The sequence below is a fragment of the Okeania sp. SIO2B3 genome, assembly GCF_010672525.1.
Lineage (GTDB): Bacteria > Cyanobacteriota > Cyanobacteriia > Cyanobacteriales > Microcoleaceae > Okeania.
In genome coordinates this window covers 57,672-115,342 of record NZ_JAAHGH010000003.1, presented here as the reverse complement: position 1 = coordinate 115,342, position 57,671 = coordinate 57,672, and the positions used below count along the sequence as shown (strand labels likewise).

The 57,671-nt window shown below is 36.0% G+C and carries 53 protein-coding genes and 3 pseudogenes (1 of these 56 only partly in view); 35 read left to right on the top strand and 21 right to left on the bottom strand.

What is annotated here, in order from left to right:
- Positions 1-1,053: the 5' portion of an ABC transporter ATP-binding protein gene (locus F6K15_RS04170; RefSeq protein ID WP_293057420.1), read on the bottom strand. It extends 672 nt beyond the left edge of the window; only the first 1,053 of its 1,725 coding nucleotides appear in the window; it begins with the start codon at positions 1,051-1,053; its stop codon lies off the left edge, out of view.
- A gap of 528 nt (positions 1,054-1,581) precedes the next feature.
- On the opposite strand from F6K15_RS04170, the gene F6K15_RS04165 reads away from it, so the two are divergent.
- Positions 1,582-1,992: a hypothetical protein gene (locus F6K15_RS04165; protein ID WP_293057417.1), complete on the top strand. Its 411-nt coding sequence runs from the start codon at positions 1,582-1,584 to the stop codon at positions 1,990-1,992.
- Between the two features lie 279 nt (positions 1,993-2,271).
- A complete protein-coding gene (locus F6K15_RS04160; RefSeq protein WP_293057414.1) occupies positions 2,272-2,760 on the top strand; it encodes a peptidoglycan-binding protein in 489 nt (162 codons plus the stop codon).
- A 437-nt stretch (positions 2,761-3,197) separates the two neighbouring features.
- Here the strand turns inward: F6K15_RS04160 and F6K15_RS04155 are convergent, their stop codons facing one another.
- The 5 genes and pseudogenes from F6K15_RS04155 to F6K15_RS04130 form a co-directional block, all read right to left on the bottom strand.
- Entirely contained in the window at positions 3,198-3,359 is a 162-nt protein-coding gene (locus F6K15_RS04155; protein WP_293057411.1) for a hypothetical protein, read from the bottom strand.
- A gap of 384 nt (positions 3,360-3,743) precedes the next feature.
- Positions 3,744-4,474 (bottom strand): annotated as a pseudogene (locus F6K15_RS39020) (IS5 family transposase).
- 456 nt (positions 4,475-4,930) lie between these two features.
- Positions 4,931-5,359, bottom strand: a complete 429-nt coding sequence (locus tag F6K15_RS04145) for a universal stress protein (protein ID WP_293057405.1) — start codon at positions 5,357-5,359, stop codon at positions 4,931-4,933.
- A 390-nt stretch (positions 5,360-5,749) separates the two neighbouring features.
- The gene (locus F6K15_RS04140; protein ID WP_293057509.1) at positions 5,750-5,884 is read right to left on the bottom strand and encodes a hypothetical protein; all 135 of its coding nucleotides are present in this window, start codon (positions 5,882-5,884) and stop codon (positions 5,750-5,752) included.
- Between the two features lie 131 nt (positions 5,885-6,015).
- Complete coding sequence (locus F6K15_RS04130) at positions 6,016-6,162, bottom strand: hypothetical protein (RefSeq protein WP_293057507.1); 147 nt, start codon at positions 6,160-6,162, stop codon at positions 6,016-6,018.
- Between the two features lie 173 nt (positions 6,163-6,335).
- Here F6K15_RS04130 and F6K15_RS04125 point away from each other — a divergent pair, with 173 nt between their 5' ends.
- The 5 genes from F6K15_RS04125 (at position 6,336) to F6K15_RS39010 (ending at position 10,021) form a co-directional block, all read left to right on the top strand.
- Positions 6,336-6,458, top strand: a complete 123-nt coding sequence (locus tag F6K15_RS04125; RefSeq protein WP_293057399.1) for a hypothetical protein — start codon at positions 6,336-6,338, stop codon at positions 6,456-6,458.
- Positions 6,459-6,960: 502 nt separating this feature from the next.
- Positions 6,961-7,953, top strand: a complete 993-nt coding sequence (locus F6K15_RS04120) for an NAD(P)H-dependent glycerol-3-phosphate dehydrogenase (protein WP_293057396.1) — start codon at positions 6,961-6,963, stop codon at positions 7,951-7,953.
- A 689-nt stretch (positions 7,954-8,642) separates the two neighbouring features.
- Positions 8,643-9,497, top strand: coding sequence for a twin-arginine translocase subunit TatC (gene tatC, locus F6K15_RS04115; RefSeq protein ID WP_293057393.1), 855 nt, complete (start codon positions 8,643-8,645; stop codon positions 9,495-9,497).
- Between the two features lie 84 nt (positions 9,498-9,581).
- Positions 9,582-9,719, top strand: coding sequence for a hypothetical protein (locus F6K15_RS39015; RefSeq protein ID WP_375341045.1), 138 nt, complete (start codon positions 9,582-9,584; stop codon positions 9,717-9,719).
- A 110-nt stretch (positions 9,720-9,829) separates the two neighbouring features.
- Positions 9,830-10,021 (top strand): zinc ribbon domain-containing protein, encoded by a 192-nt coding sequence (locus F6K15_RS39010; RefSeq protein ID WP_375341044.1) that lies wholly within the window; start codon positions 9,830-9,832, stop codon positions 10,019-10,021.
- Between the two features lie 246 nt (positions 10,022-10,267).
- Here the strand turns inward: F6K15_RS39010 and F6K15_RS04105 are convergent, their stop codons facing one another.
- Both F6K15_RS04105 and F6K15_RS04100 read right to left on the bottom strand, forming a co-directional pair.
- The gene (locus F6K15_RS04105) at positions 10,268-10,498 is read right to left on the bottom strand and encodes a hypothetical protein (RefSeq protein ID WP_293057390.1); all 231 of its coding nucleotides are present in this window, start codon (positions 10,496-10,498) and stop codon (positions 10,268-10,270) included.
- A 107-nt stretch (positions 10,499-10,605) separates the two neighbouring features.
- Positions 10,606-12,078 carry a mechanosensitive ion channel domain-containing protein gene (locus tag F6K15_RS04100; RefSeq protein WP_293057387.1) on the bottom strand — a complete coding sequence of 491 codons (1,473 nt, stop codon included), beginning with the start codon at positions 12,076-12,078 and terminating at the stop codon, positions 10,606-10,608.
- Positions 12,079-12,142: 64 nt separating this feature from the next.
- On the opposite strand from F6K15_RS04100, the gene F6K15_RS04095 reads away from it, so the two are divergent.
- The 3 genes from F6K15_RS04095 to F6K15_RS04085 all read left to right on the top strand — a co-directional run bounded on the left by F6K15_RS04095 (position 12,143) and on the right by F6K15_RS04085 (position 13,659).
- Positions 12,143-12,427, top strand: a complete 285-nt coding sequence (locus F6K15_RS04095; RefSeq protein ID WP_293057384.1) for an aldo/keto reductase — start codon at positions 12,143-12,145, stop codon at positions 12,425-12,427.
- Between the two features lie 553 nt (positions 12,428-12,980).
- Complete coding sequence (locus tag F6K15_RS04090) at positions 12,981-13,223, top strand: aldo/keto reductase (protein WP_363267237.1); 243 nt, start codon at positions 12,981-12,983, stop codon at positions 13,221-13,223.
- 280 nt (positions 13,224-13,503) lie between these two features.
- Positions 13,504-13,659 (top strand): hypothetical protein, encoded by a 156-nt coding sequence (locus tag F6K15_RS04085; protein ID WP_293057381.1) that lies wholly within the window; start codon positions 13,504-13,506, stop codon positions 13,657-13,659.
- A gap of 19 nt (positions 13,660-13,678) precedes the next feature.
- On the opposite strand, the gene F6K15_RS04080 is transcribed toward F6K15_RS04085, so the two are convergent.
- Positions 13,679-13,996 carry a DUF3067 family protein gene (locus F6K15_RS04080; protein ID WP_293057501.1) on the bottom strand — a complete coding sequence of 106 codons (318 nt, stop codon included), beginning with the start codon at positions 13,994-13,996 and terminating at the stop codon, positions 13,679-13,681.
- Positions 13,997-14,193: 197 nt separating this feature from the next.
- Between F6K15_RS04080 and F6K15_RS38105 the strand changes: the two genes are divergently transcribed.
- The 9 genes and pseudogenes from F6K15_RS38105 to F6K15_RS04055 all read left to right on the top strand — a co-directional run bounded on the left by F6K15_RS38105 (position 14,194) and on the right by F6K15_RS04055 (position 22,322).
- Positions 14,194-14,382 (top strand): helix-turn-helix domain-containing protein, encoded by a 189-nt coding sequence (locus tag F6K15_RS38105; protein ID WP_363267235.1) that lies wholly within the window; start codon positions 14,194-14,196, stop codon positions 14,380-14,382.
- A gap of 170 nt (positions 14,383-14,552) precedes the next feature.
- Positions 14,553-14,696, top strand: coding sequence for a hypothetical protein (locus F6K15_RS38100; RefSeq protein ID WP_363267233.1), 144 nt, complete (start codon positions 14,553-14,555; stop codon positions 14,694-14,696).
- Between the two features lie 120 nt (positions 14,697-14,816).
- Positions 14,817-15,098 (top strand): transposase, encoded by a 282-nt coding sequence (locus tag F6K15_RS38095; protein ID WP_363267231.1) that lies wholly within the window; start codon positions 14,817-14,819, stop codon positions 15,096-15,098.
- Positions 15,099-15,180: 82 nt separating this feature from the next.
- A complete protein-coding gene (locus F6K15_RS38090) occupies positions 15,181-15,315 on the top strand; it encodes a hypothetical protein (protein WP_363267254.1) in 135 nt (44 codons plus the stop codon).
- Positions 15,257-15,397: a zinc ribbon domain-containing protein gene (locus tag F6K15_RS38085; protein WP_363267229.1), complete on the top strand. Its 141-nt coding sequence runs from the start codon at positions 15,257-15,259 to the stop codon at positions 15,395-15,397. Before F6K15_RS38090 ends, F6K15_RS38085 begins: the two co-directional genes overlap by 59 nt.
- A gap of 1,203 nt (positions 15,398-16,600) precedes the next feature.
- On the top strand, positions 16,601-17,140 hold the full coding sequence (gene petC / locus F6K15_RS04070; protein ID WP_293057378.1) for a cytochrome b6-f complex iron-sulfur subunit: 540 nt from the start codon (positions 16,601-16,603) through the stop codon (positions 17,138-17,140).
- A 379-nt stretch (positions 17,141-17,519) separates the two neighbouring features.
- On the top strand, positions 17,520-18,509 hold the full coding sequence (petA, locus tag F6K15_RS04065) for a cytochrome f (RefSeq protein ID WP_293057375.1): 990 nt from the start codon (positions 17,520-17,522) through the stop codon (positions 18,507-18,509).
- A gap of 220 nt (positions 18,510-18,729) precedes the next feature.
- Positions 18,730-19,882: pseudogene (locus tag F6K15_RS04060) on the top strand (RNA-guided endonuclease InsQ/TnpB family protein).
- Positions 19,883-20,579: 697 nt separating this feature from the next.
- Positions 20,580-22,322, top strand: coding sequence for an iron uptake porin (locus F6K15_RS04055; protein WP_293057373.1), 1,743 nt, complete (start codon positions 20,580-20,582; stop codon positions 22,320-22,322).
- Between the two features lie 433 nt (positions 22,323-22,755).
- Here F6K15_RS04055 and F6K15_RS04050 read toward each other — a convergent pair whose 3' ends face one another.
- The 7 genes and pseudogenes from F6K15_RS04050 to F6K15_RS04010 form a co-directional block, all read right to left on the bottom strand.
- Positions 22,756-24,279: a HEPN domain-containing protein gene (locus F6K15_RS04050; protein ID WP_293057371.1), complete on the bottom strand. Its 1,524-nt coding sequence runs from the start codon at positions 24,277-24,279 to the stop codon at positions 22,756-22,758.
- Positions 24,280-24,763: 484 nt separating this feature from the next.
- Positions 24,764-25,915, bottom strand: a pseudogene (locus F6K15_RS39005) (RNA-guided endonuclease InsQ/TnpB family protein).
- A gap of 103 nt (positions 25,916-26,018) precedes the next feature.
- Positions 26,019-27,362 carry a diguanylate cyclase domain-containing protein gene (locus tag F6K15_RS04030; RefSeq protein WP_293057362.1) on the bottom strand — a complete coding sequence of 448 codons (1,344 nt, stop codon included), beginning with the start codon at positions 27,360-27,362 and terminating at the stop codon, positions 26,019-26,021.
- 96 nt (positions 27,363-27,458) lie between these two features.
- On the bottom strand, positions 27,459-27,851 hold the full coding sequence (locus tag F6K15_RS04025; RefSeq protein WP_293057359.1) for a response regulator: 393 nt from the start codon (positions 27,849-27,851) through the stop codon (positions 27,459-27,461).
- A gap of 29 nt (positions 27,852-27,880) precedes the next feature.
- Positions 27,881-28,150: a sensor histidine kinase gene (locus tag F6K15_RS04020; RefSeq protein WP_293057356.1), complete on the bottom strand. Its 270-nt coding sequence runs from the start codon at positions 28,148-28,150 to the stop codon at positions 27,881-27,883.
- 249 nt (positions 28,151-28,399) lie between these two features.
- Positions 28,400-30,019, bottom strand: coding sequence for a sensor histidine kinase (locus F6K15_RS04015; protein ID WP_293057353.1), 1,620 nt, complete (start codon positions 30,017-30,019; stop codon positions 28,400-28,402).
- Between the two features lie 861 nt (positions 30,020-30,880).
- Positions 30,881-31,015, bottom strand: coding sequence for a hypothetical protein (locus tag F6K15_RS04010; RefSeq protein ID WP_293057350.1), 135 nt, complete (start codon positions 31,013-31,015; stop codon positions 30,881-30,883).
- 883 nt (positions 31,016-31,898) lie between these two features.
- On the opposite strand from F6K15_RS04010, the gene F6K15_RS04005 reads away from it, so the two are divergent.
- Together F6K15_RS04005 and F6K15_RS04000 are read left to right on the top strand one after the other, a co-directional pair.
- Entirely contained in the window at positions 31,899-33,110 is a 1,212-nt protein-coding gene (locus F6K15_RS04005) for a hypothetical protein (RefSeq protein WP_293057347.1), read from the top strand.
- Positions 33,111-34,000: 890 nt separating this feature from the next.
- Positions 34,001-34,774 (top strand): superoxide dismutase, encoded by a 774-nt coding sequence (locus F6K15_RS04000; RefSeq protein ID WP_293057345.1) that lies wholly within the window; start codon positions 34,001-34,003, stop codon positions 34,772-34,774.
- Between the two features lie 206 nt (positions 34,775-34,980).
- Here the strand turns inward: F6K15_RS04000 and F6K15_RS03995 are convergent, their stop codons facing one another.
- Positions 34,981-35,169, bottom strand: a complete 189-nt coding sequence (locus F6K15_RS03995; protein WP_293057342.1) for a hypothetical protein — start codon at positions 35,167-35,169, stop codon at positions 34,981-34,983.
- Between the two features lie 1,064 nt (positions 35,170-36,233).
- Here F6K15_RS03995 and F6K15_RS03990 point away from each other — a divergent pair.
- The 3 genes from F6K15_RS03990 (at position 36,234) to F6K15_RS03980 (ending at position 39,378) form a co-directional block, all read left to right on the top strand.
- On the top strand, positions 36,234-36,608 hold the full coding sequence (locus F6K15_RS03990; RefSeq protein ID WP_293057339.1) for a hypothetical protein: 375 nt from the start codon (positions 36,234-36,236) through the stop codon (positions 36,606-36,608).
- A 205-nt stretch (positions 36,609-36,813) separates the two neighbouring features.
- On the top strand, positions 36,814-38,793 hold the full coding sequence (locus F6K15_RS03985; protein ID WP_293057336.1) for an NACHT domain-containing NTPase: 1,980 nt from the start codon (positions 36,814-36,816) through the stop codon (positions 38,791-38,793).
- Between the two features lie 456 nt (positions 38,794-39,249).
- Complete coding sequence (locus tag F6K15_RS03980) at positions 39,250-39,378, top strand: hypothetical protein (RefSeq protein WP_293057333.1); 129 nt, start codon at positions 39,250-39,252, stop codon at positions 39,376-39,378.
- Positions 39,379-39,651: 273 nt separating this feature from the next.
- Here F6K15_RS03980 and F6K15_RS03975 read toward each other — a convergent pair whose 3' ends face one another.
- Positions 39,652-40,212, bottom strand: a complete 561-nt coding sequence (locus tag F6K15_RS03975) for a Uma2 family endonuclease (protein ID WP_293057331.1) — start codon at positions 40,210-40,212, stop codon at positions 39,652-39,654.
- A 543-nt stretch (positions 40,213-40,755) separates the two neighbouring features.
- Here F6K15_RS03975 and F6K15_RS03970 point away from each other — a divergent pair.
- The 5 genes from F6K15_RS03970 to F6K15_RS03950 all read left to right on the top strand — a co-directional run bounded on the left by F6K15_RS03970 (position 40,756) and on the right by F6K15_RS03950 (position 45,968).
- Positions 40,756-40,965, top strand: coding sequence for a hypothetical protein (locus tag F6K15_RS03970; RefSeq protein WP_293057328.1), 210 nt, complete (start codon positions 40,756-40,758; stop codon positions 40,963-40,965).
- Between the two features lie 72 nt (positions 40,966-41,037).
- Positions 41,038-44,001, top strand: coding sequence for an excinuclease ABC subunit UvrA (gene uvrA, locus F6K15_RS03965; protein ID WP_293057325.1), 2,964 nt, complete (start codon positions 41,038-41,040; stop codon positions 43,999-44,001).
- 2 nt (positions 44,002-44,003) lie between these two features.
- Positions 44,004-44,162, top strand: coding sequence for a hypothetical protein (locus tag F6K15_RS03960; RefSeq protein WP_293057322.1), 159 nt, complete (start codon positions 44,004-44,006; stop codon positions 44,160-44,162).
- Positions 44,163-45,318: 1,156 nt separating this feature from the next.
- Positions 45,319-45,588, top strand: a complete 270-nt coding sequence (locus F6K15_RS03955) for a hypothetical protein (RefSeq protein WP_293057319.1) — start codon at positions 45,319-45,321, stop codon at positions 45,586-45,588.
- Positions 45,589-45,734: 146 nt separating this feature from the next.
- Positions 45,735-45,968 carry a hypothetical protein gene (locus F6K15_RS03950; protein ID WP_293057317.1) on the top strand — a complete coding sequence of 78 codons (234 nt, stop codon included), beginning with the start codon at positions 45,735-45,737 and terminating at the stop codon, positions 45,966-45,968.
- A gap of 581 nt (positions 45,969-46,549) precedes the next feature.
- On the opposite strand, the gene F6K15_RS03945 is transcribed toward F6K15_RS03950, so the two are convergent.
- From F6K15_RS03945 to F6K15_RS03935, 3 genes are all read right to left on the bottom strand, one after another.
- The gene (locus F6K15_RS03945) at positions 46,550-46,735 is read right to left on the bottom strand and encodes a hypothetical protein (protein ID WP_293057314.1); all 186 of its coding nucleotides are present in this window, start codon (positions 46,733-46,735) and stop codon (positions 46,550-46,552) included.
- Between the two features lie 9 nt (positions 46,736-46,744).
- Positions 46,745-47,761 carry a BsuBI/PstI family type II restriction endonuclease gene (locus tag F6K15_RS03940; RefSeq protein ID WP_293057312.1) on the bottom strand — a complete coding sequence of 339 codons (1,017 nt, stop codon included), beginning with the start codon at positions 47,759-47,761 and terminating at the stop codon, positions 46,745-46,747.
- 228 nt (positions 47,762-47,989) lie between these two features.
- Positions 47,990-49,003: a DNA cytosine methyltransferase gene (locus F6K15_RS03935; RefSeq protein WP_293057309.1), complete on the bottom strand. Its 1,014-nt coding sequence runs from the start codon at positions 49,001-49,003 to the stop codon at positions 47,990-47,992.
- Between the two features lie 802 nt (positions 49,004-49,805).
- On the opposite strand from F6K15_RS03935, the gene F6K15_RS03930 reads away from it, so the two are divergent.
- The 6 genes from F6K15_RS03930 (at position 49,806) to F6K15_RS03905 (ending at position 56,664) form a co-directional block, all read left to right on the top strand.
- Positions 49,806-50,018, top strand: a complete 213-nt coding sequence (locus F6K15_RS03930) for a hypothetical protein (protein WP_202219997.1) — start codon at positions 49,806-49,808, stop codon at positions 50,016-50,018.
- A gap of 253 nt (positions 50,019-50,271) precedes the next feature.
- Positions 50,272-51,057, top strand: coding sequence for a hypothetical protein (locus tag F6K15_RS03925; RefSeq protein WP_293057300.1), 786 nt, complete (start codon positions 50,272-50,274; stop codon positions 51,055-51,057).
- A 1,813-nt stretch (positions 51,058-52,870) separates the two neighbouring features.
- Complete coding sequence (locus F6K15_RS03920; protein WP_293057297.1) at positions 52,871-53,041, top strand: hypothetical protein; 171 nt, start codon at positions 52,871-52,873, stop codon at positions 53,039-53,041.
- 159 nt (positions 53,042-53,200) lie between these two features.
- Positions 53,201-53,323 (top strand): hypothetical protein, encoded by a 123-nt coding sequence (locus F6K15_RS03915; protein ID WP_293057294.1) that lies wholly within the window; start codon positions 53,201-53,203, stop codon positions 53,321-53,323.
- A 77-nt stretch (positions 53,324-53,400) separates the two neighbouring features.
- Positions 53,401-54,276, top strand: coding sequence for an alpha/beta fold hydrolase (locus tag F6K15_RS03910; protein ID WP_293057291.1), 876 nt, complete (start codon positions 53,401-53,403; stop codon positions 54,274-54,276).
- A 951-nt stretch (positions 54,277-55,227) separates the two neighbouring features.
- Entirely contained in the window at positions 55,228-56,664 is a 1,437-nt protein-coding gene (locus tag F6K15_RS03905) for a DUF2252 domain-containing protein (RefSeq protein WP_293057288.1), read from the top strand.
- Positions 56,665-57,671 lie beyond the last annotated feature (1,007 nt).

The following is a 57,671-nucleotide window of genomic DNA, read 5'->3' as shown; positions in this document are numbered from 1 at the left end:
CTTTTTTTCTGGCTGATAATCAAAACATACATTTTTATATTCTACCTTTCCCACTACTGGAGGAAGAGCAATAGCATCTGATTTTTCTATAACTTGAGGTTGAATATTTAAAAGTTCAAAAATCCGGTCACAGGATGCTTCTCCTTGTTTAAACTCACTATAATTACTTGTTGTTAAAGAAATCGGATCGATTAACAACGCCACACCTGTTAAATAACTAATAAAACCTTCTCCAGATAAGTTTCCTTCAGATATTTGCCACGCCCCCAAAAAAAACAAAAAAGCTACACTCATTGCCTCTAAAAAACCGACTACTACAAACTGGAGCGCTTTGACTTTTTCTGCCATGTATTTTGCTTGTCGATTTTGTTCAGCTTCCACAGAAAATATAGCAATTTGATATTCCTCAGCAGCAAATGCTTGTACTATTCTAATACCACTAAATACCTCTGTTATTAAAGCTGATAAATTAGAAATTCGATTTTGACTTTGGTGCGAAAAAGAAAGTAATAATTCTCCAAACCAACCTATTAACAATGCCATTAGCGGTGCAACTACCAAAGTCGCAACAGTTAATTGCCAGTTGAGATAAGTCATGTAACCCAGCACAACTACCAACTGTAAAATACAAGGAACAAATTGGTGAAAAAATTTATTGACAACCTCTCCAGTACGGTCAATATCTTCTGTCAATCGATAAGAAAGGTCTCCTGTTTTTGACTTTTCAAAGTAACTAATATTGAGTCTTTGTAAATGAGAATAAACCTCCTTCCGCAAGTCTAGAGCAATAGTAAAAGCAGCTTTTGCCATTAGGGTATCTTGACCATACTGTACAGTTCCTTTGACGAGGAAAATAATAGCTGCAAGACCTGCAAGTTGAGCGATCGCTCCTACATCTCCCCTACCAATATGACCTGCCATTTCACCCAATAGCCATGCTAAAATAGGCCAGAAAATTGTAAAAGCCAACGTACAACCTAATGCTTTGACAATGGTAGGCCAATGGTCATAGATATAGGGTAAGAGCTTCCAATAATTGGATCTAGGTTTCAAGAAATCAAACTTAATATTATGTTTCAAAATATGAGATTTCTATATTAATTATAAAAAAACTTGCTTTTAGTTGTTTAGCCATGATAAAACCATTTTAAGTAGAACATGGTAAATTTTGGGCGCTATGTATCAAATTGTAAATCAACTCAAAAGTTGATATTAATTGCTTTTAGAGGTTTTTTGATTAAAAATGCAACGTCTTTTTTTTTGCCTGCTCTACTATAAGTCAAGTCTTAGGCAAATTTGGTCAAGCAAAAAAGTCCATTTATCTAATCTATTTGACGCAGAGGCCAGGATTTTTTTTTGACAATTTGACTTGAGTAATGTATTTTTTGTGATATTGTAGATATGCCAAATCAAAGCTTATCTCAAAAGTTTTGGCATACTTCGTGCATCTAGCAAACCCCAGAAATAACTTTTACGTCCTACGTATTGCCCAGCTTCAGAGGCCTATCAAAGATGTAACAGTTATGTAGGAAAGTTCCTGTTATGCGGGATTTCATATAATTTAACTAAACAGAGGAATTCATGGAAATATTAGCATTTTCCCATTTAGCTTTCAACGAAGAAGACTCTGCTAACAAAGAGTTTACTGCTTGTGTAGATTTCAAAAAGCTATCCAGTGTTGGAGCAATGGGTTTATTATCCGCTGCTACTTTAGCTGTAGGAATGAACGTAACTGCTGATTCTGCTTCTGCTTACTATGGTGGTAGCAGGTACGGTAGCTATGGTGGCTATGGTGGCTACGGTAGTTCTGGTCGTTATGGTAGCTATGGTCGTAGCTCAGGCCATTATTATAAAAAAGTTGTTAGCCGCTCCTACAGCCGTTCCTATGGTAGCTATGGTGGCTACAGTCGCTATGGTCGTCGTGGTGGTTATGGTCGCTACGGCAGTAGTTACGGTGGTGGCTATGGTGGCTACGGTGGTGACTGCTACTAAATTTTTAATAGTCTAAAAGTCCTCAATTATCTTAAAGTTTTGGACTTTTAAAATTTTTTGAATATTCTGCATAAATAATCCACCTAACATGGTAGCTTAGTAATGCAACTAGGGAAATTATAAGATTTCCTTAGTTGTTAATAGCCTAAATTAAGGTTCTACCAAAATTAAATTTACTTTTTTTGAGTGTCGCACTTCAAACGAAACCCAAAATGCTATAAGGCAAGTGGGTAAGACACTTATAAAAAAAGTTGTAAAACATTACTCATCAGAGGAGTTATGGAAACACTAGCATATTCCCATCTAGCTACCACCGAAGAAAGTTCTATAGTTGAACCTACCTTTAAAGGAGTTAACTGGAAAAAGTTATCTACATTAGGTATGATGGGTCTTCTATCAGCTGCTACTATTCTAGGTGCTATTAGCGCGACCGCTAATTCTGCTGCTGCATGTCACCATAAGAACCCTTGTGGTGGTTATGGTCGCGGTCGCTATTATGGCAAAGGTTATCATCGCCCCAGCTATCGTCATGCTTCCTATAAGGGACATCGCCGTCGTGGATATTATTTGAGCTATGGTAGTCGGGGACATCAAGTATCCAAGTTGCAACACCAACTAGGAATGATGGGCTATTTTCATCATCATCGTGCAACTGGCTATTTTGGGCCTAAGACTAAGCATGCAGTTAAAGCATTCCAACGTGATCATGGCTTAAGGCCAGATGGAATTGTTGGACGTCGCACTAAAGAAGCTTTAGGTTTCTACTAAAAATAAAAGTTAGCTTCATTGCTGATGGGGTTGCTCAAACAACAATAAAGCATTAGAGCTTTTAATCTCAAAGCTTTTCAAGATTAATAGTTGATTTCAGGAGCAATACTCCAAGCAAATTGCTCCTGTTAATCTAAATATAAGTACTGCTAAAATACCAGGGCCTCATTTATTAGAGGTATTTAGTTGTTTTACCGATAAACTGTAAGAGTAACCAAGATAATTTTAGCAGAAAGATTGGAGCTTAATATAAAGCTCTGAAAATAATCAAGGTTATTGATAAGCTGGCTAATTGATAATTTGGATATAAATCTTCCTCCTAAAAGGATGACTTGATGTTTACTCCAAAATAGCCATAAGCGATCAAGGCATTTAACTGTTCTAAAAACCTAGCTGTCTAGCCAATAGACCTACCTTGAAAACTATAGTTAGTTATGTCAATTTATATTAATGGTTTTTTGCCAAGGTGGAGAAGCAGTATATTTACCATAAAATAAACTAAATTTCCAAAAATATTTCAGCCAATATAGAATAGTTTGCTTGAGATTTTGTAATAATGCTTGGTATTGATTGACATGAAATGTAGGAGTTCTTAACATATTTCCTACTCCCCTATTTAATCAGGATAACTCTATATAATTATTGTAATCTCCTGAATAATCATTTAGGTCGATCCTCTTAATTAAAGTTAATAAATAATAAAGTAAAATTCAAATAAACTGGATTTTTATCATTGAAGGTAATATCTGGTTTTTAATATACCGAAAAATTGGACTAAATGTTGGCCTGTCCTTGCGGAACACAAACCAATAATCCTGTAATACCAAGGGTGAAAAAAGAATGCTTAACGTTAGGGCGTGTCATCAATTAAAATTTTGACAAAATTGGTATTGTATGCTGTAGGTCAATGGTGATCGCTATGCTAATAAAATGGCTGAGGCTACCTGTAGGAATTCCTCCGGTGAAAGTTTACTGAACGCTTGTCATATCTTGTAGCGATATAGCTGCCGCACTTGCTCCGCCAACGCTCTATATTGTTTGAGTTTGGCAAAGAAATTTTCTATGAGATGGCGTGCTTTGTACAATATCTCATCGTAGTTGCGGAGTTCACGCGCGGTTTTTTTTCGGGGGAATTACTACTTCTATTCCTCTCTCAGTTAAAGGCGATTAGCACCCGCTCTTGAGCATCATAGGCTTGATCAGCCAAAACTGCTTGTCGCTTCTACCATCGGTAATAAAACATCTGCTCCATCTAAGTCGCATCCTTGGCCTGGGGTTAAAAATGCTAGGGGTGGGATTACCCAGAGCATCTACTACCTCATGTATTTTCGTACTCAATCCCCCAATGCTTAGGCCAATATTTTCCTGTTCTGCACTACTGTCTTTCGCTCCTGCACTACGAGTATGAGCACGAACAGTAGTAGCATCGATCATGGCATATTTGGACTTCTGCATCCTCAGCTAAAGCGTGAAACACTCTTTCTGTTACCCCTGAGCGACTCCAGCGACTAAAACGGGTATGGATAACGCGGAAGTCCCCAAATCTTTCTGGGTTATCTCTGGTTCGGAATTCCGGCTCTATATCTGTATAAAACAGCTTCCACAAAGAGGCGGTTGTCCAATGCTTTCCTTCCTACAGTTCCTTTACACCCTGGTAGTAAATTTGTATGGGCGTTCCCATTGATCCCATACGCAAGGCATAACGTCTAGTCATTTAGAACAGTTCTTAGCATGTTGTTCCTGTAGTTATTCTTCATAAGCATACTATACATTTAATGTCAACCTCTTTAATTGATGACACGCCCTAAGGTTTATTCCCCTGTGATAGTTGTAAATATCCAACCAGAGTAGGCAAGGGGTGTTATATAAAATCCGGTTATACAGTTATCGCACTTTCTACTTCCATGCAATGCAGACATAAAATGCCTACTTATCCCCAGATAATTCCAACTCTCATCCTTTTTTCCTACTGACTCCTGAGTTCTGACTCCTGAGTTCTGACTCCTGAGTCCTCTCATCATACAATAACTAATTATCCGGATACTTATTACCCCTAACAGAAAATCATCTTAGCAATTACCAACGCCTAAGAAAATGTAGCAAACATTTATCGCGCTTGGTATAATCCTGCTTGAAGAATAATTTCCGTATCTGACCGCAGGATAGTATGTCAATTTCGTAGAACTAAAACAGGACAATGAGAATACCTGACAACTCGTTCAGCAACTGATCCTAGTAAAAATCGACCAAGACCACTATGTCCTTGGGAAGGAATGACAATCAAATCTGCTTTTTTTTCCTGAGCATAATCCAAAATTTCTGAGCTAGGATTTCCGATCGCCACACTAAAATTAATACCTTCATATTTAGCACCTTGAATCTGTTCGTGAAACACTTTTTCAATGTGCTGTTTGCGACTCTGGTCATCGACAGTATGCCACCTTACTCCTGGTTCAGTAGGATTGAGATGAGGCAACACATGGAGAATCCATAAATAAGAAGGATCTCGAACAAATTCTAGAGCTACATTGATCGCCTCAACAGATTTATCGGAAAAATCTATGGGCACAAGTACAGAATTTTTGGAAAATATATTCATTATATGGTGTTGCTGAATTAGTGTATGATATTAATCTTAATTACTTAGGAGTCAGGAGTCAGAACTCAGGAGTCAGTAGGGAAGTAAAGAAGAAGAAAGAGGAGTAGAAGGAGAAAGTTTTTTGGTCGTGGAGCGCGGAACGGGGTTCTATCACGTAAGCGGAACAGAGTTCTGTCGCCCTCTGAGTCTGATATTATATCATACCTCAAATCACCAACGCCATTTTTTATTGGTAAAATCTAGAGACTCAATGGCAATAGCACATTCAAAAAATTCTGCTAATTTGACAACTTACAAACAATATTTCTATTGGATGCTTGTCGTTGTCCTGTAGACTGAAATCAACTCAGCATTAAAATCAATACCTATAGATCCCCTGAGTGGTATCTTTTAAAAACCTAGGCGATCGCCAGTCTCTTGAGCATTAGTCGAATAAAACTGGATATTAATCTTGGCGGTAGCATTTTCCAGGGTTCTTTTCCTGCGGAATGCTTCCCTACGGGATGCGGAAGCAAACGCAAACAAAATTTTTAGTCAAGCTTTGACATCTCTCCATCCAAGAGTTGGTTCTTTCGATGACCCACCTGGCTTTGACGGGCACAAACCCTGTTTTTCCTTGCTGTTTTTTCTTCACCTTTGAAGGTTTTGGTGATAGTTTAAACCGAATCTTGGTCATAATTGTTGGATAAATTTTCTTTAACTCCTGTGTTATTTTTTCCTATGGGATATCCATTGTCAAGTAGGATAGTAATTTTAGGGATATTAACAGGTTTGGACTTGAAGTAATCAACGTTATCTGACAATATTTCTTTTAATCCCTGATCATCAGATACATTAGCTTTGCTGCAATAAGTAAAAAAAGCGCACCGCCCGCTCTGAGGTTTCCTCAGAGTAAGGACGGAGCAAGAAGGAAAACCGAGACTATCTACTGCCAGATGTCGCTTAATTCCGTTCGTAGATTTGTAAAAACAAAATCATGATTGACTTGATACTAGCATTACAGGTATTTTTTACTGCCTGTGAATCAATGATGATTAAAGTTGTCCCCGATCGCTTTTTTTTACCTATTGACATACTTGAGAATGCAATACATCTCTAATTTTTTCAATTACCCCTGATGCTCGCCACTGCAAGTAAAGCCAAAATACGGTTGAATAGGGTGGTAAATATGCACTATAAGTAACACCAGTTACAACCATTCTTGAGTTGATACAAGATACCATCTAAAATTTCTCTCTTGCTCCCTGCATGTTGGACAAGTTTTCTTCTTTTTTGGTATGGGATGGTTCAATAAGAACCCATTCTTTGTCTGTCAAACTGCTTGAAGGCTGGCATTTGTCCAACTCTTATTGATGATAATTGGTGATCGCTATTTAACTATATAGCTTTTCCTAAAAAGATACCACTCAGGGGTTCTATAGTTTTTTTTGCGTAAGTCCTAATTATTGGTGGTGGAATTAATAGCGCTATATATATTTTCTCTAGAAGAGTGAGAATATCTGAGAACAAATTAATTATGAGTTAGTGAAAAATCACCATTGACTTATTGTACTGACTTCTCTGAAAATCAATAATTAATTAATAAATCAAATTCATAAATTATGGTAAGTAAAATATCTCAAGCTGATAAAATAAGAAAAATTATTAGAACTTTAGACTCTGCTTATCCAGTATCGAAAAAAAAGGCAACCTTAGCGATTCTAGGTGCAGGTGCATGGGGTTCTTCTTTAGCAAAATTGGCTGGTCATAATCAACATGAAATACATTTATGGTCTCGTAGCTTGAATGTAAGTTTATCAGAAATACTCCAAAATGTTGATATTATAGTTTCGGCAATTTCTATGAAAGGAGTGAATGAAACGGCAGAAAAAATCAAAAAAATTGGATTATCAGAAAAGGTAATTATTGTGACTGCTACAAAAGGATTAGATTCGGCAACAAGGCGGACTCCTTCTCAGATTTGGGAAACAAATTTTCCTAATAATTCAGTCGTAGTTTTATCTGGTCCTAATTTATCAAAAGAAATTAATGATAAATTACCTACTGCAACGGTAGTTGCTAGTAAAAATAAGGCAGCAGCAACAACAGTACAAAATATTTTTGCTTCTGGTTTATTTCGGGTTTATAGTAGTCCCGATCCTATTGGTACGGAGTTAGGTGGAACTTTGAAAAATGTTATTGCTATTGCTGCTGGAGTTTGTGATGGTTTGGAACTTGGTACTAATGCTAAATCAGCTTTGTTAACTCGTGCTTTGACAGAAATTATTCGGGTTGGTAATCATTTAGGCGGACAAACTGAAACTTTTTTTGGGTTATCTGGTTTAGGAGATATGTTGGCAACTTGTAGTAGTTCTTTGAGTAGAAATTATCGGGTTGGTTATGCTTTAGCTCAAGGTAAAAGTTTGGAGAAAATTTTAGACGAATTACAAGGTACTGCTGAGGGTGTTAATACTACGAATGTTTTGATCGATCTTGCTTACCGAGAGGAAATTCGCGTACCTATTTCTCATCAGGTTTTTCTTTTATTAAATGGAAAAATTACTCCTGAAGAAGCAGTAGTAGCTCTAATGGAAAGAGATTTGAAAGCTGAATAAGGGATTTGAAAGCTGAATTTTGTGATTGATTCTCAACTGAAAACCCCAAAACTTGTGGATTAGTAATGTGTTTTTTGTTTTAAGTAGTTAAGCAAAATTAATTATATATCTACGGTTATTGTATATAAGTATATTTGTTGTTCTCTGTTATCTACTTTTATCAAATGTCAAATTAATTTTCATGGATACCTGTAGTAGGGAACAGCTCCATCAGGCAATAAGAAACCGTGGGAAAAAATCAAACCGTGTTCGATTTATCATCAGCCTATCTCAAGCACCAACCTTTTCTTTAGCTATGTTTTTATAGCTGCACGAATATTTATGATTGTGAGTAGTAAAATAGCAAGAATTTATGAAATTCTAATCCTCTAGTTAAGGATAAAATCAGATTTTTTTTCCATCTTTTGTTAAACATAATTTGGCTCCAATATTTTTATTGCCAACTCTATTAATTGTGATTTAGGCAAAATTATAGATGGGTTAAATATAGCAATTAATATTCAACTATCAATAGTCAGTTTTTCTTGTTTTCGTGATTTTTACTTCCTTTCAAGGCTGATTAATAGACTTAAATTACCCGCAAACTACACTATGGGAAGATGAATTTGCTTACTGAATCTCGGTACAATGGTCTACACTGTGGAAAATAGGAACTTTATATATAGATAAATCTAAAATCAAAAACAGATATGACACCTCCAGAAACTAACACTCCTCCAGAGGGTTCAGATAATCATAATTTAGCACCTGTAAGCTTGAAAGAGCCTGAAGTTAAGCCGAATAATACAGATCGAGTAGGCGATCGCCAAGATTTAGAAGAAGATGATTATCTCGATCGATCTCCTGATGATGTGGAAATGTCTATATTTGACCATCTCGAAGAGTTACGGATGCGAATATTTTATTCTCTAATAGCAGGAGTAGTAGGTATTATCGGTTGCTTCGTTGTAGTTAAACCTATTGTCCAATTCCTAGAAGTTCCTGCCCAAGGAGTAAAGTTTCTCCAACTGGCTCCAGGAGAATATTTTTTTGTAACTATTAAAGTAGCTGCTTATAGTGGTTTTCTTTTGGCAAGTCCTTTTATACTTTATCAAATAGTTAAGTTTGTTCTACCAGGTCTAACTATTAGAGAAAGAAGATTTCTCGGACCGATTTTTTTAGGTTCTACAGTTTTATTTGGATTGGGATTAGTATTTGCTTATTTTGCAATTGTACCAGCAGCTTTGAAGTTTTTTATTAGTTACGGCTCGGAAGTAGTAGAACAAGCTTGGTCAATTGAACAATATTTTGAATTTGTATTGCTATTAATGTTTAGTACGGCATTAGCATTTCAAATTCCGATTCTGCAATTATTGTTAGGTATTTCAGGAATTGTTTCTTCTCAACAAATGTTTTCTGGCTGGAGATATGTATTGTTAGGTGCAGCAGTTTTAGGAGCAGTTTTAACTCCTTCAACTGACCCTTTAACTCAAAGTTTATTAGGTGGAGCAGTAGTTGCTCTTTATCTAAGTGGTAGTTTTGTCGTAAAGTTGATAGGACGTTAACGAAGTCAGAAATCAGAAGTCAGAAGCGAGTGTGTAATTCTGAGGTCTCCTCAGAATGTAAGACATGTAAAAGCTGTCAAAGCTGTGGCTAAACAACATAAAAAGGTAGCTGACAAGCGTAAAGACTTTCACTTCAAAACAGCCAATGAATTGTTATTAAAAGCGGATGTTATTGCCCACGTAGACGCGGAGCGGCGTGCCGGAGGCAAACTTAAACATTAAAGGGCAAGCATTGACCCGTTTGAGTAAATCAATTAACGATGCAATTTGGGGGCCAATTTCTAACTTTTTAACTGTCAAAGCTGTTAGCGCAGCTCCTCCGCAGGAGGAAAATGCTGGAGGGGAAAACCATAGCAGTGAACCCCAAAAATACTAGCCAAGACTGCTCAAATTGTGGGGAAAAAGTCCCTAAAGAATTAAACATACGAACTCATTCTTGTCCGCATTGCGGTATTGTAATAGACCGCGACTTAAATGCTGCGATAAATATCAAAAATAGGGCGGTAGGACCCAGACGTCCTTAAAGCACGCGCTTGCCCGATGGGATACCGGGGCTACGAAACTAGAAGCCCACACTATAGCATCAGCTTAGTGTGGGAGATGTCACTAAGGAGATATTCAAAAAATTCAAAATCTTTGTCTGATAAGGATTTGGGTATCTAGGTAACTACCCTATAATAACCAGATTTGTTATAGCATCATGTCTGCACTTTATCGTTTGTGTAAACTCAAGGGTGAATATCTACAGGAAATTTAGGTTTTTTTGTTGCTCAATAGTCTTTGTCCCTCTTCCTTCTTCCCTCTTCCTTCTTCAAGCTTTGATTATTTAGGGCTTGCTGATTAATTCTAAAAGTATTGATATATAAAGGTTTGAGTACTGTGAGGGTCAAATTGCAGTGCCAGGTATCACGTTGAAAACCCTCAAAAAGCTCGTATTTTAGGCGCATAGTTGGGCAGAAAAATCCCAAATTGACAATTGTTACTCCTACCTCCTCGCTCATTCCCCGTTCCTCCTGTCTTCCCCTCCACGGTCGGGGCCTGCGGGTGGGTTGTCTCCTGTCTCCTGTATCCTACCCCTACAAAAAGACTTTCCATACGCAAGCCCTATTTAAATATCAAATAAAGTATAAATTCGATTCCGAATCCAAATCATTGCTGTTTCTTGGGAATTTTCTTGGTTATCAAGTAATCCTAAGTTTTTTAAAGTCTCTAAACGTCGGGATAATTCTTCAGAAATTTTGTCTGCTAGTCTTTGGTGTTTTGCCAAAAGATTGTGTAAATTGTCTCGGTCTACTACAAATAAAATTGTATCTTCTGTGGCACGAAGACTCGCTGTACGAGTAATCCCTAATATTAGTGACATTTCTCCAATAAATTCTCCTGCATATCTAGTTGTTATATACTTATTTGCTTTTTCTGAAAAGACTTCTACCGACCCTGAAAGAATAATATAAAATGAGTCTCCTGACTCTCCCTCTAAACAGATTATTTCACCGCGAGGAACAATTTTTCTATATCCATTTTCAATGATGTCTCGTAGTTCAATATTATTACAATTATGGAAATAACTAATCTGTCGTAATAAATCTCGTAAATTCCATTTTGAAGGATTTTGCTGAGTTTTTGCTATATTTTTGACTAAGGAAGTTGAAAGGTTTTTTTGATCTTTTACAACAGTTGTTGACTCGGTTTTTTTATGTGTTTGAATTAAATCATTAATCTGGCGAATATGTAAATCTCTTTGGGGAAAAGGAATAGAAATATTCCGATAACGTAATTCTGAATCTATTAAAAAGTTTAAAGAACTTGTGATTGAATCTATAAGAGGAGGATATTTAATCCAGACTAATAGTTCAAAATTTAAGGCACTATCTCCGAACCCTTTAAACCAAACTTTTGGTGAAGGATTTGATAAAACTTTTTTTTCTTTTCTAGCTGCATCTAAAAGTGCTTCTGTTACTAAGATTGTATCGCTACCATAGGCAACACCAATAGGAATATGTAGGCGAGATGTCGAATCTTTATGACTCCAATTAATAATATTTTGTTCTACTAAAAAATTATTAGGAATAATCACAAAAATACCATCAATAGTTCGGATTACAGTTGAACGAATTGAGGTTTTTTCTACTATTCCTGATAAATCATCAACTTCGATAAAATCTCCGATTTTAATTGGTTGAGCAATCAAAATTGTTAAACCACTAACAAAATTACTAATAATATTTTTCATGCCAATACCAATGCCAATACTTAAAGCACCAGCAATTACAGTAATTGAGGTTAAGTCAATGCCCGCATTATGAAGCACTATTAAGATACCAGCTATTGTAATTATGTAATTAATAATGGCAGCGATGGCTTCTCTTGTACCTTTTTTGATTCCTAAATTAACTAATATCCATTCTTTCATCCACTTTTTTATTGTGCGGGAGAAAAATACTACTAAAACAATTAAGAAAATTATTTCAGTAATATTCTTGATGGAAAATGATTGATTTCCTAACTCAAATAGTTTTATTTGAAAGATTTGAACCAATAAACTAAATACATTTTTTATTTCTATAAATATCCAATTCATGCTAAACCCAGTTTACTTAATAAATGAGGAAAAATTAAATTATAAATTAAATTGGAGAATCAAAATGGAAATCCGTAAATTAGGTAGTCAGGGACTAGAAGTTTCAGCTCTCGGACTGGGGTGCATGGGAATGTCAGAGTTTTACCGTGGACGTAATGAACAAGAAGCGATCGCTACAATTCACCGCGCTTTTGAACTGGGGGTAACCCTACTTGATACTGCTTGGAGTCGCGAACCTGAAGATGAAATCTTACCCACTGTGCGTGAGTTAGGTATTGGCTTTGTGGCTTACAGTCCTCTAGGTCATGGCTTTTTGTTTGAGACTCTCAGCTTTCGACCACGCTCGTAGGGAAAGTTTAAGCAACGTCTTGATCGGGATAACGATTCCCCTGGTCTGCATATCCTGGAGTAATGTTCAGCATATGCAGACCAGGGGAGGCATTGCTCTTAGCCGTGAAACCGAAATTGTATTAAGCCAAAACGCACTTGCCTGGGTAAGTAGACTCAAATCGAGAGTAAGAGACTCTTGCCCGTGAAAAATCTCCAGGTATAAAGCCGAAGAGTAGCGAAAACTGAGGCGCTACAAGGGTGGACAAACCTTGAAATATAGGTGTGAAATTAGGTGTAACCAACCTTGAATAATCCTGCAATGTTAGGAGCCGTGTGAGCTGGAAACTCTCACGCACGGTTTTGTAGTATAGCGCTGTGCGCAGGCAACAGCTCATCTGGCAACAGGCAACAGGAGGAATAAAAAACCGATATTGTAAGACTTTTAGCTATTGGACAGTTCTTGTAATTTGTAAATATGCCAGTGCACATTGCTATAGAGGTGAGGGATAGCGATATCCCCATCGACTACATCAGAAGGAAGAAGAAGAACTGGAGTTGAAGGAGAAAGTTTTTTGATCACGCTCTTATCCGAACATGATATAACACCTGTTCAACTCGTGATCGCCTGGTTACTCGCTCAAGGGAATGATATTGTACCGATTCCTGGAACTAAGCGACGCAAATATTTAGAAGAAAATTTAGTTGCTGTCAATATTATTTTGACTCCAGAGGAACTCAAACAAATTGAAGCCGTAGCACCCCAGGGAGTAGCTGCCGGCGATCGCTACCCTGACATGAGCCAAGTTAATCGTTAGTTGACACTCTATTCCCATCAGAGCAAATATAGATTCTAAAAAACCTTCAGTTTGACATCCAGCCAAGCTAAACAAAGAAGAAAGTGTTGCCATCAATTCAATAGCCACATTACTTTAGGTATTTGATGCTCCCTTGCGTCCTGTTTTCGTAATTGTTGAGCCATTGTGCTATTACCTCTAGACTCAGTCAAAATGTCAGATTTCCTTGTTCCTTTAGAGAGGCATCATACTCAGACTAATTTTTGACCTTGTACTGAGACTGAATATTTGTCAAAATTTAGTGGGCAAATTAATTCTAGCAGTGACAAACTTGCCACCACGTCAAGTCGCTAACTTTATATCTGAGGTCTTAGTTTTAGGTGTGGTAATGGATAATGGAGAAGTTGCTCTAATACACCCAGATAGAGATGTGCTACCAGGCCGAAGAATCTTGTAGTGTTTTGAACACCCTCTAGTTAAAATTCTTCCACCATCCATTCTGAAGCTCTCTCACCTAAGTCTAGAGGAATACTAACTGCCTTACCTAGTCTAGGTCTTTCTTTCGTATTCTCAATGTAGTTCTTAACAGTTTCTACAGCACCAAAACCATTTATATAGGTAGCTATTGCATCTAGATGGGCCAAATAATCTACTTCTGTCATCGGAAAAGATACTTGTTCAAGGTACTTCCACATCACCTGCACAAATATTTTGCCTTTTGTCCGCCGTAGTTGAATATCATAAGACTTACCCCACTTATCCAGTAATAGTTGATGTAATTCCTTGCCAGTTATCATATATTTTAGATTTTAGATTTTAGCTAAACCGTCGAGAAGCCTCACACCATAATTTTAAAGAGGAGTGTGAGATGAATCGGCGGCCAATTGAATGGGTTCAATGCCCATTCAATGGGTAAATATCCCAGCAGAAGCTTTCTCTCTGGTTAAAAAACTTGTATATTATATTGCTATAACCCCGGAAATTTTCCACCATGCGCACTGCCTACCAATATAAATTAAGGCCCAACAAAGAACAAGTAGCCACAATAGAAATGTGGTTGGAATTGTTGCGTCGGCAGTACAACTATCGGTTAGGTGAAAGATTCTCATGGTGGTCAGAAAACCGTTGTCCGGTTAATGCTTGCCCCAAGGTAGATGCCAATTCCAAGACTCAGAGATAATCCAGATTATTACTTTCAAAAAAAAGATTTGGTCAATACCAAAGACAAGTTTCCTGACTACAAACTGATTCATTCTCAAGTATTACCGCGATTGCATAAAACGGGTAAAACTTGCCTTTGATAGATGGTTTAAGGCAGACAAAAATGGACATAAATTAGGAAAACCAAGGTTGAATGGAATTGGGCGTTATCGTAGTCTTACTTATCCTCAAATCAAACAAAACTGTATTGAAGAAAATCAAATTAATTTGCCAAAAATAGGCAAGATAAAGTTGATTCAACATCGGCCGTTACCTGATAGTTTTCACTCTTAAACAGTAACAATTAGTCGTAAAGCTGACGGTTATTATGTAACTTTATCCCTAGAAGAAAAATCAGTTCCAGCTTTAACAAGTAAAGTTGAACCTACATTCAAAAACACTCTGGGAATCGATATGGGGTTGAAGGAATTCTTAGTAACAAGTGAAGGAGAATCAGTCCCCATCCCTCAATACTATCGAAAATATCAGCAGCGATTAAAGACTTTACAAAAACGTTTATCTCGTAAAAAGAAAGGTAGCAAAAGATGGTTAAAAGCTGTCAAAGCTGTTGCCAAACAACATAAAAAAGCGGATGCGACCCCGCGACGACGACAGCTCGCTTGCGGAACGCGCACCAAGAAATTGCCGATAAACGTAAAGACTTTCATTTCAAAACAGCCAATGAATTGTTATTAAAAGCAGAAGTAATCGCCCATGTAGACGCGGAGCGGCGTGCCGGAGGCAAACTTAAATATTAAAGGACTAACTAAAGACTCGTTTGAGTAAATCAATTAACGATGCTGGATGGGGACAATTCCTGTCTATTTTGACTGTCAAAGCCGGAAATGCTGGAGGTGAAAACCATAGCAGTGAATCCTCAAAATACCAGCCAAGATTGCTCGAATTGCGGTAAAAAAGTTCCGAAAGAATTAAACATACGAACTCATTCTTGCCCACACTGCGGTATTGTAATAGACCGCGACTTGTTTGCGTAGCATTCCGTAGGAAATGCAGCAATAAATATAAAAAATAGGGCGGTGGGGCATCCCGTCCTTAAAGCACGCGCTTGTCCGATGCAGTGGCAGGACTGCGAAACGAGAAGCCCACACAATAGCGCCAGCAAGCGTGTGGGAGTATGTCACATAGATTATAACTTCTACAGTTTTGAGCTGTAAACACTAAATATAGTGTGGCACTATAGTTTTATTTAGGACTATGTAGTGTTTTTGCGTAAATTTTCAAGCTCAATAGTTAATTTGGGAAAAACTAACTATTTAACAAGTTTATAAAAGTTAAAAATTATACTACATTCAAATGGCAGTCGAAGGAAAGGGCACAAATATATCAAAAGCTTAAAACTCAGACAACACGAAATTTTTCAGTCCTTCGGTCTTTACCTTCTGCTATAAATCTAAATTATCTAGTCAAAGACCTTGCAATCACAACATTTACCGAAAAATTGGGTCTAAAGCCTCCCACTTCTAGCTATGCTTTATAAACACCTTTCTTAATATAAAACTTGACAAAATAGACAAGTTATGTATTTGTCTTAGACCGACTTTTTGAGGAGAAAAGTGTATTGAAAAATACATTTTTTTGAGAACTGTAGATAAGATTTTTGCCCCCCACACTCCCCACAAAGTTTTCAGGAGTTCCTTATAAGGGATAGCCCTTCTAGGGGGACTTTTTTCTTACATAGGAAAAACAATAAAAGTTTAAATAATGTAATAATAATCAGGAAATGGCTTTAAGTTGCAATTTGTTTAACTATTTGAGGGGGTTTGAGGGCAGCTCTAAGTCCCGCGCCAGAATCTACGATTTGGTGTCGGGATATATGGACTTCCCCAAATGGCATAGCTGTCCAGAATGTAAATATGAGGCTGATAGAGACGTAGCTTCACCACAGGAAATCTGTAACCCAGGCTATAAGCAACTTAGTACCCAGGGACTCTGGGGTCAAGAAATAGGCTGTCAAGTCGGGCTATCGGGGACTTTTTGTCTAGACAAGTGGTGCAGGGTAGCAATGTCCAACAGTGATGTTGGAAGCCCGCACTGCATCTCCTAGAGGTCAGTTTCGTGAGGATGTCACCAAGATATTGTAAGCTTGGCTGTAGTCGCAGACTAACAGCAATTATTTTTCGTCTGCACATAATTCAAAAACACCAAACGTAAATTAATAAAAAACACTCAATCTATTCATGGCTCAAGCAGAAGGAACACCAGATGTACCCGATATGGGACGTCGCCAATTTATGAATCTTCTCACCTTTGGTACTGTGACAGGGGTAGCTCTCGGAGCACTCTATCCAGTAGTTAACTACTTTATTCCTCCATCCAGTGGTGGTACAGGTGGTGGGGTGACCGCTAAAGATGCCCTTGGTAACGATATTATTGTTAGTGACTTTGTGGCCAATCACAATCCTGGAGAAAGAACTCTGGCACAAGGTCTCAAGGGAGACCCTACCTATGTAGTTATTGAAGAAGACCAAACTTTGGCTAACTATGGCTTAAATGCAGTTTGTACTCATTTAGGCTGTGTAGTCCCTTGGAATGGTAGTGAAAACAAATTTATTTGTCCCTGCCATGGTTCTCAGTACGATAGTACAGGGAAAGTAGTTAGGGGGCCAGCACCTTTGTCTTTGGCATTAGTCCATGCTAATGTTAGTGATGATAAACTGGTCTTCACCCAATGGGAAGAAACAGACTTCCGCACCGGAGAAAATCCTTGGTGGACTTAAAGAAGCGGTCAGCACTCAGTAGAATCGTTTTTTTTGAACTTGAGAAGGGGAATTTTAACCCCGACTCAACCATCCAGCGTAATAGTTGCTGGGAACTTTTAACCCAGAGCTGAGAGCTAAATGCTAAAAGCTGATAGCTAGTTAAGAGATTTTTGATTGGTAAGCAATCATTCATTAATGGATAATGGATAATGGATAATGGATAATTGATAATTACCTCTGGTTAAAACCGTTCTTGATTGAATATAAGGAATATTGTCTTTTTTTTTCCCCTTAATTAAAAGGGGAGGTTTTAAACCAGAATTATTTAATTATTAATTATTAATTATTCGGTAAATCCAAAATATTTGTAAGATTTTGAGAGAAGACAGAACAACTGATGTCAAAAGTAGACCGAGCGGCAATATTGGGTAGTATGACTAAGGCGATCGCCAAGATGATGGTAGTCGCGATCGCAACTATAGCTCTATTCTTTACCAGTGATATAGTTAATCCCCAGGCAGCAAATGCCTATCCATTCTGGGCGCAGGAAACTGCTCCAGCAACTCCTAGAGAAGCTACAGGTAGAATTGTTTGTGCTAACTGTCACCTTGGTGCTAAACCTACGGAAATAGAAGTACCTCAGTCTGTACTACCAGATACAGTATTTAAGGCTGTTGTAAATGTTCCTTATGATACTGAGGTTCAACAAGTCTTGGGTGATGGTAGTAAAGGTGGCTTAAATGTAGGTGCTGTATTGATGTTGCCTGAAGGCTTCAAAATTGCACCGGAAGATAGAATACCTGAAGAATGGGAAGAAGAGGTTTCTGGTCTCTACTTCCAACCCTACTCTGAAGACCAAGAAAACGTTATTTTAGTTGGACCAATACCTGGAGAAGAATATCAAGAGATTGTTTTCCCGGTTTTATCTCCAGATCCTGCCACTGATAAATCTATCCACTTTGGTAAGTATGCTATTCATGTAGGTGGAAACCGAGGTCGTGGTCAGGTTTATCCTGCTGGTAATAAGAGCAATAATACTGTTTACAACATCTCTGCTAGTGGTAAGATTACTGATATTACTTTTGAAGAGTATGTAGGTAATAATATTACTATTGAAACTACTGATGGTGAGACTGTTGTGGATACTGTGCCTCCAGGTCCAGAACTTTTAGTTGCTGTAGGAGATACTGTTGAAGCAGGTCAAGTTATTACAAATGACCCTAATGTCGGTGGTTTTGGTCAAACAGATATTGAAATTGTGCTGCAAGATGCAAATCGAGTTAAATGGTTGATGGCATTCTTTGCTCTGGTCATGTTAGCTCAGATTCTGTTAGTTCTGAAGAAGAAACAAGTCGAGAAAGTTCAAGCTGCTGAAATGAATTTTTAGGTAGACTGAGTTATTTAGCTGAACAATTTTAATGGGGAGTAAAGCATTAGGAGTGAAGGATAAACTTCGTTTTTAAAGCTTTGCTCCTCATCATATTTTATCTCAACGTTGGTTGAAGACCCGCGCTCTCCCGCAGGGGAGCGTCGCATGGGAAAACCAATCAATGCTGCGGTTTTACAAATAGTCTGTTAAAATGTAAATGTGGAAAAGTAAACAATAGATGGTTGAAAAAGCGTACAAATTTAGGTTTTACCCTACTAAGCAGCAGGAAAGTCTGTTGCGGAGGACTTTGGGTTGTGTACGCTTGGTCTACAATAAAGCTTTAGCACAAAGGACCCAAGCTTGGTATGAGAAACAAGAACGGGTAGGGTATAAGCAAACTTCTGCTATGCTTACTTTATGGAAAAAGCAGGAAGATTTAGATTTTCTTACAGAAGTAAGTAGTGTACCATTACAGCAAGGTTTGAGACATTTACAGAGTGCCTTCTCTAATTTTTTTAGTGGCCGTGCTAAATACCCAAACTTCAAGAAAAAACGGAATGGTGGTAGTGCTGAGTTCACGCTCATCAGCATTTAAGTGGAAAGATGGTCAAGTCTATCTAGCCAAATGTGTTGAACCATTACCTATAAGATGGAGTAGGCAACTACCACAAAACTGTGTACCAACCACAATAACTGTAAAACTTGACCCTTCTGGCAGATGGTCTATATCTTTGAGAGTCAGCGACACTAGAAATTTAAAAATCAAACCAGTACTGAAACAAATAGGTATTGACTTAGGAATTACCAGTTTACTAACTACAAGTGATGGAGAAAAAATTGCCAATCCAAAGAATCTTCAGAAATTACATAAAAAATTGAGGTTAGCAGGGAAGTCTCTATCTAGAAAAACTAAGGGATCTAATAACTATCAAAAAGCTAGGCTGAAATTAGCTAGGATACACGCAAAAATCAAAGATTCAAGGCTTGACTATACCCACAAGCTAACTACTCAGCTAATCAAAGAAAACCAAACGATAGTAGTTGAAGATTTAGCGGTAAAAAACATGGTTAAAAACCATAAGTTAGCAAGGGCAATAAGTGACGCCAACTGGGGGGAATTAGTCAGACAATTAGAATACAAAGCTGAATGGTATGGGCGGGAATTAATTAAGATTGATAGATATTTTCCTAGTTCTAAACGTTGCTCTAATTGTGGACACATAGTAGAAAAATTACCTCTAAGTATTAGAGAGTGGGATTGCCCAGAGTGTGCAGCTCACCATGACAGGGACATAAACGCTTCAGTAAATATTTTGCGGATGGGAACCCGCGTCGGCGACAGACGCAAGCGGTCAGACCCCGCGCCGCCGATAGGCGCAAGGGAATGCTGACCAAGAGAGGGAACGCCCACGCTCGAAGGCTGCGGGAGGAGCAGTGTCAGTCTGTGGAGCGACTGTAAGACCATCTGGGAGTAAATCTCGTTTATGCGGGTGCTATGAAACAGAAAACCCCTAACAGTGATGTTAAGGAATCCCGCGCTGTCTCGTAGAGCAGCGTCGGGAGGATGTCAATAAGAATAATAAGATGTTTACCATTGGTCATTATGCAAAAAAATTGTTTAAAACTTTTAAGGATACAATTTTTTGATCGCGTGACAATAAATTGACCCTATTCCCCTACTTCCCCACTCCCCCACTCCCTTTTTCTCTCGTGACAATAAATTGACCCTGCTCCTGGGAGTGGGAGGGGCGAGGGGTGGGTTGACTCCTGAGGACTCCGTAGTTATTTATTTATCACTGTTTAACCGGACATGATATTAGTGTCGATTACTATATTTTCTTAGATATTGATAATTGAAATATAGTAGACTCACAAGCTTCACCTTGCCAAATAAAAAAATAATAGTAAAATAACTCAATAAGTTATTATCTATTGACAAGCTAGACAAAGCAGTCAGTGCTGATAAACTATGACTTTAATGGTTAATAACGGAGTAAATTCCATTAATAATCAAGAGGTATCAGCAAAAATTAAATGAAAATTATTTTTAATAACTTGGTGAAATGTCAAATATAGTCCTAGTATTTAATGAATAAAACTCTTAATAAAGTTGTAAGATTTAGTCCTAGTATCCTCAGTCTCACCCTACTAATGGCTAATACTGCCCAGGCACTGCCTAACTCACCAGAGAATCAGACATCACCCAAAAATTCTATTGGGGTATCCGACCTAGAATCAAAAAAACCTACTCAGGCATCACCCAAAAATTCCATTGGGGTATCCGACCTAGAATCAGAGACCTCTATTGAAGGGATAACTTCAGGAATTAAAGGGACATCAGACTTAGAAGTAGTAGACCCCATGGGCCAAGTAACATCTGTTTCCCAGTTATCAGATGTCCAACCCACAGATTGGGCTTTTCAAGCTTTACAATCATTAGTAGAACGTTATGGTTGTATCGCAGGTTATCCCGACGGCACATTCAAAGGCAACCGTGCCATGACTCGTTACGAATTTGCAGCAGGTTTAAACGCTTGTTTAGACAGAATTACTGAATTAGTCGCAGCAGCAACCGCAGACTTAGTAACTCGCGACGACCTAGCCGTACTACAAAGGTTGCAAGAAGAATTTGCCGTAGAATTAGCAGAATTGCGCGGTCGTGTAGATGCTTTAGAAGCACGCAGCGCAGAATTAGAAGCCAATCAATTTTCCACTACAACCAAACTAGATGGTGAAATAATATTTTGGTTAACTGATACCTATGGAGAAAGAGCACAAGCTCGGGGAGAAGCATCAGCTAACGATAAAACCGAAACTACTTTGTCTTACCGAATACGTCTGAATTTTGAGACGAGCTTTACTGGAGAAGATTTACTATTTACCCGTCTGCAAGCCACGGATATTCCAGACCTCAGCGGAGAAAACCTTACTAATACCTTAATGACTCTTGCAGGTATTGATGAAGGTGATGGTGATGATACAGTCATCATTGACTTATTCTTCTATAGTTTCCCTGTAGGCGATAAGGCTCAAGTTTTAGTTGGCCCTACTGGAGTAGACCTTGACGACGTTTCCACAGTTTTATCACCTATTCAAGATGAAGGCGACGGCACTATCTCCCGCTTTGGTAGACGTAACCCCACAAGTTTCCGAGGTCCTGCTGGTGCTGGTCTTGGGATTCAATACGCATTTAATGATACCTTTTTACTCGAAGTTGGTTACTTAGCTGCCGAGCCTAGCGACCCCAATGAAGGTGCTGGTTTGTTTAATGGTGACTATAGTGCTTTGGGTCAGCTTATTATTGAGCCTAACCCAAACTTGTCTTTTGGTCTGGGTTATGTTCGCAAGTATTGGGGTAAAGATGCTGTTGATGTGAGTGCAGCTACAGGTAGTTTTAAGGCTCAAGATCCTTTTGATGGTACTCCTACTACTGCTGATAACGTTGGGTTTCAAGCTAATTGGAGGGTAAATGACAAGATTGAAGTGGGTGGTTGGTTTGGTACTACTTGGGCTCGTCCTGAAACTGACGACGGTGATGATGATGACGTTACTATTATTAATGGAATGTTTTATGTTGCTTTTCCAGATTTGTTTAAGGAAGGTAATATGGGCGGTATTATGGTAGGGGTTCCTCCTATTGTTACTGATGGGGGTGATGATGATTCACTCAAGGATGATGATACTTCTATACATATAGAGGCTATTTATCGCTTCCAACTTAATGATAATATCTCTGTTACTCCTGGTTTGTTTGTGATTACTAATCCGAATCACGATGATTTTAATGATACTATTTGGGTGACAACATTACGGACTACTTTTAGGTTTTAACTGGAATGGAGTAGGGGAGTGAGGGAGAATTCAACAATTAATAATTAATAATTAATTATTAATTATTAGGGTTTGCTGATTAACTATAAAAGCATTGATAGATATAAGTTTTATCCTTCTGAGATTCCCCAAAAGTGTGCTTGTTTTAGTCTAAAATGTTCAAAAAGGAGCACATTTTGGGCAAATCAAGAACAGAAAAATTGAGGGAAAATTCTTACTTCTATCTCCTCTAAATTCCTCTGTTTCTCCTGACTCCTGACTCCTACCCCCCACTAATACCAAATTGCACAATTCCTATCATAATGTTGTACCACATTAATCACAGAATATGCTATAAGTTTTGTAGTTTTGTAGGTTTGGTTTAGGAACGATCTTCGTAGCTTATCCACAAAATAAACCCCACAAATGCACTTTAATATCGCTGTTCTATAATTTATTTTATTTTAGGTGGAGGTATTTTTAATGTTTCCAATAGACAGACTTCTAGAATTATTTTTAACTTTGTTGTAAGTAGTGTTAAATCTGAATCTGTCACAATATATTTACTTTTTATTTTGTTTGTTTTACTCGTAGGATGCGTTAAACTCCCTCTTGTATCTCTGACTTGTTTAACAAATTTATCCTTGGCATCTGAATTTTCAAATAATCTGTCAGGTAAACAACTAGAAATTTTTTCATCCTTAAACAAATTTTCCAATCTTTCTTTTAAAGAAAACTCATTCCAGTATTTTGTTTTATTTAAAAGAGATTCGTGATATTCCTCCTTAACTTTATGCTTTTTTAGCTCTGCTGAAAAAACTTTTTTCAGTTCCTCTCTAATATTATCAAAAACTGAATCGTCGCAATATTTTCCATTATGATGAATCCGATGAAATCCCTCAATTGCTTGAGCAAAACTCAAGAATAAGTCTTTAGTATGACGTATTGGCGTGTAATAAACTCTCATATAAATTTCTAGAATAGAACCTAGTGTTTCGCTAATATCTTTCCAAGATTCTAAAATTATTTGAGAATTCTCTTGTATATCTGTAAAGCGAAACAGAATTTGATTTTCTTCAAAAAAGGGTCTATAGATTTGAGCTGAAATATTTTGATAGAAAATTTTAATCGGATAATATTTCTCTACTTCCTTTTTACTTACCTGTTGACCTAAAAAAATTAGCTTTTCGGAATTTTCTATTTCCATAAATATTTGCCTCGGAAAATCATATTCCATTGATGTTCCTGAAACACATGATTCAATAGTGTCTGGCAAAATAATTTGCCCACAAGCAAAGGTTAAAAATTCTTGAAAAAGGTCAATAACTTTTATGAATTCATCAAGATTTTTAGGGGTATTTGCTTTGAACAAAATCTTTTTCCGTTCTTCCAGTTGAAGCTTGGTAGTGTCTAATCCCAAAAACTTAAAAAACTGTAACTTCTCTGGCGTAAGCCATGGTATATCTAAAATACTAATAGAGAATTCATTCAATTTACCAATTTCAATTGGTTCTTGTATCGTTTGTTTGACATTTATTTCTCTATAGCAATTTGGATTACTGGAACTGGGTGTAGCCTTAATTTCAACATTTGGTAAATTAACCCATTTTTCTAATTGCGTATATCGCACAATTAAAGCCGTAAATTGAATATCTTCTAATGCAGAAAAATGGTAGCCCTTAATAATAATATCGGGATATATTTCGCTAGTCTGTATTCCTGTCTTAATCTCTTTCCTCTGTGAAGAGTTACACAAAGTTACTGCTTCTGATTTACCAGGGGCAGAAACAAGCCAACCATTAATAATTGGATATGTTAGGGGATTATCAAATTTTGCTTCGATGCTCTCAAATTGTTTCAATTCTCCTACCAACTTGAGTAGAGGTATTTTTTCTGGTGAAAAACTCAATGTTCCAGTGATTTCTCTCTCTGGAGTTTCTGGTAAAAACCATATTCCATTTGTCTCAAAATTATTCACTTTTACTCTCTTTCAAGATTTTTTAATTAGGGTTTGCTGAATAAAGTTATAGCGCTGTGCGCAGGCAACAGCTCATCTGGGGGAATAAATTGCTGATAATATAAGGCTTTTAGCTATTGGACACCTCCTGCAATTTGTAAATATGCCAGCGCACATTGCTATAAAAGTCAGGATAGCTTACGGTAATTGAGCTTTTTATATTCAGTTTATCTCTAAGTTTATGGCTCTTATTGGCATCAATTTACTGAAATTTTCTGCTGAAAATCAAGAAAATTTCTTCACATAAAATGGTCGAAACCGTTGCCTGTTCCCCCACAAATCGACCCGTCTCCGCGTCTCCACGTCCCCGTGTCTTACTCCCACCAGCCAATTTTTTCAGCAGACCCTAATTAGTCCTACTGCTTCATAAAACTGATATAAAACGTCACATAGCGTGATATTTTAATGTTTACTTCCTGCTTCCACTGAGACCGTCGGCAGCTACTCATCCACAGGCATTGACGGTCAAGCCGACCGCATTTGTTAAATTTATACTGGCGTTTAAATCTCTATCCATTGATAAGCCACATTCAGGGCAATCATAAGTTCTCAGATTTAATGGCATATCTTGAACGTGACCACAGTTTGAGCAAGTCTTTGACGATGGAAAAAATCTATCTACTACTACTTATTCACTTCCGTACCATTCGCATTTATATTTAAGCTGTCGCCTAAACTCATAAAATCACTATCTGCTAACTGATTTTAGCTAGCTTATGATTAGCCAACATTCCGCGAACGTTCAAATCTTCTATGACAACACTGCCGTGATTCAAGGCTTGCGTAAGTTGTCAGTTGATCAAGTGCATCTTTGCGGATATTAGCTACTCGTCTATGCTGCGATCGCTAACTTGATTACAGCTTTGTACCAATTCTTTGAATACTTGAGTTTTCGACTAACTTGACGTTGCAACTTAGTCAGTTTTTTCTCAGCTTTTCTATATGGTTTTATGCTAGGAAACACCTTACCATCACTTAAAGTGGCTAAGGTTTTTACACCTAAATCTACACCTATAACATCAGTTTTTTTGGGTATGGTGTGAGGATGAAATTCAAAGCTAAAGCTAATATACCAATCTCCTGCTTGCCTACTAATAGTTATTTTTTGAACTGTTGCCTCACTCTTGTTCATAAGTTTTGACCATACCAATAAAAGGTAATTTATGATTCCATCCGTTTAATTCTATTGGCTTTCCACTGGTTTTCAATTGTGTTTGCGTTTGCGTAGCATCCCGTAGGGAAGCATTCCGAAGGAAATGAATCAGACCTACCTTTCTTCTTAAATCTTGGATATTTACCTAATCCTTTAAAGAACCTTTTAAACGCTTCAGATAAGTTGATAAAAGCATATTGATAAACTTTAGACGACAAGTTTTTCATCCAGGGATAAAGAGGTTTTGTGTGATTGGTAAACACATCTCTGAGCTTACGTTTGCGCAGCATTCCGCAGGAAGCGTTTGGCTTGAAACCATCCTTGTAAGCAGCATTCCACAAACCTTTTACCCCAGTTATAGCACCATCGAGAGTAGCCCGCGTGTTGAGCCATCAGAGTTTTCTGCTTATTATTTAATTTGAGTTTGGTTCTAATGGATTTCATGTACGAGTTAGCGCAGCCTGTCTAAAAGTATGCTTAAATACGTATTATATCGTTATTCTTTGATTAAGTCAATGCTCCCCCACTCCCCCACTCAAGAAAGAGCTTAACCTAGCTTTTCGGTAAGTTGCTCTAAACTAGAATAATTGTTGCGCCCAGATTTTTTGGCGTGGTACAACGCTCGATCGGCACTCCGGAGTAATGTGCCACTATCTAAACCATCATCAGGATACACTGCTATTCCAATGCTAACTGTGGCATGAATACGATGGCCTTCCAGAATAAATTCGGGTTGCAGAGCTGTAACTAATCTATGAGCAATCTCTCCGGCATCCTTTCGAGAGCGAATTTGGGGCAAGACGATCGCAAATTCATCTCCTCCCCAACGCGCGATCAAATCAACTTCCCTGAGACAGCTGACAAGACGCTTAATAACACCCTGTAACAATAGGTCTCCTACTGAGTGACCGAATGTATCATTAACTTCCTTAAACCGATCTAAATCAAGAAACATCATTGCCATGGTTTCTGAGTGATAAGCTGCATAGGTTAGGGCTTCGGAAAGTTTCTGATCGAATAAAGCTCGATTCGGGAGGTTAGTGAGAGGATCATGCAATGCTTGATGTTTAAAGGTTTCTTCTGTTCGCTTTTCTTGAGTTACATCTCGGAAACTCCATACCTGCCCGACAATTTTACCTGCCAACTGTTGAGGCTGTAAATAATACTCAATCACATTACCATTTTTTAATCTTAATAAATCCCGTTTTTTGATATTCTCTTCCATAAGTAATGCTTGAAAGGCGATCGCATCTGCTTCTATTAATGGTTCTAAAATCAAATCAACTAACTTTTGGCTATCATCCGTTGAGGTTGAGGCAGGCAAATTCCAAATTGCAGCAAACTTTTGATTAAAACTGACCACTTTTCCGGCAAAGTCCAAAACCAGAACTCCATCAATTGTTGCTTCTAAACTCGCTAATAGTAATGATAAAGAGCTTTCTAACTTGGCATTAATTTCCTTGAGTAGCGTATTTTGATAAGCAAGTTGTTGTTCTTGCTCAAAGCTTCGCAAGGCTTCAGCAACTGTGAGAATTAAATCCGTTTCATCCCAAGGTTTACGGATATAGCGGTATAAAGCGGCAGCATTGACAACATTCCCTACTGAATCAGCATCAGCTTGCCCAGTCAGCATGATTTTTAACATTTTGGGATAAAGGTTGTGGAGTTGAATCAACAATGTATCCCCTTCCATTCCTTGCATCCGTTGATCGGAAATCACTAGAGGAATTTCTAAACCTTCTGCTGTCAATTCTGCACAGAGTGAAAGTGCTTCTGCACCACTATTGGCTAACTCAATTTCATAGTTTTTACCAAAATAGCGCTTGAGTTGTTGTCCCAAAGTTGTAAGTATTGTCCACTCATCGTCAACACAAATAATTGCTGCTTTCATTTTCTAAAGCTGTAGTGGGTTTTAATTTTTATTTTAAAGGCCCGACACCCTTTGTTAAATATGCTATTCTCATTTCAAAACTAAATGCTGAACAGCTTAGCGATTTAAAGCTTTACTAATAATTTGCTGCAATTGTTCTTCTGTCCAGGGTTTATGGATGCAAGCATAAAGGTTGGCTTGTTCTCTAGCTCGCTCAATGGCGGCTTCGTCAGCTTGTCCGGTCAGCATCACGGTAACTACGTTTGGAAAACGTTGATGTACCTGGGTTAAAAATACATCACCTTTGACATTAGGCATCAGCCAATCAGAAACAATGGCCAGAATTTTAATGTCTTCCTCTTCTAACTCATCAATTACAACCCATGCTTCTTCAGCACTTTGAGCAACCTCATAAATATACTTATTGCCGAAGCAACGTTGTAGTTGTTCCTTGAGAACCTTGAGAATAGGCATTTCATCATCTACACAGAGAATGGCTGTATCACACATACTTTAATCTTGCTCCACAGATTAAAAAGTTAAGGAGAACTAATAGGTAACTGTATACAGAATAATGTATATCCTGGTTTACTGTCCACTGTAATCTTTCCTTGATGTTTGTTAATTATTTTCTGACAAATGTGGAGTTCCAAACCACTTCCCTCACCTGCTGACTTGGTGGTGAAAAAGGCATCAAATATTTTGGACTCCACTTCTGGCGGTATTCCCAACCCGGTGTCCTGAATACTCACCTGAATGCCATTTTCCTGTTTCTGAGTGGCAATGGTTAGTGTCCCTCCAGATTCCATGGCTTGAATGGCAATGATATAGTAATTCTATGTTCAGTTATAATTTTTTGGTGTATGATGATTTTTCCACAACCAATTTAATATTTTTATGGCAATATTAATAGTTGCAAAATTTGAAGTGGTGGGGAAAATTTAGATTTTAATGAAGTTGTGGAAGATATTATTAATTATGCAGAAAAAATTGGTAATTCTCAGTTATATTGTGATTCTTTGATTAACTCAATCTCCACAAATAAAAAATTTTAAAATTTAAGAAGAACCAATAGGCAACTCTATACAGAATAATGTATATCCTGGTTTACTGTCCACTGTAATCTTTCCTTGATGTTTGTTAATTATTTTCTGACAAATGTGGAGTCCCAAACCACTTCCCTCACCTGCTGACTTGGTGGTGAAAAAGGCATCAAATATTTTGGACTGTACTTCTGGCGGTATTCCCAACCCGGTGTCCTGAATACTCACCTGAATGCCATTTTCCTGTTTACGAGTGACAATTGTTAGTGTCCCTCCTGATTCCATGGCTTGAATGGCATTGTGGACTAGGTTTGTCCACACCTGAATCAGTTCGTCGGTATATCCCCAGATATCAGGAATTTCCTCATAGTCTCGAATTACATGGATATTACGTTTGAGTTGATTATGATAAATTTCTAATACTGTTTCTAGGCCATTAACTACTTTGACCAACTGCTTCTTTCCAGAAGGCTGAAAACGAGCGTAGCTTTTGAGAGCAAAAATGGTTTTGGAGCAGCGTTCCACGGCACGGAGGATAATCTGATTGTTTGTACAGGAGGAGGCTAAGTTATAGGCCAATTCTGTGGCCCATTCTCCCCGTTCGCTCTTGAGTATGGGTAGCCACAGCTCGGGGGTTTCCGGAACTCCCATGTCTGCTAGGAGGTCTGCTATATATCGAGCATTTTTAATGTCATTTTCTCGAAGTTGAGCTGTAATTCTACGCTTGAGGGCGCGAGTTTCTTGAGAGGCAATAGAAGGTTTGTTTTTGAGTACGCAATTGATGAGTTGAAAAAGATGGTTTTGTTCTTGGCTACTGAGAAATTGATCTAAATGGGGGAGTTCATCAAGGAATTCTTTTAAAGCTTTATCGGTGTTGTTTGCTGAGGCTTGAATTGCGCCGAGGGGGTTATTGATTTCATGGGCAATTCCGGCAATTAGTTGTCCTAACGCGGCCATTTTTTCTCGTTGGATTAATTGATTTTGTGCTTGTTGAAGATTGATTAAGGCAACTTTTAATTCCTGATTTTTGTTCAACAATCTTTTACTAAATATGTAGGATAAAATACCAATCACAAGGGCTGCCATAATTAAGGTAAAGGTGGTTCCAAGATCCGCAAGTTTTCTGGTTTGCTGATGCTGTTCTATATAGCCTTTTTCTAAGGTTTGAATTTCATCGTATAGCTCATCATAAATTTCATCAATTTCATTGGCATTAATCTCTATTGCTTCCTGAATTTTTCTCTGAGCAATTAGCTCCAGGGAGCTTTCCATTTTGGCTTGATAACTGGTATATAGCTCCCAAAGATTTTTCAGATAGTCCTGTTCTTCAAGTTCTTGAATTCCTTGAATAATTGCATCGGTATTTTCTTTATTTTCAGCAAGTTCTTCAGTTAAGTTTTGATCTATTTCACCTTTGGAAATACCTTCCCATTCTAGAGAATTAAGTCGGCTAACTTGCTCTTTTAATTGAGTTAAGAGTAGTCTGGCATTACTACTCTTTTCTGTTATATGATTGAGTTGATAAATTGCAGTTGCACTGGCGATCGCTACTACCATTGCAGCTCCAAATACGAATCCTGTTGGTAATGTGGACTTGAGCTTGGGTAAAGAGGAAATCTTTGTTACGTTGAACATCGTTTAAAGTTTTGTAAAATCTATATAGTAATCCTATTTCAGTTGTAACATTTTGAATCTGACTAGAAGTGATATTTGTGAGGTAATGTCAGGATTTGATTTTTTTTTAGTTAATATTAACTATTCTCAAATTTTTCACAAATTCTGAACGAATGGCTATAAATTACAGCAGTGTTGGAGTTGATCGGGTACAAAATTTGAGGACTTTAGGGAGTAGGGAGTAGGGAATAGGGAGTAGGGGAAAAAAGATTAATTTTAAAACTGTACCTCACTCTTCCTAAAAAGTGCTTTCAATAATTAATAATGAATAATTAATAATGAATAATTAATAATTACCTCTCCTTGAAAAAAAGAGGATTGACTAATCATGAAGATTTTTATTTATTATCCCCTTAAAAGGGGAGGCTTTAAACCACAATTTTTCGGTAAGTCAAAATAATGAGCGATCAACTAAGTTCATGAGTATGTCTTTTTTGATCATCTCAATGATTTTGTTGTTTTAATTATTGCTCTGCTGATTAAATCTAAAAGTCTTTATAGATAAAGGTAAGTGCCTTTTTAAGTATCAAAAAGTTCGAGGTTTTAAGTGGTAATTATTCAATTAGGAGCGGATTTTGGTCAAGATTTGGGCCGAAAAATTAAGGGAAAAAACGCCCGCTCTTACCTCCTTTCATTAATTGATAATTGATAATGGATAATTGATAATTACCTCTGGTTAAAACCGTTACGTAATTGAATATAAGGAGATATTATTTCTTCTCTTGGTTGATTGGATATGGCGAGGGGACCTCGCCATCCCTCAACCGCATTTTTCCCCTTAAAAGGGGAGGCTTTAAACCATAATTATTTAATTATTAATAATTAATAATTAATAATTCGGTAAATTCCCATTTCTCCTTTCTTCCCCTCCTGGGAGGGGTTAGGGGTGGGTTGGGAGGGGGAGGGGCGAGGGGTGGGTTGTCTCCTGTCTCCTACCTCTACTAAAAGACTTTCCATACGCAAACCCTAATTGGTTTACAATACGAATAAAAGTTATGGGGAAAAGTTAGTATGACTTGCAATATAGTTTTTTAGTACTCTAGCTAATGAGTAGCGATCGCTTAATAGTGAAAATAGCTGATTTTTACTGTCAAATAAGCACTTGAGATATTTTATCTTAAAAATTATCTCAAAAATAGAATATGATTTTTAATTAATTTCAGGTATTGAATAATGCTTTTTTGACTCTAAAATTATGGGGTTGTACATGATATAATGATATTGCTAAAAATTAGTTTATACTTTGAGTAAAAAAAACTCAGATTGATCATTATAGCAATTCTCAAATCCAAAATACTGTTCATCAAAAATATCAAATCATTTGTCACTGTGCAACACCAAAATTATATTAAGTTTGTTTTTTTACCTGTTATAATCTACTAATGGTAATAATTATCCAATAATTAGCCACCAGTAATTAAACCTATCATTAAGGAATTGAGAAAGAACAAAAAGTTATTGCCAAAGTTTCCTTATCCCACTTTAGAAGTAATAATTCATTAGACCTCTCCAGAAAATAGGGAGTAGGGAGGTTGCATGCAACCTCCCTACAGAGTAGAGGGAAAGAATTGATGATTTTTCGCGATAATTGATTTGATTTTTGATGACCGCCAGATGTCTATTATTAATTGCTGTTTACCTAGTATTTCAAAGGAATAGCTGACTGCTAATAGCTGAATGCTTACTTTATGATTTAAAGTTTCTAGTTAGCTATAGATTTTTAACTAATACAAAATTAAGATGAAATTACATATGAATCATCAAGATTAACAAATATAATAGTAGTAGCAAAAAAAATAACTCTTTGATCGATGTATTTGTATTTTTACCAACTCAAATTATGGAAGATATCAACGATAAAATTATCAATATAGTGGTAGAGCTTTTTGCCTCTTTTGGTCAAAAAGAAGCATTTACTCTACTACTAGCAATTGACCGAGAAAAAGTATATAACGACTTCTTAAAAGCTGAGGCTGGTTTTAACAGTTATAAACTAGCTTTTCTGGATAAAGGCATTAAAAATTCTCCCTATCAAAACCAGGTAGAAAATTATCCAGAACATTTAACTAGACTGTCTAATTTAGCAATCCCTGGAGCAAAAATTTTCCCCAATGTTGGCGAACTTCCTGATATTGATGAACAGGCTCTTAGTTTTATTCATCCTGATATTAAAGAGGCTTGTATTTGTCTAGCTGGTACTGCTGGCGGACCGTTTAAATCTCGTTGGTTAGGTAGAAATTCTTTGGATAAATGTCAATATTGGAGTTCTACTAAAATTATCGCAGTTTTAAATGTTATTTGTTCTATTAATAGCGATATTAATAAATGCAAAATCTGCGGAGATGGAAAAAATTTAGACTTTAATGAAGTTGTGGAAGATATTTTTACTTATGGAGAAAAAATTGGTAGTTCAAATGCTTTAGCTGCAATGTTTAAATGTTTTCAAAATTATGTAGATTTAGAATCATGGCTAAAGGAAATGACAGGTAATAATCATACAGAATTTCAAGGTTTATATGGTGAAGAACCGTTTATTTTTTCTCCCCAAATAACACAAGAAAATCGGGTTTTATTAAGTGCAGTATCAGAAAGTAAAAAGCGAGCAGAACAACCTGGAGAAAATACTGTCGCTACTTATGATTTAACTAGAATTATGTCAATGGTTGGTTGCTATTATCATTTACCAGAGTCGGCAAAACTGCCAGGAATGTCTGGGGAAAATTTGCAACCTTTTATTCGTAATGCTGGTAAAGATACTGCCCGTTATGTTGATGTAGCTCTGGAAAAATTGGGGATTCAAAATAGTATTAAATATCCTGTTATTCTATCTAAATTAGGTTTTGGATATAGTAGCAGTCGCAAACGTACAGAACTTACTTATACTTGTTTTACACAGTTTGAATATCAGCAAAAAGTTAGGTCTATTGCGATGACTTTGCGAGGAGCAAAAGCTTTAGGAGATTTTGACAAAGAAGCAGTAGAAATAGATGCTCGGATGGCAACCGAAGTTACAGAAATTCTGAGGCGTTTAATCACTGATGAACTGGGTTAACGAAGTCAGAAATCAGAAGTCAGAAGTCAGAATTTAACCCACCCCTAACCCCGACCGTGGAGGGGAAGTAGGGGATTTGAGTAACTCTCCAAAAATATTTCGCCTGATGAGCAGAAAAAACCTAAATTTCCTGTAAATATTCACCCTTGAATTTACACAAATACCTCCCGATAGACATGATATTTTTTAATAAAAAAAAGCCGAATTTATTTGTAAGGAGTAATATCATTTTAGTTAGTCTATTCACAAAAATCATGTTAATTATTGGGTGCATCTCATATTTTGCAAAAATACTTTTTTTCTATATATTCCCTATTCCCTGTTGCCTGTTCCCTGTTGCTAGATTAGCTGTTGCCTAAAAGGATAAATTTTTGGCTTTATTCGAAATTGAAATTCACCCTAATTAGGGTTTGCTGATTAAATCTTAAATAATTACCAGATAAAGTTTTTAGCCTTTTTAGGTATTTAAAAAGTACATGGTTTTCAGCTCTTCATGCTCATGCATGGAGCGCATTTTTAGCGCATAGTTGGGCAAAAAAATTCTCCCGTACGGACGTTGCATGCAACGTCTCTACCATACTCCCCTACTCCCCTACTCCCCCGCTCCCCTACTCCTTAAAAAAGACTTTTTCAGCAAACCCTAATTATTCTTATGTTTACCAAATAATTAAGGTTTAAAACTTCTCCTTTAAAGGAGGAACAAGAAAAAATTTTCCTTTTAGGAAGAGGTAATTATCAATTATTCATTATCAATTATTAAATTCTCCCCTACTCCCCCACTCCCTCACTCCCCTACTCCCCTACTTCCCAGTCCCTCACTCCTCTACTCCCAATTAGCTGTCATAGTTGTTAATATATTTTCTGTAAACTATTTTTCTGAAAAACTAATAATGAATATTAATCGGCGCAATTTCCTAATCTTAACCAGTGCCACTTTAGGGTTTATTACTCTAGGTGCTTGCCAAGGATCGGGAGATAATTCTTCTTCATCTGTAACTCCTTCTACTTCAGTAAATGATACTAAATTAGTAGAAAATTCTGGGGTTTTTCAATTAACACCTCTACCTTATGGATATGATGCTTTGGAACCTTATATTGATCAAGAAACTATGCAGTTTCACCATGATAAACATTATGCTGGTTATATTCAAAATTTGAATGGAGCGATCGCTAAGTATCCTGAACTTAAGGACAAGAATGCAGAAGATTTATTGCGTAATTTGAATACTTTACCGGAGGATATTCGTACTGCTGTACAAAACAATGGTGGTGGTTATGTTAATCATAAGATGTTCTGGGAAATTATGACTCCTAATGGTGGGGGTGAACCTGATGGAAAAATAGCCTCAGCTATTCAAGAAAGTTTTGGTGATTTTGATAGTTTTAAGGAAAAGTTTAATGCTGCTGGCGGTAGTCGTTTTGGTAGTGGTTGGGCTTGGCTGGTTTTGGGTAAAGATGGAAAGTTAAAGGTAACAAGCACTCCTAATCAAGATAGTCCTTTTTTCCAAGGGGATTATCCGATTATGGGTAATGATGTTTGGGAACATGCTTACTATTTGAACTATCAAAATCGTCGTGGTGATTATTTGAAGGCTTGGTGGAATGTTGTTAATTGGCCGGAAATTAATCGCAGGTATGAAGGGGCGATCGCTTCAATTGCTTAGTAATGGTTAATTTCTAAAATCTGATTAGTTTATCCAATATTTAAGGACTGGATTTTTAGTTGAATAAAAAGTCATGTATAGGGGCGAACAACTCCTAATAAGTTAATAGTATCAAAATTTTTTTGGGGATGCAATGGGAATTTCTGCCGTTTTTTTAGAAGCTTCACAGAATGATGTTTTTTGTGGTGAGGGGTGATAAATGGGAATCATGGAAATGATATTAATTTGATAATTTGAGAAATTTGGTGGTTATATTTATTTGATTTTTGATGGCTGAGAAAATAAGTTAATTTTGTGGAGTTGAAATTGTGGGAAGAGTAGGGAGCGATATTTCTCGGCAAGGTTGAGGCGATCGCTACAAAACAAAGATGTGGTTGTTTTTTAGTGTGCTTCATAGAATGATTTTCTGGTGGTTTTAAGTGAGTGTATACCTTCTGCTCTTTCTAGGGGTTTTATTTGCTTTTAGAGATACGGCTGATGCCACGCTTGGTGATCGCTACTATCTCTTAATACCCTATACCTTACCTTTTTAGTTGAATAAAAAGTCATGCGTAGGGGCGAACAACTCCTACTAAGTTAATAGTATCACAATTTTTTTGAGGATGCAATGAGAAATCCTTCCGCGCGCCGTTTTTTTTCAGGAGCTTCACAAGATGATTTTTTGTGAGGAGTTATAGGTGGGAATCATCGAAATGATATTTATTTGATGAATAGAAAGATTTGGTGGTGATATTTATTTGATTTTTGATGGCTGAGAAAATGAGTTAATTTTGTGGAGTGGAAATTGTGGAAAGAGTAGGAAGCGATATTCCTTGGCAAGGTTGAGGCGATCGCTAGAAAACAAAGATGTGGTTGTTTTTTAGTGTGCTTCACAGAATGATTTTTCTGGTGGTTTTAAGTGAGTGTATATCTTCTGCTCTTTCTAGGGGTTTTATTTGCTTTTAGCGATACGGCTGATGCCACGCTTCGCGATCGCTACAATCTCTTAATATCCTAACCTGACTTTTCTTAGTTGAATAAAAAGTCATGCGCAGGGGCGAACAACCCCCACTAAGTTAATAGTATCAAAATTTTTTTGAGGATGCAATGAGAAATCCTTCCGAGCGCCAATTTTTTTCAGGAGCTTATCAGGATGACTTTTTTTGTGGTTAGGGGTGATAGATGGAAATTATGGAAAAGAGATTAATTGAATGAATTGAAAAATTTGGCGGTATTTTTATTTTTCGGCGAGAAAATGAGTGAATTTCGTGGAGTGAAAATTTTGGGGAGAATAGGGAGGGATATTGCTAGGCAAGATTGAGGCGATCGCTCCTCAAGAAAAGCCACATCATTTATTTTATTTGCCAGACTAAATATCTACCCTCAGCTCTGAATGTTGATAGTCTCCTGATAGCTAATTTCCAGCTAGAAAAAATCAGTGGAGAATTGTAAATATAAATAATTAATCTAATAAATACCTATGGAATCAAGCGGAAATACTTACAACCAAAAAGACTTAGTTGGAATAGGCCATCAAAGCATTGATACAGTTAAAGGCGATGCTAAAGTTGCAGGGGTAATTTATGAAGCTAAAGAGCAAAATTTAGCTGAGGCAGTGGCACAGATTCAACAAATTTTGCAACAGCTTTCCAAGAGCTATCCTACTAATACCACTACCGAACAAATGATTATGGCGACGGAAGCTATTAAAAAGATAGAAAGTGACCCTACTTTGAAACAGAAATTAATTAGTGCTGGTAGTGCTGGTTTGTTGGGAGCTTTTGAAAAAGTTTTAGATAATCCTGTAGGTGCTTTTGTTGTTAGTGCTATAAAAGGATGGCAGGAAGGTAGCTGAAGTCAGAAGTCAGAAGTCAGAAGTTAGAAGGTTAAACTCTTGCTGTGAATAAATTTGAGAGTTTGAGAATGTCCTAACAACCTTGGTAACTGCTATAAATAAGTTTTTCAGGTATTTGTTAATGATGGAAGGTATAGTTAGCTGCTCAGTTAACTATACTTTTTGGTTAGTTTGGGCGGGGTAAATTTTAACTAAATTATGGGTTATGGGAAATAAAGATAAGTTAGACCAAAGAGGTCTAACTGGAACTGGTTGTCAAAATATTAGGGAAGTTAAAGATAAAGCTAAAGCTGCAGGTTTTATCAATGAAGGTACATATATTAATGTCAATTTTGCTGATTTTCTTCAAGGCTTTCTGAAATTTTTTCGTCCGGAAGACCGGGAGGCAAAAGTTAGGTCAAAACTTCTGAAAGGAATTAAGGTTGAAGTTGTTAAACGACTGGAAGATTCTCTACAGCAAAATCAATTATTGATAAATCAATATTTAGAATTACCGATGTTTTCCCGGAAGGAAGCTGTTGGTAGATTTGAGAGAAAAAAGATAATTTCTCTACCTCCTGAAACTAAGATTATTGATGTTTTTTATCGGCAGGATGTAGATGGTAAGTTATTAATTTTGGGTAAACCTGGGGCGGGAAAAACTACTACTTTATTGAGGTTGGCAAAAGAGTTAATTGAGGAGGCGGAAAATAATGTTGATGCTCCTGTTCCTATGATTTTTGAATTATCTAATTGGCAAGAGGATAAATTATCTATTGGAGATTGGTTGATTCAGTATTTAAAAGATTTTTATGGGATGAGCGATCGCCGACTTAGTAGAAGTTTATTAACTCAGAGGAAAATTCTGCCGTTGTTGGATGGTTTGGATGAATTAGGTATAGCCCGGCAGCAACTTTGTATTGAGAAAATTAATGATTTTACCAGGGAGAATATTGGGACTTGTTTGGTTGTTTGTTGTCGGGATGAGGAATATAAACAGGGAAATGTTAGGTTGAAAAAGTTGAATGGTGCTTATTGTTTGCAGTCTCCTACACCAGGGGAAATTTATCGTTATTTACAAAGTTTGGGTAAGGTTGATTTGCGGGAGGTGATTCAAAATAATTCTCAAATGTGGGAGTTAGCAAAAATTCCTTTGTTGTTAAATATTATGGTTACTGCTTATCAAGGAGAGCCTATTTATAATAAAGAACAATTATTTGCAGCTTATATTGAAGAATGTTTACAACGAGAGCCTACTGATGTGGAAGAACGTGAAAAGTTGTTCTATTCTCCAGAGCAAACCATGTATTGGTTAATTTTTTTAGCATGGCAGTTAGAGGCTGAAAAACAAACAGAGTTTATGATTGAAAATATGCAGCCTAGTTTGTTATTCTCTGGACAAGAGTGGTTATATATTCTGATTTCTGTACTAATTTATGGTTTGATTTTTGGGCTAACTTTTTGGCTGTTTTTAAGTCTCTTTTTAGGGATATTATTTGGACTAAAACTAGGGTTGTTTTTTGGGTTAATTTTAGGATTATTTTTAATGCAAGTAGAAACAACTAAAAATATTAAACCACAAAAACCATTAGATTTTTCTTGGAAAAACATTAAAAAATTACTTATGCAAGAAAACGATCAGATGCGTGAGGATTATACTGCGCTCATGTATTCGATAATTTTTGGAGAAATTTTTGGAACGATTTTTGGAATCATTTTGTGGAAGAATTTCGGTGTTTTTTATGGAGTTTTTTATGGAGTTTTACTTCTATGTTTGTTGAGTACTAATTTCTGGGTGGTTTTTGCTCTGGTTTACAACCTAAATACAGAAATAAAATCAATAGAAACTCCTAACCAGGGGATTAGAGAATCACTCAAAAATTCTTTGTTTACATCCGTAATAGCTATCCCATTCTTTTTATTAATTCTCTACTCTATAAAAGATGATATATTGTTTGGATTTAAGCAAAATTTACTTATATATGGCTTAACTTTGGGATTTATAACAGGGTTATCAACTGGCGGTCTACCATGTATTCAACACTTCAGCTTGAGACTAATTCTCTGGCAAAATGGATTAATTCCCTGGAACTATGCCAGATTTCTGAAATATGCTGCCCAAAGAAAATTAATTCAACAAGTTGGAGGTCGTTATCGCTTTATCCATGATTCTCTGCGTAAACATTTTGTTAGCTATACCAGATGACTTTTTTTATCTCCTCAGTCAGACAAAAATTCCTAGCTAAGAATTATTATTTTTTTCGTTAATAGTTTTAAACTTTAGGATGTAAAATAATTTTCTGAAATTACTGTAGCGCCTTTCATGTCGCTGCGAAAAGTTTTGAGCATATAAAATCTTACTTTTGACTTTTAACTTCCCTGAAACAGTATTACTCCAACAACCAAAATATTTACTTCAGCCATACAAATAAACAACTAGTTTTTCAGCAATATAATTTACTTACAAATAGCGTAACTTAGAAAGAGGAAATCTAATAGATTTTTGCGGTGATGAATAAGAATATTTTGAACGAAAAACAAAGTATCACGTCTCTCATTTTGAGGGGATGAAAAAAATAAACTTCAGTATTTTAAGCAAGATATTTAATCCGGAGATACTGATAACTGATAACTGAAATTACCGACTCAAGATTACGACAAAATGAAAATAGAAGTACCAGAAAATTATTATCTAGTTTTAGGCAAACATCCAGACAAAAAGAACCAGCTAATCGGAGACTTAATTCATAAAAAAGAAATTATAGGGCAAGTATTATTCAAGATTTGGTAAATCACATATTCAATCATTAACAAAAACCGAATAAAGCTTTTGATAATTATTAGCCAGTTAGTGTTTATTATTTATGTTTTACCGAAAAATTAAGATATAAAGCATCGTAAGCATTCAGCCGTGAGCTATCAGCTATTACTTTTAGTTTTTCATAAAAGCTTGGTTATTCAGAACTAAATTTTACTTACTACAAAAGCAAATTTTCAAATCCCTTTCTGTTCTTTATAATAAGAGGCAATTGTTAATTATTCATTATTCATTATTCATTAAATTTTATCCCAATATTTCATCTACTTGAATATTAATATCTGGAAACTGTTGAACAGACAAATTTTCACCACGCTCTAACTTTTGTACTTGCTTATAACCACTACCAATAGGTTGTCGATACACCTCCAAACATTCCTCATTAATATCTACCAACCAAACCTCAATTACATTATTTTCAGCATAAAGAGGAACTTTAACTTCACGGTCGAATTTAATCGTACTATCTGCCACTTCAACTATCAAAAATAAATCCTGAGACTGGGGATGTCCTGACTCGTAAAAATCTGCTTTTATCTCCAACAAAGCAATATCTGGTTCTGGTTCAGAATAATCATCTAATTCAACCGGGTTTTGAACGCTCACTAAAACTCGATCACCTAACTTTTGAGAAAATAATCTATTTAAACGATTCACACAAGCTGCATGGTGACGACCTACTGGGGACATTTTGAGAATTTCTCCTCTTATTAGTTCTACTCGCTCATCTTCTTTCAGGATGCCTACTTCAGGCATTTTGTTATATTCTTTGACGGTGAATTGTCGTTTTAGCAGTTGGACTGACATGGTACACAAGTTTTTGAGAGTAGCATTCCATAGGAAAGCGGAATTGAGTTCTATCGCTGAGAAGCTATACTATTTTTAGTTGAATAAAAAGTCATGCGTATGGGCGAACTACCCCCAACGGTTTTTATGATATCAAAATTTTTATCAGGATGCAACCAAAAATCCTTTGACGCGCGAATTTTTCTCAGGAGCTTTAGAGAATGAAAATATTGGTGGTTTTTCACGCTAGGAGGAATAGATGGAAAGATTTTGAGAACAACAAGCATATATTTATAGGTAGGTGCTTCACAGAATGAAAAGATTCTGCCATTGCTCCTGGGGAAGATTCCGGAAAATCCTTTGAGGCTACTAATTTTTCCGGAGCTTCGCAAGATGAAAATATTGGTAATTTTTCACGCTAGGAGGAATGGATGGAAAGATTTGAGAACAACAAGCATATATTTATAGGTAGGTGCTTCACAGAATGAAAAAATTCTGCCATTGCTCCTGGAGAAGATTCCGGAAAATCCTTTGAGGCTACTAATTTTTCCGGAGCTTCACAGAATGAAATTTTTGGTAATTTTCCACTGGGGATGGAAAGATTTTGAGAACAACAAGCATATATTTATGAGTGCTTCACAAGATGAAAAGATTCTGCCATTGCTCCTGGGGAAGATTCCGGAAAATCCTTTGAGGCGACTAATTTTTCCGGAGCTTCACAGAATGAAACTTTTGGTAATTTTCCACTGGGGAGGAATGGATGGAAAGATTTGATGGTGGGAAAAAATTTAACAGTTCACCGATAATTGATAACTGATAACTGATAACTGATAACTGATAACTGAAATGACCATCCGCATCCGAGGTGCTAGACAACATAACCTCAAAAATATCGACCTCGAATTACCACGCGATCGCCTAATTATCTTCACAGGAGTTTCTGGCTCTGGCAAATCCTCCCTAGCCTTCGACACAATTTTCGCCGAAGGGCAACGTCGTTATGTGGAATCTCTCAGTGCTTATGCCCGACAATTTCTCGGACAACTCGACAAACCAGACGTAGACTCCATCGAAGGATTAAGCCCTGCCATTTCCATCGACCAAAAATCTACATCTCATAATCCTCGCTCCACCGTTGGTACCGTCACGGAAATTTACGACTATCTCAGATTACTATTTGGCCGAGCAGGAGAACCTCATTGTCCCATCTGCCATCATAATATTGCCCCACAGACTATAGATGAAATGTGTGACAGAATTATGGCTCTGCCAGACCGCACTAAATTTCATATCTTAGCTCCCGTGGTTCGAGGCAAAAAGGGGACTCATAAGAAACTTTTGTCTAGTTTAGCCGCTCAAGGATTTGTTCGTTTGAGGGTTGATGGAGAGGTTGTAGAAATTGCTGAAAACATCAATTTAGATAAAAATCATACACACACGATAGAGGTTGTTATTGATCGACTGATTAAAAAAACTGGTATAGAGGAACGTTTAGCAGATTCTCTTAGTACTTGTCTACGTCAATCTACTGGAATTGCTTTGATTGACGTAGTAAATGATACATCAGCAGAGGTAGGTGCAGTGCAGAGTTTTAATAAGTATAACCTAACCTCGGCAAAAATAGCAACTTCAGCTAATTCTAAATCTGCTAATAATTCGCAGAATTCCAATCAGGAACTAGATACAGAAATAGAAAAATCTCATACTCAAATAGTATTTTCGGAAAATTTTGCCTGTCCGGAACATGGAGCAGTGATGGAAGAACTCTCACCTCGCTTATTTTCCTTCAACTCTCCCTACGGTGCTTGTCCGACTTGTCACGGTTTGGGTAGCCTGAAGCAATTTTCCCCGGACTTAATCGTACCCGACCCTAATGCACCCTTATATTCAGCGATCGCTCCTTGGTCGAATAAGGAAAATCCCTATTATTTTTCTCTGCTTTATAGTTTGGCTGAAGCTTATGATTTTGAGATAGAAACTCCCTGGAATAAATTGAGCAAAAAAGAGCAAAAGTTGGTACTTGAAGGTAGCGACGAACCTATCTGGATAGAAACGAAAAATGGAGAAGGAGATTATCGTTACTATCCTGGAGTTATCCCGATATTGGAAAAGCAATATAAGGAAACTGGTTCGGATTTAGTAAAACAAAAATTAGAACAATATTTAGTTAACCAAACCTGCGAAACTTGCCAAGGTAAAAGATTAAAACCAGAAGCACTTTCGGTAGAGGTCGGGCAATACAGAATTACAGATTTTACAGAAGTTTCGATTCGGGAATGTTTGGAGAAAATCAATAATTTACAACTGAGCGAACGGCAAGCAAAAATTGCCGAATTAGTATTGAGAGAAATTCGGGCAAGATTACAATTTCTGTTGGATGTTGGCTTAGATTATCTAACATTAGACCGAGCAACAATGACACTTTCTGGGGGAGAAGCTCAAAGAATTAGATTAGCAACACAAATTGGTTCTGGTTTAACAGGAGTTCTCTATGTTTTAGACGAACCAAGTATTGGTTTACATCAGAGAGATAATAGTCGTCTTTTGCAGACTTTAACCAAACTTCGAGATTTAGGAAATACTTTAATAGTCGTGGAACATGACGAAGAAACTATTAGAGTAGCCGACCATATTATTGATATTGGTCCGGGAGCAGGAGTGCATGGAGGGCGGATAGTTTCTCAGGGAGATTTTCAGACATTATTAGCAACTGAAGAGTCGGTAACTGGTGCTTATTTATCTGGCAAAAAAGTTATTGCTACTCCAGCAGAAAGAAGAGAGGGAAATGGAAAGTCTCTACTGCTGAAAAATTGTCATAGAAACAATCTCAAAAATATAGATGTAGAAATTCCTTTGGGAAAATTGGTCTGTATTACTGGAGTTTCTGGTTCGGGAAAATCTACCTTAATTAACGAATTACTTTATCCAGCTTTGCAAAATCATCTGAGTCGAAAAATTCCTTTTCCCAAACAGTTAGAAAAAATCAAAGGATTAAAAGCAATAGATAAGGCAATTGTAATTGACCAATCACCTATTGGTAGAACTCCCCGTTCAAATCCGGCAACTTATACAGGAGTATTTGATGTAATTCGAGGAATTTTTGCTGAAACTATTGAAGCCAAGGCAAGAGGTTATAAACCGGGAAGATTTTCTTTTAATGTTAAAGGTGGAAGATGTGAAGCTTGTAGCGGACAGGGTGTAAATGTAATTGAAATGAATTTTCTACCAGATGTTTATGTGCAATGTGATGTTTGTAAGGGTGCAAGATATAACAGAGAAACTTTACAGGTGAGGTATAAAGATAAGTCAATTGCTGATGTTTTAGATATGACTGTGGAGGAAGGTTTAGAAGTATTTAAAAATATTCCGAGGGCGGCGAGTCGATTACAAACTTTGGTAGATGTAGGGTTAGGTTATGTCAAATTAGGTCAGTCTGCACCGACTCTTTCTGGCGGAGAAGCACAAAGAGTAAAATTAGCTTCCGAATTGTCTCGGCGAGCAACGGGAAAAACTATTTATTTGATAGATGAACCAACAACTGGTTTATCTTTTTATGACGTTCATCAGTTATTGAATATTTTGCAAAGATTGGTAGATAAGGGAAATTCAATTGTAGTAATTGAGCATAATTTAGATGTGATTCGTTGTGCTGACTGGGTAATAGATTTAGGACCGGAAGGAGGAGATAAAGGAGGAGAAATAATTGTTTGTGGAACACCGGAAGATGTGGCAGAGAATTTAAAGTCTTATACTGGGAAATATTTGCGAGAAGTATTGGAAAAATATCCGCCCAAAGTGGAGGAAAATTGAGATTGACTGAAGTAAAGAAAGAAGAAAGAAGGAAGAAGAAAGAAGGAAGGAAAGTAAATGAGTCTATAGTATCGATAGTAGAGCGATCGCCTCTTAACTTCCCCTCAACTTTTTACCAGTTTTCTGAGGAGATGAAAGTTGACAAAATAAATAACTTTTAACTAAGTAGGTAGCCGAAAATTTCTCAGATACTTTTTCCAGATATTTTCTCTTTCCACAGGGAAGTAGATATTTTCTGAAGTCGAGCGATCACCTCTTAATTTCCCTTAACTTTTTACCAGTTTTCTGAGGAGATGAAAATTTCACTTTTATATATAGGTAGCCGAAAATTTGTCAGATAATTTTCCAGAATATCTGGTCTATCTAGAAGCAAGTAGATATTTTCTGAATTTTTCAGAGATTTTCACAGAATTTTTGCTTTACCTAGAGATAAGTAGATATTTTCTGAAATTGAGTAACTGCTTCTTATGTCTTTTAGACTTTCTGTCAGTTTTCCTCACATATGAAAATTTTATTCTTATATAGGTAGCCGAAAATTTGCCAGAGAACTTTCCCAGATATCTGCTCTTTCCACAGGGAAATAGATATTTTCTGAAGTCGAGCGATCGCCTCTTGCCTCTACTCGACCTTTTACCAGTTTTATTCAGATCTGAAAATTTCACTCTTATATATTAGGTAGCTGAAAATTTCTCAGAGACTTTTCCAGAATATCTGCTCTCTCTAGAGGAAAGTAGATATTTTCTGAAGTCGAACGATCGCCTCTTACTTCTCTCTCGACTTTTTGTCATTTTTCTGAAGAAATGGAAATTTCACTCTTATATAAGTAGTCGAAAATTTGTCAAAAAATTTTCCCAAATATCTGCTTTACCTAGAGGTTAGATAAAAATTTCACTTCTATATATAGGTAGCTGAAAATTTGTCAGAGATTTTTCTCAAAAGTCGAGGGATTGCCTTTTACTTCCCATCGACTTTTTACCCGTTTTTCTCACAGGTGAAAATTTCACTTCTATATATAGGTAGTGGAAAATTTGCTAGAGACTTTTTCCAAATATTTGCTGTTTTCACAGGGAAGTAGATATTTTCTGAAGTTGAGCAACTACCTCTTGCCTTCCCTCCACTTTTTGCCAGTTTTTCTCACAGGTGAAAATTTCACTTCTATATACTAGATAGGTCGCAAATTTGTCAGAAACTTTTCCAAGATATCTGCTGTTTATAGAGGTAAGCAGATATTTTCTGAAGTTGAGCGATCGCCTCTTGTCTCCCTACCGATGAAAATTTCACTTCCATATATAAGTAATCGCAAATTTGTCAGATAATTTGACCAAATGTCTGGTCTGCCTAGAGGTAAATAGATATTTTCTGAAATTGAGCGATCGCCTCTTGTCTCCCTTCGACTTTTTACCAGTTTTCGGAGCAGATGAAAATTTCACTATATATATAGGTAGTGGAAAATTTGTCAGAGAGTTTCCCAGGTATCTGGTCTACCTAGAGGTAACTAGATATTTTCTGAAATTGAGCGATCACCTCTTGTCTCCCTTCGACTTTTTACCAGTTTTCGGAGCAGATGAAAATTTCACTTCCAGGTAGGCAAATTTGTTAGATAATTTGACCAACTGTCTGGTCTGCCTAGAGGTAACTAGATATTTGTTGAAGTTGAGCGACCACCTCTTGTCTCCCTTCGACTTTTTACCAGTTTTCGGAGCCTATGAAAATTTTACTTCCAGGTATAGGTAGTGGAAAATTTGTTAGATAATTTGACCAAATGTCTGGTCTGTCTAGAGGTAAGTAGATATTTGTTGGAGTTGAGCGATCGCCTCTTGTCTTCCTTCGACTTTTTGCCAGTTTTCCTCATAGATAAAAATTTCACTCCTATATATAGATACTTGAAAATTTCACTTCCATATATAGGTAGTGGAAAATTTGTCAGAGATTTTTCCCAGATATCTCCTCTATCTAGAAGTAAGTAGATATTTTCTGAAGTGGAGCGATCGCCTCTTACCTTCCTTCGACTTTTTACCAGTTTTCATCACAGGTAAAAATTTCACTTCCATATATAGATAGTCGCAAATTTGTCAGATAATTTTCCAGAATATCTACTCTATTTAGGGGTAAGTAGATATTTTTGGAAATTGTCATCCTGTTAAGCTTTAGTAAAGATATATGCTTGTTTTTCCCTCATCAAATCTTTTCATCCCTCCTTCCTAGCGTGGAAAACCACAAATATTTTCATTCTCTTAAGCTCTAAAAAAATCGCGCCTCAAAGGATTTTCGGTTGCATCTCCACAAAAATTGTGATATGCTAAAAACTATAAGGGTTTGTTCGCCCCTGCACATGATTTTTTATTCAACTAAATTTTTTAGCTAAATATCATAATCACTTCAGCAAATTGCTTTCTAACTTCTCCCACTCATTACATCTCCAAAAAAATTAAAATTATTCAGAAGCAGACAAATTTTTATCTGTAAGCCAAGAGCAATATCTACCAACTTTCATCTCAAGCTCATCCTAGATAAATTTACTTTAAATATCCAGTCATTAATTTCCTTTTTAATCTAAATTTTTATCTGGCATCAAAAATGCAGTTACCAAAGCAATAGTACCTCCCAATAGACCCCAACCTAGCCAAATATTAAAATTCCTACCTCTACTTTTTGCCACAAAAGCAGCAGCAGTACCAATAACACAATGCAAAATCATTAATATCCAGAATAATTGCCAGTTAATTTCATTCATAATTGTCTTTCAAGTATTAGTTATTTGAGAATAAGGACCTAAAAATTTTTCACCATCAAAATGAATTATATGGTCTGGTGCATCAGCAATCCAAACTTCTGTTTCCCAAGCAATATCGGCAGCAAACTTGCGAAAAGTATTATTGTCTAGAAAAGCTGTGACAAAAATTATGTCAGCCTTACATTTTTCTGTCAATTTTTTCAATTCTAATAAACGTACATTAGAAATTACGCCCGAACTATGAACAGCTTCTATCAAATAAAGCCAATTTTTCTGTTCTGAATAAGCTACTATGTCGGGTAATTCTCCATCAGATAATTCAAAAAAGTTTAGTTCTTTCAGCTTGTTTTTTTCTAAATGTAAAAACTTCTTAGCTGTATCGCCGACATATAAAATTTCTGCACCATAACCATATCTAGGTAAAAACCTTTCAATAATTGCTTTCTGTAATTCATTATGTCTGCCAGGACTAAAATTTAAGACTTTACCAGAAGGAAAATTAACAGGAATTAAACTTATTTCTCGTTGACTAGAAAGTTGTTGTTCTAAAGTGACTCGATCTACTAAAAAAATCTCTACTTCTTCTTCCCAATTATCTGAACCAAAATTTTTAATTAAATTTGCAAAATTAGGATTTAAAGCAAAAGACCTTGTACCATCATTTCTAGCTGAATTTGGATTAGCAGCACTAGGAATAATAATTCCTGCAAGAACAATTAATTTTAAATCTTTCCGGCGAATATCGTCATAAGAACTTTCAGATATTTGTTCATTAAAATAATTATTCCAGTACCTAATAATTTCCCTAGTTCTTAAAGCATGAGAATTATCAATTTTTCCCCATTCGTTAGTTTTCTTAACGTTGGCTACAGCTAAAAAAGCCATTGCCATTCTTTCCAATCGTCTTTGAGTCATCCCCTCAAGAGGTACACCAAACTTACTAATAATATATAAAGCTTCATTGATTAACTTTTGAAATTGTTTAGACTTATCTGACTTAGTAAGATATTGGGGAATTTGAGGCATTTTTATCTCTTAAAAAGGTAAGTAAGCATTAAGCTATTAGCAGTCAGCTTTTCCTACGGAATGCTACGCAAACAGCTTTTTAATGAATGAAGTAAAAACTCGTTTAACTTATACTACATTTTCCACTCATAAATTGAAGCACAAGAAAGACTTGTTTTTAGTTTTTAACCCATACAATTTAAGCTAATGAAGCTGATAGCTGATAGCTGATAGCTGACGGCTGAATGCTTAAAAAGGTAATGATAATTGTACAGGAATAATTTTTTGTGAAATTTCCTCTGGTGAGAATCTTTTCCCAGATTCTAAATAACTCCTAATACTTCCTGCCAAATAAAAAGCAAATAAAGGAGGAACTGCATTTCCAATCTGATTAAAACAACTGGTTTCTTTTCCTAAAAATTCAAACCAGTCAGGAAAACTTTGTAATCTTGCTGCCTCCCTTAATAACAAACGTCTTCTTCTCCCATCCGGCAATTTTATCCGGTGCATATCACCAGTAGGAGCAGAAATATTTCGACAAGTTAAAGTTCTAGCAGGTTTATCTAAATATAAGTCGCGAGGTTGTTTACAACTAGAAGCTTTTTCATACTTTGCCACATATTTATCCATATTTGGAGTGAGAAATTTTGACTCTGGAGGCGCGTGGAATGCCATTTCTCCTAATGCTTCTCCAACAGTTACTTTTTTGTCTAAAACTTGAGGAAATTTAAACTCACCTTTATGCCCAATAACTATCACTCGTTGACGATTTTGAGGCACGCCAAAATCAACAGCATTTAACAATTTAACCTCAATAATATAACCCAAAGATTGAAGTGCTTGAGTAATTTCATCCAAATACCATTTATTACGATAAAGTAATCCTCTTACATTTTCAAATAACCAAATTTCCGGCTTCAATCTTGCCACTGCATTAATAAAAATAGGAAAACCATCTCGCGAATCTTTCAAACCTTTTTGCTTTCCTCCAACACTAAAAGGTTGACAGGGAGGACCGCCAATTATTACATTTCCAGGAGGTAATTCTGTTTCTGAATTTAGGGTAATTTGAGCGCAATTATCTTTTAAATTTTGATTATAAGTTGCACAACAATCAGCATCCATTTCAAAACCATAAGTTTGAAATCCCTGGGCTTCAAAACCGAGAGATAAACCACCGCATCCAGCAAATAGATCGATAACTAAATTAGTGCGATTAACAGATGGTTTAAGTAAATGATTGATTTTATTTATGTAATTCATATATGTTATGCAAATTATTAGAATGCTTGTATAGAATACATAGGCAAAATCAGGAAAAAAGGGTAATTTTTTTTGTTTTTTATACCAAATATGTTGATCAAAAGATATGTTGATAAAAAGGTACTGGTCGGCCTTCTACAATACCATTTCTCAAAAACTTTTCTACATTTTATCGAGCTGGGTAGTAGAGGAGTAGGTAGGGACGTTGCATGCAACATCCCTACAGGAGTAGGGGCTTTTGCTAGCGCACAACTCCGTTAACGCTCCGCGACATGTAAAGCGGCAGTTCTACCTTAGCAAACGGCCGTTAGCTTCGCATAACTATCGTTAACGCCCATACATAAAAATAATTAACATTAACTTGGCTTAAATTAGCAAAAAGGTTATTCTACCTGTGTTGATTACTTAATAACTGAAGCATTACCTAAGTATAACATTAATGCATGGGAACTGGCATAAGTCTATTAAATCCTACCTTCTCATTAGCAATAAAGCTCCCAGATCAACAGGATTTAGTATGACTTTATTTTTGAATTGTTGAGAACATAAATATTTTAAAGTAATTTGATTTATTTATAGTTGTTTTATTTAAAGATTTAATTCTCTATTCACATTTCAAATGTAAATTCTATATACCAATAAACAACTTAATGAATAACTTGAAATTTGAGATTTTCCAGAAAAATCTCAATGTGCCTTCCTCCTAAAATATTACATCTACTAGATATGAGATTTGCCAAATTGAATAAAAAGCGTTATATACTTATAAGTCAATTTATGATTAAACAGTAAATAATTAACAATGTCAGAAAATCAGCAAGAAATTTGCCCAGTCTGTCTAGTTAAAATAGTAGGTGGAGATCGAGTGTTGTTTTCTTCTGGACCACCTGGTACTAAAGCAAAGTTATGGGCTCGTGTTTGTCAATATGCTCAAAAACAAGGTTGTATAAATCAAGATCTAGATGAAGTTGGAAAGGTCAAATCTGAAGATTACTATAACCCTGAGATTTCCTAGCATCCTTGCATTTTTTCTTCTAACTTCCTTATTTCTATATTAATTTTTCTAGAAAGTAGTGCAGTATGCCCAAAAGATCCTACTCTTAACAGAAGGTTAAACATTTGAAACAAAATGACTTGATGTAAGACAGTAGTGATGTTTTTGATGTTTGTTGCATAAGCTTGGTTATGATATTAATCGGCATTAGGGAATAGATACTCTATATGATTTGTCAAATAGTCCTGGTTTAACCATAAAGTGAAATTAAATAATGAATCAGACTGCAGCGTTTATAGGAGGATGTATTCTGACGGGGATATTGATTGTCCTCTTGCTCATGGGTTGGATTGTATTTGGCAAGTCTTCTCCTGATTATCGGACGGAAGCGCCAAAACCATCTCCCTCTCCCTCAATCGCATTTTCCCCTTCTCCAAAAGTAGATCCTTCTCCTTTAGTAACCGTCTCTCCTCAGCCACTACCATTACCACCGCCACCAATTTCAGTCCCTTCAGTTCCGGACTTTAAGGACTATAAGTTGGAACAACAAATTAAAAATCAATCAGAACAACAACGTTCAGCTTATGAGCAACTGAAAACTCAACTACAGCAGCAATTACTTGATATGCGACAGTTGAAAACTCAGTTAGAACAACAATGGGCAGAGACACAACAACTCAAACTACAACAAGATCAACTGAGACTACAAAATGACCGACTGTTGATTCAAGTCCAGCAACAAGAACGTTTGATTTCTGGCTTGAGTCTACAGCAGGGGATGGATAATTATAGCAGAAGCTCTTCAAATAGTTCTGCGAATTATTTAGAAAAAGGCATATTGTGGTTTATTGGAGGAATTGTCTTAGCTATTTTACTTCTTGGTGGTGGCATTATTTTAATCGGAATGATTATTTTATTAGCTCAACCCCAACGTCGATCTTCTTACAATGGTAAAAGTACAACTCATGATATTAATGTTCCTTGGCAATATACTATTTATGAGGAGGAGGAAACCAAATTTTTACCTCCTTATATTGACAGGAAAAGAAAGCAAAAATAATCAAATAAATTTCAAGAAATAGGAAATAATAAGAAGGTAAACAATGATAGAAATAGGGAAGCAATAGAATTGAGTATTCTCCTTTGAGGTATAAATTTCCAATTTCTTTTTTGTAGTATGATTTTTGGTAATTGCTATAAATAGAGCAAAAAAATTCTAACTTCTTTAGCTAAAGGGGCAAATGTTTCTTTAACTATCAGATTATTCACTGTGCTAATCTAAGATTTTTTATAAATTTCTCTAGCTCGCTGGATGGATATTAATGAATTTTACATCTATTTATAGCAATTTCAGAAGGCCAAAGTAGGAAAAATACTTTACTGAATTGATCTTCATTCATTTTGACCGAAAAATTGTGGTTTAAAGCCGACCCTTTTAAGGGGATAATAAAGAAAAATTTTTATAATTAGTCAATCCTCTTCTTTTCAAGGATAGGTAATTGTTAATTATTAATTGTTGAACAAAAAATTAAGGTATAAAGCCTCTACATTCATGGAGAAAAAAAAGCGGTATTCTACATAAACAATATCTTGACCTGAAGGCAACACAATTACCTGACTTTTTCTAGTATGACTTTTTTTCTTTCTGAGTAATATTCTTTTTGTTTTTCATATTTTTTAGGTCTTTCTATGGCCTGTTTATACCTATCTATAATTAACTCGTACTCTGTTAAAATTTACTTAACAATTTCTTGTCGCCTGAGTTTTTTTACCTGTTCTAACAGACTCAGTGGTAATAATTACCCAATTATTGTCCACCAGTAATTAGGGCTTGCTGATTAAATCTAAAAGCATTGACATATAAGGGTTTTAGCCTTTTTAGAACGAAAAAAGTGCCTGGTTTTCAGTTGATTTTGCTCAACAAGTTAGTATAATACCAATTTGAAAAAAGAATGCTACAAAAAGGTGGACCTTGCTCGAATATGCTTAAAAATAGCTATTCCAGTTCATTTTAGATAGTTATTTATATTGTTTTTCCCTTTTTTTCAATATTTATCCCTTCTTCCTTCTTTCCTCTTCCTTCTTTCGTACGGACTATGCAACGTCCCTACCATTTTTAACAAACATTTATCACGCTTGGTATAAAAGGCAGGGGGGATAGCAAAAAAATCACTCTGACAAATATATCCGACTATCTCCTCTATAATTCCTCGTTTCTCCTAATTACTCTCTACTCCCCTTTTTCCCTCCTGGGAGGGGTTAGGAGTGAGTCCTCCTTTTCCCCTCCTGGGAGCAGGGCTAATTTTTTGTCGTAGCGAGAATATTTACAAATCTATATTTTTGGTTAACTAATTCTAGCAAGATGTACGAAATTTCAAAGGATACAATTTTTCTAAGGGTGACAATAAATTGACCCCACTCCCCCACTCCTCCACTCCCTTTTTCTAAGGGTGACAATAAATTGACCCTGCCTCCTGGGAGGGGCCCGCGGGTGAGTCCCTTACTCCTTAAAAAGACTTTTGAGCGCAAACCCTAATTAGGGTTTGCTGAATAAAGTATGAGTGGTAGGTGTAGGAGACAGGAGACAGGAGACAGGAGAAATGGAAATTATAGAGGAAGTAGTCGGGTATATTTGTCCTAAGATTTTTCTGCCATAATCATCCCAAAATACTAGCATGCATGAGCTTTTTAGACCGAAAACAGGCGCACTTTTTCAAGGCCTAAAAAGGCAGCAAACCAATATCTGTCAGTGCTTTGATATTTAATCAGCAAGCCCTAATTAAAAATATCATTGGCAGTAGTTTCACTTACTCCAAATTGAATTCAAACGTAGTTGAAATTTCGTCAAATGTCTTAAATAAGTTAAGGTTAAAATGATTTGCTCTGATGGTGATAATTTGGGTGGTCTACCACCACCAGATGCAATAATCCTTACTTTTTTTGTTGATGCTAATTTATGCCGTTCTTCCTGTAGTTTTATTGCTTGTTTTAAGAGTTTTTCTAGTTGTTCATATTTGATTCCTCAGAAACTTTTTGGTTCTTGATGATGACTGTGAATATGTTCTAATATAGTGCCCATAATTTCTAGACCAAAGTAAGATTTTTTATTATAAAATCACAATTTATTGATTTTTTGGAGATGTCTAATGTACTTTGATGTTTGAATTTACCGTAGGGATAAATACATTTTAAATGCAATCTTAATGTCAAATTTTGGTATTCTCGTAGGAGCGATCGCCACAGTAATAACAATGATTATGTGGAATATTTTACCACTAGAATATGTGGTAAAAAAGTTAAATTTATATCCATATATATATAATTGATTGCATCATCAGAAAATGATAGAATAAAGTTTAAAGTTAAACTATTTAAAATTACTGTAATTACTCCGGAGGTATCAATGTTAATCAAAGAAAATCCTTGGTATAGCAATTTTATCACAGCAAATAGTATTAAGATTCATTATGTGACTCAAGGTTCAGGTCCTTTGATGTTAATGTTACATGGCTTTCCTGAATTTTGGTATTCTTGGCGACATCAAATCCCTGAATTTGCTCAAGATTATAAAGTAGTTGCTTTAGATTTAAGAGGCTACAATGAAAGTGATAAACCAGAAGATAAATCTGCTTATGTAATGTCAGAATTTATTAAAGATATAGAAGAAGTAATTAAAGAATTAGGTTATGAAAAATGTGTCTTAGTAGGACATGATTGGGGAGGGGGAATAGCTTGGTCTTTTGCTTATGCAAATCCTGAAATGGTAGAAAAATTAATTGTAATGAATATTCCTCATCCAGCAAAATTTAAGGAGGGATTAGGTACTCCAGAGCAAATTTTGAGAAGTTGGTATATGTTTTTTTTCCAGTTACCTTTTTTGCCAGAATTAATGCTTGAATTTGATGATTATCAAGCTATTGGTTCTATTTTTAAAAGTATGGTAAATAAATCTGCTGTTACTGATGCTGATATAGAAGCTTACAAGGATGCTGTGGCTAAACGAGGCGCTTTAACTTCAATGATTAATTATTATCGTAATATATTTTCTGGATTTTTCAATCAACAAGAGTGGGGAATATTACGAATTCCTACTTTAATGCTTTGGGGTGAAAAGGATACGGCTTTAGGAAAAGAATTAACTTATGGCACAGAGGAATATGTGGAAAATTTTCAGATTCGCTATATTCCTAATTGTGGTCATTCGGTACAACAAGAACAGCCTCAATTAGTTAATCAATATATGCGAGAATTTTTGAGTAATGATAATGATTTAAATTGAAATAAGTGCAGAGAAAAGATTGATTTTATGCCATTGAAGAAGGAAGAAGGAAGAAGGAAGAATAAGGAAGAATAAGGAAGAAAAAAGTGGATAGAGAGACTAAAAGAAGCCACTCCTATCCCTTAAATTCCAACAAGTTTGTAGACACCGCTGATGACGCGCGTGAGTATTAAACCCATAAGGAAAAAAATAAAATTTAAGAGAAGGTAGACAAAGAATTAGTAATAATACTAATTTATCAAAATAATTGGGTCGCGCAACCCCGCCTTTTAAGGCGAAATATTTTTGAAGCCTTGCTCAAATCCTCGTTACAGAAATAACTTCTAACTTCTAACTTCTGACTTATGACTTCTGACTTCGTTAAAATTCCCCTTAAATGATGTGAATAGAGAATTAAAATGTTTGAGGAAATAGGAAGCAGTTTCAGGTAATTAGCTAGTTTTGGGGAGAAGCAAAAATGACGATTTAGTTTTCCAATAATAGTTGGGAAGTAGTAATTATTGTCAGATTTGTAAAAGCCTCAAAAATAGACAGAATAAAGTCTGAAATTTTTACCACTATTTCCTATTTCCCGATTCTAAGATATTTTCTTGATCACGGGTGCATCTCAATTTTGAATAAAGCCAAAAATTTATCGCTTTTAGGTAACAGGCAACAGCTCCGGAAAGCAACAGGGAATAGGGAATAAGGAATAGGGAATATATAGGAAAAAAGTATTTTTGCTTGGTATGAGATGCACCCTTTATAACTGCGTCGAATATTACTAAATAAGAAGAATAGGCCGCAAAAAAAACTTCAGTATTTGACGAAAAGAAAGTTTGTCAAAAATTTATTTCCTTGTGCCCTTTGTAATTTTACCAATCCAATAGCTGCCCTATCTGCCTTGTCATCACAATAATTTTTAATGCCAGCTAACTTATATAATTAAATGTAACTCAAATTACTCTCATAATGATTAATCAATTAACTAATACAATCAGAAATAGCCTCATAGTAATAACTATCCTAATTATTATAAATTGGTTATTGCTATCTTCTAATACTTTAGCTCAACCCATTGATAATAGTCGGCGTGAACAAAAAGTATTGCAATCCATTGAATTAAATACAGATTTAATTTTAGAAAATGCAAATCCTGTAGAAAAACAACAGTTTAAAAATGAAAAATATGCTCAAATGCAAGATTCAGAATTTGCATTCTATAGAGCAACAAATCATTTATTTTGGCAAGATTTTGCTAATGATAGTAGACTCAGTAAATTTGGTAATGCTAATACAAAAACTTGGATTTTAGGAGATTGTCATGTTGATAATTTTGGTGCTTATAATAACGACAAAGGAGAAATTATCTTCGATATGAATGATTTTGACGAATCAATTATTGCTGATTATCAATATGATTTGTGGCGTTTAGCAGTCAGTATTATTTTAGTGGCGAATGATTCTACCCTATCTAATTCTGAACAAGAAGAAGTCATTGATAGTTTTAGTGAAACTTATCTAGATACCTTAGCTTCTTATGTAGGAAATGATGAAGAAACTAAAATATATTTTACAGAAACTAATACTAAAGGAGAGGTAAAAAAAACCATAGAAAAAGCCGAGCAAAAAACACGACAAGGAATGTTAGCAAAATGGACTAAAGTCATAGATAATCAAAGAATGTTTGATTTTTCCAGTGAAAACTTAGGTCTTGCCACTGATGCTAAAAATGCTATTGAATCAGGAATTATAGATTATGGTAAAACCCTTTCCGGCAAGCTAAATTATGACCCAGAATATTTTAAAGTTAAAGATGTTGCCCAAAGATTAAATGCAGGTTTAGGTTCCTTAGGAACACCACGTTATTATGTATTAATAGAAGGGAAAACCGATGCTTTAGATGATGACCATATCCTAGATATTAAACATCAGTTTCAACCTACACCTACTTATGAATTATTCAGCTTATATGACCGCATTAATTATCAGAAAATATTTAATAATAGTGCCCAACGCCATGTTCTAGCTTATAAAGCATTGATTAAAGACGCTGATGATTTTTTAGGATGGATAAAACTTGTGGATAATAATCCTATTGATGGAGATTTTTCTGGTGATTATTCTGTGAGAGAAATATCTCCCTATAAAAAATCTCTCAAAATTCAAAACTTAACAGATAAAAATAGTTTTATAGAAGTTGCTCAACAATGGGGAAAAATTCTGGCTACCGATCATGCTAGAGCAGATAAAGATTTTGATAAAAAATTAGTTTCTACTTCCTTTGAAAAACAAGTCAAAAAAATTACTGATGGCAAGCATCAAGAATTTAGAGAATTAGTGCGTGAAATAGCCTTTAAATATGCAGAACAAGTTGAAGTTGATTATGATAATTTTGTAACTGAATAAATAGGGAATAAAGAGAGTAGGGAGTATGAGAGTGGGGGAGTGGGGAAGTAGGTTCCCTACTCCTAACCCCTCCCAGGAGAGGGAGTAAAGATATGAATAATTAACATTAACTGAGCTGCTAATTAGCAAAAAAGTTATTCTGCTATTTTTAATTACTTAATAACTGAAGTATTACCTAAATTAAGCATTAATAAATGGGAATTGGTATCAACTTTTGAGTTTATCTAGATATGTTTTTGACTAAATTCCCGATATAGTTTTTTGCTCTGGAATGTAGATACTAAGTGCTACGAAATAGGAAATAGGGAATATTAAACGAGGGAAAACAGCATTAAATAGGCTTTGCTGAAAAAAGCAGAGTGTGGGGAGGGTGGGAAGTGTGAGGAAACAGAGAAAGTAGGAGGAATAATTGTACCTGTATCTTTACTGTACTTGTCTGCCTTTTATCCTAACTTTTTGGTCACTCAAGCTTAAAAATTTGCACTTTTTTTCGCTCCAAAAAAGCACTTACCTTTATTGATAAGTGCTTTTATATTTAATCAGCAAACCCTAAATAGTAGTAAATATAAGAATATAAGTTACTATAACGGCGCACTTTTTTGATCATAAAAAAAAATTAATCTATATTTACATTTTAAATAAAAACACTATAGTTATCAAAAAGTCATAACTTTTACAAAATAATTAAATTTTAAAGTCTCTCCTTCTCAGAATAAAAAAGAGACAAAAATAACTTGAATTGACTCTTCTCTTTAAAAGAGAAGTAATTATTATAGGACTTACGAATTACAACACATTTTTGTCATTCCAACCCACAGGGAAACAATCTCACACTCAAATCCTAGTTTTTCCTGCCTCATCGTTCAGCAATTAACAATTAACAATTAACAATTAATAATTACCTATTCTTAAAAGAAGAGGATTGACTAAAAGGATTTTTTTTATTTTATCCCTTTAAAAGGGGAGGCTTTAAACCTGAATTGTTGAATAAATAATTATTAACTATC

What these genes read in the sequence shown, in the direction of transcription:
- F6K15_RS04165 (WP_293057417.1), top strand. Translation starts at nt 1,582, where the DNA reads ATGGAAATATTAGCATTTTCCCATTTAGCTTTCAACGAAGAAGACTCT.
- F6K15_RS04160 (WP_293057414.1), top strand. Translation starts at nt 2,272, where the DNA reads ATGGAAACACTAGCATATTCCCATCTAGCTACCACCGAAGAAAGTTCT.
- F6K15_RS04155 (WP_293057411.1), bottom strand. Translation starts at nt 3,359, where the DNA reads ATGTTAAGAACTCCTACATTTCATGTCAATCAATACCAAGCATTATTA.
- F6K15_RS04145 (WP_293057405.1), bottom strand. Translation starts at nt 5,359, where the DNA reads ATGAATATATTTTCCAAAAATTCTGTACTTGTGCCCATAGATTTTTCC.
- F6K15_RS04125 (WP_293057399.1), top strand. Translation starts at nt 6,336, where the DNA reads ATGATTGACTTGATACTAGCATTACAGGTATTTTTTACTGCCTGTGAA.
- F6K15_RS04120 (WP_293057396.1), top strand. Translation starts at nt 6,961, where the DNA reads ATGGTAAGTAAAATATCTCAAGCTGATAAAATAAGAAAAATTATTAGA.
- tatC (WP_293057393.1), top strand. Translation starts at nt 8,643, where the DNA reads ATGACACCTCCAGAAACTAACACTCCTCCAGAGGGTTCAGATAATCAT.
- F6K15_RS39010 (WP_375341044.1), top strand. Translation starts at nt 9,830, where the DNA reads ATGCTGGAGGGGAAAACCATAGCAGTGAACCCCAAAAATACTAGCCAA.
- F6K15_RS04105 (WP_293057390.1), bottom strand. Translation starts at nt 10,498, where the DNA reads ATGAGCGAGGAGGTAGGAGTAACAATTGTCAATTTGGGATTTTTCTGC.
- F6K15_RS04100 (WP_293057387.1), bottom strand. Translation starts at nt 12,078, where the DNA reads ATGAATTGGATATTTATAGAAATAAAAAATGTATTTAGTTTATTGGTT.
- F6K15_RS04095 (WP_293057384.1), top strand. Translation starts at nt 12,143, where the DNA reads ATGGAAATCCGTAAATTAGGTAGTCAGGGACTAGAAGTTTCAGCTCTC.
- F6K15_RS38105 (WP_363267235.1), top strand. Translation starts at nt 14,194, where the DNA reads ATGCGCACTGCCTACCAATATAAATTAAGGCCCAACAAAGAACAAGTA.
- F6K15_RS38095 (WP_363267231.1), top strand. Translation starts at nt 14,817, where the DNA reads ATGGGGTTGAAGGAATTCTTAGTAACAAGTGAAGGAGAATCAGTCCCC.
- petC (WP_293057378.1), top strand. Translation starts at nt 16,601, where the DNA reads ATGGCTCAAGCAGAAGGAACACCAGATGTACCCGATATGGGACGTCGC.
- petA (WP_293057375.1), top strand. Translation starts at nt 17,520, where the DNA reads ATGTCAAAAGTAGACCGAGCGGCAATATTGGGTAGTATGACTAAGGCG.
- F6K15_RS04055 (WP_293057373.1), top strand. Translation starts at nt 20,580, where the DNA reads ATGAATAAAACTCTTAATAAAGTTGTAAGATTTAGTCCTAGTATCCTC.
- F6K15_RS04030 (WP_293057362.1), bottom strand. Translation starts at nt 27,362, where the DNA reads ATGAAAGCAGCAATTATTTGTGTTGACGATGAGTGGACAATACTTACA.
- F6K15_RS04025 (WP_293057359.1), bottom strand. Translation starts at nt 27,851, where the DNA reads ATGTGTGATACAGCCATTCTCTGTGTAGATGATGAAATGCCTATTCTC.
- F6K15_RS04020 (WP_293057356.1), bottom strand. Translation starts at nt 28,150, where the DNA reads ATGGAATCTGGAGGGACACTAACCATTGCCACTCAGAAACAGGAAAAT.
- F6K15_RS04015 (WP_293057353.1), bottom strand. Translation starts at nt 30,019, where the DNA reads ATGTTCAACGTAACAAAGATTTCCTCTTTACCCAAGCTCAAGTCCACA.
- F6K15_RS04010 (WP_293057350.1), bottom strand. Translation starts at nt 31,015, where the DNA reads ATGGAAAGTCTTTTAGTAGAGGTAGGAGACAGGAGACAACCCACCCCT.
- F6K15_RS04005 (WP_293057347.1), top strand. Translation starts at nt 31,899, where the DNA reads ATGGAAGATATCAACGATAAAATTATCAATATAGTGGTAGAGCTTTTT.
- F6K15_RS04000 (WP_293057345.1), top strand. Translation starts at nt 34,001, where the DNA reads ATGAATATTAATCGGCGCAATTTCCTAATCTTAACCAGTGCCACTTTA.
- F6K15_RS03995 (WP_293057342.1), bottom strand. Translation starts at nt 35,169, where the DNA reads ATGAAGCACACTAAAAAACAACCACATCTTTGTTTTGTAGCGATCGCC.
- F6K15_RS03990 (WP_293057339.1), top strand. Translation starts at nt 36,234, where the DNA reads ATGGAATCAAGCGGAAATACTTACAACCAAAAAGACTTAGTTGGAATA.
- F6K15_RS03985 (WP_293057336.1), top strand. Translation starts at nt 36,814, where the DNA reads ATGGGAAATAAAGATAAGTTAGACCAAAGAGGTCTAACTGGAACTGGT.
- F6K15_RS03980 (WP_293057333.1), top strand. Translation starts at nt 39,250, where the DNA reads ATGAAAATAGAAGTACCAGAAAATTATTATCTAGTTTTAGGCAAACAT.
- F6K15_RS03975 (WP_293057331.1), bottom strand. Translation starts at nt 40,212, where the DNA reads ATGTCAGTCCAACTGCTAAAACGACAATTCACCGTCAAAGAATATAAC.
- F6K15_RS03970 (WP_293057328.1), top strand. Translation starts at nt 40,756, where the DNA reads ATGAAATTTTTGGTAATTTTCCACTGGGGATGGAAAGATTTTGAGAAC.
- uvrA (WP_293057325.1), top strand. Translation starts at nt 41,038, where the DNA reads ATGACCATCCGCATCCGAGGTGCTAGACAACATAACCTCAAAAATATC.
- F6K15_RS03945 (WP_293057314.1), bottom strand. Translation starts at nt 46,735, where the DNA reads ATGAATGAAATTAACTGGCAATTATTCTGGATATTAATGATTTTGCAT.
- F6K15_RS03940 (WP_293057312.1), bottom strand. Translation starts at nt 47,761, where the DNA reads ATGCCTCAAATTCCCCAATATCTTACTAAGTCAGATAAGTCTAAACAA.
- F6K15_RS03935 (WP_293057309.1), bottom strand. Translation starts at nt 49,003, where the DNA reads ATGAATTACATAAATAAAATCAATCATTTACTTAAACCATCTGTTAAT.
- F6K15_RS03930 (WP_202219997.1), top strand. Translation starts at nt 49,806, where the DNA reads ATGTCAGAAAATCAGCAAGAAATTTGCCCAGTCTGTCTAGTTAAAATA.
- F6K15_RS03925 (WP_293057300.1), top strand. Translation starts at nt 50,272, where the DNA reads ATGAATCAGACTGCAGCGTTTATAGGAGGATGTATTCTGACGGGGATA.
- F6K15_RS03920 (WP_293057297.1), top strand. Translation starts at nt 52,871, where the DNA reads ATGATTTGCTCTGATGGTGATAATTTGGGTGGTCTACCACCACCAGAT.
- F6K15_RS03915 (WP_293057294.1), top strand. Translation starts at nt 53,201, where the DNA reads ATGTCAAATTTTGGTATTCTCGTAGGAGCGATCGCCACAGTAATAACA.
- F6K15_RS03910 (WP_293057291.1), top strand. Translation starts at nt 53,401, where the DNA reads ATGTTAATCAAAGAAAATCCTTGGTATAGCAATTTTATCACAGCAAAT.
- F6K15_RS03905 (WP_293057288.1), top strand. Translation starts at nt 55,228, where the DNA reads ATGATTAATCAATTAACTAATACAATCAGAAATAGCCTCATAGTAATA.